We start from the raw sequence: 55,796 nt of genomic DNA, 5'->3' as shown, positions 1-55,796 counted from the left end.
CTCGATGTCGGCCACCGAGGCCGGGCCGCTTACCGCCGTGGTGGTGGAGGCGGTGCGCCGCGCCGGGCTCCGCGCCGTGCTCGCAACCGGCTGGGGCGGGCTTTCGGCCGAGGCCGCGGCCGGTGCGCCGGAGGCTGTCCACGTGATCGAGGGCGCGCCGCATGATGCGCTGTTTCCGCTGATGGCGGCGGCGGTCCATCACGGCGGCGCGGGGACGACCGCCGCCGCGCTCCATGCCGGGCGGCCGATGCTGATCTGTCCGGCGGGCGTCGACCAGCCGTTCTGGGGCGCGCGCATCGCCGCGCTGGGCTGCGGGCCGGCGCCGCTGCCGCTGAAGCGCCTCGCGCCGGGGCCGCTGGCCGAGCGGCTCCGCGCCCTGACCGGCCGCCCGGCCTATGCGGAGGCCGCCGGCCGGATCGCCGAAACGCTCTCGATGGAAGACGGAATTGTTTCGGCGGCACGGGCAATCGAGGCGTTCGCCGCGACGTAATACCTCGCTTCACGAAACAATCTTCCGTTTACCCGTGGTCCCGAATATCGTCTGCGGGTTGCGCTTGGGAATATGCAGGAAAATCTCATGGAAGACGATATCGCACTCGTCCTCGATCCGGAAACCGCCCGCGTGACGGTGGATGATCCCTCCCCGACGGTCTCGGTGATCTGGGACCAGGCCGTGCAATCCGCGGTGATCGAGACCGCGGTCGGCCCGACCATCGCCTCGCGCGCCTACGCGCTCACCCATACCGCGATCTTCGACGCCTGGGCCTCCTATGATCCGGTGGCGGTCGGCGTGAGCGTCGGCGACACGCTGCAGCAGGCGGCGGTGGACAACACCGAGGCCAACAAGACCGAGGCGATGAGCTTTGCCGCCTATGCGGTGCTGCGCGAGCTGTTCCCCGAGCAGGGCGAGATCTTCGACGCGGCGATGGCCGAGCTCGGCTTTCCGGTGAATCTCGGGCTGGTGGCGCCGGACAGCCCGGCCTCGCTGGGGCTGCTGGTCGCCGAGACCCTGATGGCCGAGCGCCGCGGCGACGGCTCCAACCAGGAGAACGGCTATGCCGACACCTCCGGCTATGCCCCGGTCAATCTCTCCTCCGAGGCGATCGTCGACATCACGCGCTGGACCCCGGAGAACGTGCCGATCGACCCGGAGGACGACAGCCCCGATCAGGTCTTCCTGACCGCGCACTGGGGCGGCGTGACGCCCTTCGCGCTCGACGACGCGGCGGCGATGCGGCCCGAGCCGCCGGCCGGCTTCTTCGTCGAGGGCGTGGACGCGACCCTCGACATCGAGACCGCGACGATCACCTTCAACGGGCCGGAGGCCCCGGCCCCGGTGGCGGTCAGCCCGGAACTCGTCGGCTCGGTCATCAACCCCGAATTCATCGCCCAGGCCGAACGGCTGGTCACCGCCTCCGCCGCGCTGACCGACGAGCAGAAGCTGATCGCGGAGTTCTGGGAGGATGGCGGCGGCACCTCCTTCCCGCCGGGCACCTGGATGACCTTCGGCGAGTTCGTCTCGGCCAGCCATGACAACACGCTCGACGAGGACGCGGTGCTGTTCCTCGCCCTCGGCAACGCGGTGTTCGATGCCGGCATCGCCACCTGGGAATCGAAGGTGTTCTACGACTACACCCGGCCGGTGCGCGCGATCCGCGAGCTCGGGGCGCTCGGGCTGATCGGCGAGGCGGGCACCGACGAGCTCACCGGTGAGGACGGCTTCGTGATCGAGGCCTGGGCCGGTGTGGACGAGGGCACCCGCACGATCCTGGCCGAGAACTTCATTCCCTATCAGAAGCCCGGCGCCGATCCCTCGCCGCCCTTTGCCGAGTACACCTCCGGGCACAGCGCCTTCTCCGCGGCCGCGGCGCAGGTGCTCAAGAGCTTCGCCGGCTCCGACGATTTCGGCGGCTCGGTCACCTTCGAGGCCGGCGGCTCGCTCTTCGAGCCCGGCACCACGCCGGCAGAGGCGGTGACGCTGGCCTGGGACACCTTCACGGCGGCCGCCGACGAGGCCGGGATCAGCCGGATCTATGGCGGCATCCATTTCGACGACGGCGATCTCAACGGCCGCGACCTGGGCCGCGAGGTCGGCCGCGAGGTCTGGTCGGAGGCGCTGCTCTTCGTCACCGGCGGCGGCGGCGAGGTGGCCGATGCGCCGGAGGCGCCGGACGATCTGCTGGCGCTCGGGCGGCTGTTCGATCTCTCGCTGGCACGGGTGCTCGATCTCGGCGGCTACAATTTCTGGGTGGACGTGTTCGACAGCGGCGCCAGCCTCGATTTCATCAGCGAGGCCTTCGTGCTGTCGAAGGAGTTCGCGCTGCAGTTCGGCGCGCCGGGCGAACTTTCCGATGCGGACTTCCTCGACCGGGTCTTCGAGAACGTCGATCTCGACACCGGCGGCGATCTCTATGCCGATGCGCTGGCCGAGCTCGAGGGCGGCGCGAGCCGCGGCTCGGTGCTGGCGGATCTCGCCGAGGAGACCGCGGTGGCCGAGGAGACGCTCTATCTCAACAACCTGACGGAAGTGGAGGAGGGCGTCTGGGCCTTTGCCTGAGGCGCGACCGGCGCGATCCGCAAAGCCTGCACCACCGCCCGCGTGGCGGTGGTGACCCCGGCAGGACTCGAACCTGCAACCTATCCCTTAGGAGGGGATTGCTCTATCCAGTTGAGCCACGGGGCCTCCGCGGCCCATGTGGCACAAGCCGGCGCGATCATCAAGCGAGGAGGCGCGCCGCGCCCGCTGCGGGCGCGCCGCCATCGCCTCAGAACGCCTGCGCCAGTTCCCCGACGGCGGTGCCATGCACCGTCTCCAGCCGGTTGCGCATCTTCTTCAGCGCCTGCGCCTCGAGCTGGCGCACCCGCTCCTTGGAGAGCTTGAGCTTGCTGCCGAGGCTTTCCAGCGTCTCCGGCGTCTCGGAGAGCTTCCGCGCGGCGATGATCATCCGCTCGCGCTCGGTCAGCGCATCGAAGGCATCGCGCAGCCATCCCCGCGCGGTGCCGAGATCGCGCGAGCGGGCGACCTCCTCCTCGGGCTGCGCGCCGTCATCCTCCAGCGTCTCGACCCATTCGCGCCCCTCCTCGCCGGACTGCTGCGCGTTGAGCGAGAAGTCCGAGCCCGAGAGCCGCGCCTCCATCAGCTCGACATCGCGCAGCGGCACGCCCAGCTCGGCGGCGATCTCGCGGCGGATCTCCTCGGAGGTCGGCATGTCGCCCTCGGCCGAAAGCTCCGCCTCCAGCTTCGCCCGCACCCGGCGCATGTTGAAGAACAGCGATTTCTGCGACGAGGTCGACCCGGTGCGCACCATCGACCAGTTGCGCATCACGTAGTCCTGTATCGAGGCCTTGATCCACCAGACCGCATAGGTGGAGAAGCGCACGCCGCGGTCCGGGTCGAACTTCGAGGCCGCCTTCATCAGCCCGACGCCGGCCTCCTGGGTGAGATCCGTCATCGGCGCGCCATAGCGGCGATATTTCGCGGCCATCGAGATCGCGAGACGCATATAGGCGTTGACCAGCCGGTGCAGCGATTGCTCGCAGCCGTCATCGCGCCATGCCCGGGCGAGCGTCAGCTCGGTATCCGCATCGAGCAGTTCCGCCGCCATCGCAATCCGCGCCACCGAGTGATCGCCGCTTTGCAAAGTCGTTGCCATCTGGCCCATCCCTTCTCTCTGCCGTTCGTCCGTCATGGATGAACTTTCTACGGAGCGGGCGGTCAAACGGATCACCGGCGGATCACTGTGGAACCTCCGGGTAGATCACATGGGTGAGAGCGAGGCCCTGCGGCGGGGCCACCGGGCCGCAGGCGGCGCGGTCGCGTGCCGCGAGGGCGTCCCGGATTCTCTCGGGAAGCCAACGCCTTGACCCGACACGCTCGAGGGTTCCGACGAGGCTGCGGACCTGGTTGTGCAGGAAGCTGCGCGCCGCGAAATGCAGGCGGATCTCCTGCCCGGTCGCGGTGTGGATCTCCTCGATCACGATTTTGTCAAGAGACTTCACCGGGGACTGCGCCTGGCATTGCGCGGCGCGGAAGGTGGTAAAGTCGTGCCGGCCGACCAGATGGGCGGCGCCGGCGCGCATGGCCTCCGCGTCGAGCGGCCCGTGCACGCGCCAGGCGCGGCCGCGCTCCAGCACCAGCGGCGCCCGGCGCGCGACGATGCGGTAGGTATAGCGCCGCCCGATGGCGTCGAAGCGGGCGTGGAAACCGTCGGCCACCCGCTCGGCGGCGAGCACCGCGACCGGGGCGGGCCTGAGATGCCAGTTGAGCGCCTCGGCGAGGCGGAAGGGATCCCAGTCCCGCCCGGTGTCGAGATGCGCGACCTGTCCGGTGGCATGCACCCCGGCATCGGTGCGGCCGGCGCCCTGCACGGTGTGCGGGCCCGGCTCGAGGGCGCCCATCGCGGCCTCCAGCGCGGCCTGCACGGAGGGGCCGTTCTCCTGGCGCTGCCAGCCCTGGAACGGGCCGCCGTCATATTCGAGGGTGAGCTTCATCCGCGGCATGGCCCGCCCGATGCCTCAGCGCGCGCGGTTTGGCAAGCGGCGCGCGGCCCGGAGCGCGTGCCGGCGGTTCCGGCATGGGCACGGGATGGCCGTGGTCCGGGCGTTCGGGAGCGGCGTGCCCTGGCCCGCCCCGCCGATGCGAGGGGGCCAGGCGCCGTGCCGCGCCCCGCCCGGACCGGGGGCGCCCACCCGCCCGCCCCGCCCCCGGCCCGGCCGGGGCGCGGCACGGCCTCAGCGCCCGTTGCCGCGCCAGCCCTTGAGCGCGCCGAGCACGAGATTGCGGGCCTTCGGCGCGGGCCGGGCCCGGAACGGCAGCGGCCGGCAGACCTCGATCGCCGCGGTGCCGACCCGCGCCGTGAGGGCGGCGTTGACGGTGGCCTCGCCGAAGCGGCGCGAGAGCTGGCCGAGCAGCCCGCCGCCGACCAGCGGGCCGAGCAGGTCGTCGGTGGCGGAGATCGCGCCGGTCGCCACGACATGCGCCGCCACCGCCTTCAGCAGCCGCCAGGAGCCGAGCCAGCCGGCGCGTCCGCCATAGATCTCGGCGATGCGGCGGATCATCCGGATGTTGACCAGCAGCACCAGCAGGAGATCGAGCGCCGGCATCGGCAGCAGCGCGGTGAGCGTCGCGACCCGGCCGGCGGCGCGCGAGACCGCGCCCTCGGCGGCGGTGTCGAGGCCCGGCATCAGGCGGCGCTCGGCGAAGGCGACGATGTCCGGCCCCTCGGCGATGCCGCGGCCGCGGGCCAGGGTCTCCGCCGCGCCGAGCTCGGGCCGCGCGCGGTAGAGCCCGGCCAGCCCCTCGAGCAGCCGCAACCCCGGCCCCGGCGCCTCGCTGGCCAGCGCGCTCGCGGCGAGCCGCTGCAGCCCCTCGACCCGGCCGAGCCGGGCCAGCGCCGCCGCCTCGCGCAGCAGCACCGCGAGCAGCGCGATCGCCGCCGCCGCCAGCAGCGCCGCGCCGAGCCAGCCGAGCCAGGCCGCGCGCTCGAAGAGCCGGGCGACGAACTCGGTGAGCCAGAGCGTCAGGCCGAGGGCGACGAGCCCGCCGATCCCGGTCCAGAACAGCCGGCCGATCCAGGAGGTGCGGCTGCTGCGCGCGGCGCGGCGCAGCGCGCGCTCGGCGGCGGGGGGGCCGGCGGCCGCCTCCTCCGTGTCGGGATACGGCTCGTCGGGCACCGGCGGCGCCTCGGCCGGGCCGGGGGCGGGCTCCGGGCCGGCCTCGTCGATCTCGAGGATCACCGGGCGGCGGGGGCCGGTGGGGCGGCCGTTCCGGCCGGGTCGGTCGCTGGCCATGGGCTACTCCATACGGTCGCCGATGAGGAAGTCGAGCGCCTTGTCGAGGCGGATATGCGGCGGGCCCTTGCCGGCATCGGTGCTCCAGCGGGGCGGCGCGAAGGGGATCTGGGCGAAGGCGGCGTCCGGCCAGTCGGCCGCGGCGGTGCCGGGATCGGCGGCGGCTGCGATCAGGGCGGCCGGGTCGTCCGGCAGGCTGCCGGCATGGACGGCGATCTCGCGGCCGGTATCGGCGCGGCGGCCGCGCACCATGGCGAGCGGCCGGCCGCCGGCGCTGGCCTCGTGCTCGACGGTGGCGCGGATCGCGGCCAGCGCCACGCCGCGCAGCTCGGCGCCGCGATAGGCGGCGCGCCCGGCCGCCTCGGACACCATCGCCTCCACCAGCCGGGTCAGCGCGCCATGCGCCGAATGGTGCAGATGGTCGGCCTTGGAGGCGGCGATCAGCAGCCGGTCGATCCGGCGGCCGCCGAGCAGGCGTTCGATCCAGCCGGCGCGGCCGTGGCGGAAGGCGGCGAGGGTGCCCTCGAGGCTCTCCATCAGGTCGCCGAAGGCGCGCGGCCCGTGGGCGAGCGCGCCGAGCGCGTCGATCAGCACGACCTGCCGGTCGATGCGGGCGAAATGGTCCTGGAAGAAGGGCTTCACCACGACCCGCTTGTAGGCCTCGAAGCGCCGGCGCATCTCGGCATGGAGGCTGGTCTTCCGCGGCGCCTCCGGGGCCGGCAGCGGGGCGAAGGTGAGCGCCGGCGAGCCCGCGAGATCCCCCGGCAGCAGGAAGCGCCCGGGCGCCAGCGCCGCGAGCCCCGCCCTGCGGCAGCGCGCGAGATAGTCGGAGAAGGCCGCGGCCAACGCCTCGGCCGCCGGCTCGTGATGCTCGGCGGCGGGGTCGGCGGAGGCCAGCGCCTTGAGCCAGCCGGCGGCATGGGCGCGCCGCGCCGGGCTGCGGGCGGCGGCCAGCGCGGCCTCGGCCCAGGCATCGTAGTCGATCTCCAGCAGCGGCAGGTCGACCAGCCATTCGCCGGGATAGTCGACGATGTCGACATGCAGCACCCCGCCGGCGCCGATGCCGCCGAGGATCCCGGCCGGCCGGTGGCGCAGCGAGATCCGGAGCTGGCTGACCGAGCGGGTGCTCTCGGGCCAGCGCGGCGGCACCGCGGTGAGCGCCTCGAGATGCCTCTCGTAGGCAAAGCGCGGCAGCGCCGGGTCGGGCTGGCTGCCGAGGCCGGCGGAGAGGATGCGCCCCTCGGCCTCCGGCGCGAAGCCCGCCAGCCGCCCGCGATGCAGCAGGCTGGCGGCGAGCGCGGTGATGAACACCGTCTTGCCGGCGCCCGAGAGCCCGGTGACGCCGATGCGCAGGCTCGGCTCGAACCAGGCGCCGGCGCGTTCCGTCGCGGTCTCGACCCGCTCGAGCAGGCTGTCGGCGATCTCTCCGAGGCGCATCGGGTTCAGGCGGCGAGATGGGGGGTGAGGGCGTCGAGGGTGTCGTCGAGCAGCGCCAGCTCGCGCGGCCCGGAGAAGCGGTGGTCGGAACCCTTGACGAGGGTCAGCCGGGCATCCGCGCAATCGACATGGCCGAGCAGGCGGGTGGCGACCTCCGGCAGCACGTCGGTATCGGCGGTGCCCTGCAGCAGCCGCAGCGGGAACGGCAGGGCGAGCGGCGTGCGCAGCACGAGGTTCTCGCGCCCGTCCTCGATCAGCCGGCGGGTGATGACATAGGGCTCGTCGGAATAGTCCGAGGGCAGCGCCACCTGGCCGTCGCGCGCCAGCGCCGCGCGCTGCTCGGCGTCGAAGCCGGCCCACATCGAATCCTCGGTGAAGTCCGGCGCCGCGGCGATGCCGACCAGCGCCGCCACCCGCTCGGGCATCCGCCGCGCCAGCAGCAGCGCGATCCAGCCGCCCATCGAGGAGCCGACCAGCACCTGCGGCCCGTCGGTCAGATGGGTCAGCGCGGCCTCGGCATCCTCCGCCCAGTCGCCGATGCAGCCGTCGAGGAAGTCGCCGGCGCTCTGCCCGTGGCCGGAATAGTCGAAGCGCAGGAAGGCCCGGCCGCGCGCCCGCGCCCAGTCCTCGAGCCAGAGCGCCTTGGTGCCCTCCATGTCCGAACGGAAGCCACCGAGAAAAACCACGCCGGGCAGCTTTGACCCATCGCCTTTCGCGTGCAGCCTGTGATACGCAATGCGTCGCATCGAAGCGCGTTCGAGGAATTCCGGGGCGGTCATGTCGGCGTCCTCCATCACGGGCCAGAGCGCCCGGGACCATAGCCGGTTGATCGCGGCGCAGGAAGGGCACAACCCGCTCGGAATCCTCCAGGTGGTGCCCCGGCTCGATACCGGCGGCGTCGAACGGGGGACGCTGGAAATCGTCGAGGCCATCGTGGCCGCCGGCGGGCGCGCGGTGGTGGCCACCACCGGCGGGCAGATGGTGCCGCGGATGCTGCGCGCCGGGGCCGAGATCTTCGAGATGAACCTCGCCACCAAGAACCCGTTCAACATCTGGCAGAATGCCGGGCTGCTGGCGCGGCTGATCCGCGAGGAGCGGATCGACCTCGTGCATGCCCGCTCGCGCGCGCCGGCCTGGTCGGCCTATCTCGCATCGCGGCGCTGCAACGTGCCCTTCGTGACGACCTATCACGGGACCTACAACGAGGACCTGCCCTTCAAGCGGTTCTACAACGCGGTGATGGCCAAGGGCCGCCCGGTGATCGCGGTCTCGGAGTTCATCGGCCAGCTTGTGGCCGAGCGCCACCGGGTGCGCGAGGAGGACATCGTGGTGATCCCGCGCGGGGCCGACATCTCGGTGTTCTCCGAGGATGCGGTGAGCGCCGAGCGAACCGTGGCGCTGGCCGAGCGCTGGGGCATCCTCGACGATCCGCGGCCGGTGATCCTGCTGCCGGCGCGGCTGACGCGCTGGAAGGGCCATGAGGGGCTGATCGAGGCGGCGGCGCTGCTGCGCAAGCGGCGCGGCGCGGATTTCCTGATCCTGCTGGTCGGCGATGGCGGCGAGGACTGGTATGCCCGCGCGCTGGAGAACCGGATCAAGTCGCACGGGCTCGAGCAGCAGGTCTGGCTCACCGGCGGCTGCACCGACATGGCCGCCGCCTACAAGGTGGCGAGCGTGGTGGTCTCGGCCTCGACCGATCCGGAGGCCTTCGGCCGCGTGGTGGTGGAGGCGCAGGCGATGGGCCGGCCGGTGATCGCCACCGATCACGGCGGCGCGCGCGAGACCGTGGTGCATGGCGAGACCGGCTGGCTCTATCCGCCCGGCGATGTGGCGCGGCTCGCCGAGACGCTGGACGCGGCGCTGAAGCTCGACCCGTCGGAGCGCGCGCATATGGGGCTCGCGGCGCGGGCGCGGGTGCATGCGCGCTATACGGTGAAGGCGATGCAGCGGGCGACCATCGATGTCTACGAGCGGGCCGCCGGGCGCAGCTTCGGGGTCTCGCTGTGAGCGGCGCGGCGGGGCAGCCGCTGGAGATCGTGCTGCACATCCCGAAATGCGCGGGCAGCACCATCGAGGTGCATCTGCTCAAGCATCTCGGGCCGGAGGCCTTCTGGTCGCCGCGGCGGCGCGGGCGGGCGGTGCCGATCGAGCTCTTCGGGCGGAAGTACAACGGCCGGATGCCGGCGCCGCCGGAGGCGATCCGGGCGATCTCCGGGCACTATATCGGGCGCTCGGTGGAGGCGCGCTTCGCCGGCCGGGCGATCCGCCGCTCGGTGCTGATGCGCGAGCCGCAGGCGCTGGTGCTGTCGTGGTACAACTACCGCATGGCGCGCTACCGCTCGCTGGGGCAGGCGGGCTATCCCTTCGGCCTGCATCTGGCCTGCATGCCGCCCGACCCGCTGGCGCATTTCCTGCTGGCCAACTGGCTCGAGCTGCCCTGGGCGCGGCTGGCGCGGATGGATGCCGGGGAAAAGCTCGCGCGGCTCGAGGCGGCCTTCGCGGCGTTCGACTTCATCGGCGATGTGTCGGACTGCGACCGGCTGGTGGCGGAGCTCTCGCGCCGGCTCGGCATTCCCGAGGCGGCGGAGGCCGCCAACACCGCCCATGGCTGGCGCGCGGAGACCGGGATCGAGCCGCTCCGCCGCGAGATGCTGGCGCCCGAGGACGCCGCCGAGCTCGACCGCCGCACCCGGCTCGACACCGCGTTCTGGCGCCGGGTGGCACGGCGCGAGCAGGCAGCCTTCGCGGCGGCGGACGCGATGCCCTTCCTGCGCTCGGAGCTGCGCCGCCCGCTGGCCGAGCTCGCCCGCAAGCGGCTGCGCGGGCGCCGCATGGTGGACACCGCACCGCAACCCTGAGCGCCGGGCGCAACGGGCCGCCTTGACAGGCCCGCGCGGCGGCGGGAAACCTGCCGCCCGTTCCACGACGACGATCCCATGCAACCCCTGAGCGGATGAGAGCCATGAGCGAGATGATCACGATCACCCTACCCGACGGCGCCGAGCGCGAGTTTCCGCGCGGCACCACCGGGGCCGAGGTGGCGACCGCGATCTCCAAGTCGCTCGGCAAGGCGGCGCTGGCGGCGAAGATCGACGGCCGGCTGGCCGATCTCTCCGAGCCGCTGGAGGCGGATGCGAAGCTCGCCATCCTCACCGCCAAGGACGAGGCCAACCGCCAGGACGTGCTGGAGCTGATCCGGCACGACTGCGCGCACATCATGGCGCGCGCGGTGCAGGAGCTCTGGCCCGAGACCAAGGTCACCATCGGCCCGGTGATCGACAAGGGCTGGTACTACGACTTCGACCGCGAGGAGCCCTTCACCGAGGAGGATTTCGCGGCGATCGAGAAGCGCATGCGCCAGATCATCGAGAAGCGCGAGCCGGTCACCACCGAGACCTGGGAGCGCGACCGCGCGATCCGCCACTACGAGGCCAGCAACGAGCTCTACAAGGTGGAGCTGGTCGAGGCGATCCCCGAGGATCAGAAGATCCGCATGTACTGGCACGGCCACTGGCAGGATCTCTGCCGCGGCCCGCATCTGGCCCATACCGGCCAGGTGCCGGCGGATGCCTTCAAGCTGATGTCGGTGGCCGGCGCCTACTGGCGCGGCGACAGCCGCAACAAGATGCTGCAGCGGATCTATGGCGTGGCCTTCGCCAGCAAGGCCGAGCTCGAGGCGCATCTGCACATGCTCGAGGAGGCCGCCAAGCGCGACCACCGGCGCATCGGCCGCGAGCAGCAGCTCTTCCACCTGCAGGAGGAGGCGCCGGGCATGGTGTTCTGGCACCCCAAGGGCTGGGCGGTCTACCGCGTGCTCGAGGACTACATGCGCCGCCGCCTGACCGCCGCGGGCTATCAGGAGATCCGCACCCCGCAGGTCGTCGACCGCAAGCTCTGGGAGGCCAGCGGGCACTGGGACAAGTATCGCGAGAACATGTTCATCACCGAGATCGACGAGGAACATGCCAACGAGAAGCGCGTGAACGCCCTGAAGCCGATGAACTGCCCCTGCCATGTGCAGGTCTACAATCACGGGCTGAAGAGCTATCGCGACCTGCCGCTGCGCCTCGCCGAGTTCGGCTCCTGCCACCGCTACGAGAGCTCGGGCTCGATGCACGGGCTGATGCGGGTGCGCGGCTTCACCCAGGACGATGCGCACATCTTCTGCACCGAGGACCAGATCGAGGACGAGACCGCGCGGTTCATCGACCTCTTGGGCTCGGTCTACCGGGATCTCGGCTTCGAGCGCTTCGACATCAAGCTCTCGACCCGGCCGGAGGTGCGCGTCGGCTCCGATGCGGTCTGGGACAAGGCCGAGGCGGCGCTCGAGGCGGCGGTGCGCAAGGTCACCAACGACTACGAGGTCGATCCCGGCGAGGGCGCCTTCTACGGGCCCAAGCTCGACTTCAAGCTGACCGATGCGATCGGGCGCGAATGGCAGTGCGGCACCTTTCAGGCGGATTTCAACCTGCCCGAGCGGCTCGGCGCGGAATACGTCACGCCGGACGGCGACAAGGCGCGCCCGGTGATGATGCACCGCGCGATCCTCGGCAGCTTCGAGCGCTTCCTCGGCATCCTGATCGAGAACTGCGCCGGGCGCTTCCCGACCTGGCTCGCCCCGGTGCAGGCGGTCGTGGCGACCATCGTCTCGGACGGCGACGCCTATGCCGAGGTGCTGGCGCAGCGGCTGCGCGATGCCGGGCTCAGGGTCGAGAGCGACCTGCGCAACGAGAAGATCAACTACAAGGTCCGCGAGCATTCCAGTGCCGGCGTGCCCTATATCCTCGCGATCGGCCGGCAGGAGGTGGAGGCCGGCACCGTCGCCGTCCGCCGGCTCGGCCAGCAGGGGCAGAAGGTGATGCCCTTCGGCGAGGCACTCGGCCTGATCGCCGAGGATGCGCGGGCGCCGGACCTGCGCGGCTGAGCCCCGGCACACGGCCGGGGGCGCCGGCGGAGGGGGCGCCCGCCGCCTCCCCCGCCCCTGCACCGGCGCGCCGGCTTCGGCGTTGCACCTGCCCACCCATGGGAGGCGGCGGGCGCCCCTTGACCGGGTCGTGCCCGGGTCACGCGCGGGTCACGGGCGGGTGACTTGACGCAACGTGCCGCCTGTCGGATGTTCCCGCTATATTCTCCATGCAGGGGAGGCGGAACATGCGCAGCTTCGACGAGATCTTCGCCATGGCGGCGGAGCGCCACGGCGGGCCGGCGGCGCTCGAGGCGCTGCTGCCGGTGCCGGTGGCGCCCGGGGAACTCTCCCGGCTGCCGGACGATCGCTGGCTCTCGGCCTTCTCCTTCCATGTCTTCACCGCCGGTTTCAGCTGGAAGGTGGTGGAGGCGAAATGGCCCGGCTTCGAGACAGCCTTCGACGGCTTCGACCCCGGCGCCTGCTCGATGATGGATGACGAGGCGCTGGAGGCGGCGGCACGGACCGGCGGCATCGGCCACATGGGCAAGGCCCGCGCGATCCGCGACAATGCGCTGATGCTGCGCGCGCTGGCGGCCGAGCATGGCAGCGCCGGCGCCGCCTTCGCCGCCTGGCCGGGGAGCGACTTCGCCGGGCTGCTGCTGTTTCTCAAGGCCAGAGGCGCGCGGCTCGGCGGCAACACCGGCGCCTATGCCCTGCGCGGCCTCGGCAAGGACGGTTTCGTGCTGAGCCGCGACGTCACCGCGGCGCTGGTCCGCGAGGGCGTGGTGGCGAAGGCGCCCGGCTCGAAATCCGCCATGGCCGCGGTGCAGCGGGCCTTCGACGCCTGGGCCGGCGAATCGGGCCGTCCGCTGATGCAGATCAGCCGGGTGCTGGCGCTCGGTGTCGGCTGAGGCGCGCCGCGTGCCACCCGCCCCGGTCGGGCCGGGCGACCGGCCGGCAGCGCGCCGCGGGCGGGGCGGCGGGGCCGGGCGCAGCGCCGGCCGCGGCGCCTCCTCCGGACGCCGTCCCGAGGCTCAGATCCAGCCGAGCACCGCGAGGCCGAGCACGATCTGGCAGCCCACCCCGACCGCGAAGAGCAGCGTGCGCACCACCGGCATCCCGGCGACATAGACCCCGTAATGCGCCACCCGCACGAAGAAGAACAGCGCCGCTGCCTGCGCGGTGAGCGCCGTGCCGGTGCCGGTCGCCTGCACCGCCAGCGCCAGCACACCGAAGACCACGAGGTTCTCCACCGCGTTGCGATGGGCGCGGACGGCGCGCGCCGCCCAGGGCACGGTATAGGCGATGTCGTGCTCGCCATCCATCAGCGCGGGGCCGAGCCCGCGGTCGGAGATCATCCAGAGGATGTAGGGCACCCACATCACCGCAGTGGCCAGCGCAGTGGCGGCGAGCCAGAAGATTTCGGGACTGGTGGTCTCGGGCATGGACATTCCCTCCCAGAATTTGCGATGTCGGCTGCGGCGGGGGGCCGCGTGCTCCCCTCGATCCTAGCGTCATTCCGGAAAACCGCGACCGCGATGTGTGTCCTTCCCGCGCCTGCCGGCGCCGCAACCCGTGCCGAGACCGCCCGCGCCGCGGCGGCGTGCCCGCGATGAGCGCGGGGCGGGGCGCCCTCGCGGCGGCGCTGCAGCGGCTGGGCCTCGCGCTCCATGGCGGCTTTCATGGCTGCCCGGAGGATGGCCTGCCCGAGGGGCTGGAGACGCTGCTCCTCGTCGGCGCCGACGGGCCGCGGATGTGGGCGGTGTTTTCCGCCGCGCCGGAAGCCGCGGACGGCCGCGCCGACCCGCTCGACCGCTGGAGCCGCCGGGTGCTCGCCCCCCTCGCCGCGGCCGAGGGGGGGCAGGCGCTGTTTCCCTTCGGCGGGCCGCCGCATCTGCCCTTCCTGCGCTGGGCGGCGCGGGGCGAGGGGCTGGCCGGCTCGCCGGTGGGCCTGCCGGTCTCGCCGTCGCGGGGGCTCTGGGCCTCCTATCGCGGCGCGCTGGCGCTGCCCGGGCGCCGGCCGCTGCCGCCGGCGCCGGCGCCGCAGCCCTGCCTTGCCTGCCCGGCGCCCTGCCTCACCGCCTGCCCGGTGGGGGCGATGGGGCCGGCGCCCTACGATGTCGATGCCTGCGCCGCGCATGTCCGGGGGCCGGCGGGCGCGGCCTGCCGCGACGGCGGCTGCCTGGTGCGCCGGGCCTGTCCGGTGGGCAGCCCGCCGCCGGCGGCGCAGACCCGCTTTCACATCGCCGCCTTCCTCGCGGCACGCACCGCCGGCGCCTGAGCCGGCTTCTACGCAGTTGACCCCGGAGGTCCGATGACTGTCATATTCCCGGCATGAAAAAGGTGATTCTGGTCCGCCACGCCAAGTCGAGCTGGTCGGACCCGGCGCTCGAGGACCATGACCGGCCGCTCGCGCCGCGCGGGCGGCGCGCCGCGCCCGTGATCTCCCGCTGGCTGCTCGAGCGCGGGCATCTGCCCGATCTGGTGCTCTGCTCCTCCTCGCTGCGCACCCGCCAGACCGTGGAGCTGATGGCCGAGACGATCCCGGGCCTGCCGGCGCCGGTGATCGAGCCGGACCTCTATCACGCCAGCCCCGACCAGATGCGCGCGCGCCTCGCCGGGCTGCCGCCGGAGACCGCCGCGGCGATGATCGTCGGGCACAATCCCGGTCTCTCGGCGCTGACCCGCAAACTCGCCGGCGGCGCCGTCCGCCCGCGCTGCGCCCGTGCCTTCGACCATTTTCCGACCGCGGCGGCAGCGGTCTTCGAGCTCGATCTCGAGGACTGGGGCCGGCTCGCCTATCACGCCGCCGCCTTCGTCGATTTCGCCCGGCCGCGGGAGCTCGAGGCCGGCACGGTCTGAGCCGCAGCTGCCCGGCCCGCGACAGGTGGCGCAAGGGGGACGCACTGCATGGCCAAGCTCGGACTCTACGCGCTCGCGGGGCTGATCCTGGCGGGCCTGCTCTGGACCCTCTGGACTGCGCTCGACCTCGCGCCCGACACCGAGCTGAGCCTTGCCGCGGGGCGGGCCGGAGGCGGCTATCACCGGCTCGCCGAACGCTATGCCGAGATCCTCGCCGAAGACGGCATCACGGTGGAGATCCTCGAGACCGATGGCTCGGTCGACAACGCCCGGCTGCTCGCCGAGGGCCGCGCCGATGCCGGGCTGCTGCAGGGCGGCGTGCCGGTGCCCGAGGGCGTGCCGCCGGCGGCGATCGCCGCGCTGTTCCTCGAGCCGATCCTCTTCGTCGAGCGCGAGGCCGCGCCGGTGCCGCGTTTCCCGCCGGACTGGCGGGGCCTCGCGCTCGCGGTGGGGCCGGAGGGTAGCGGCGCGCGGTTCGCCTGGGGGCGGCTGGCCGGCACGATGGAGCTCGACCGGACGGCGAACCGCGAGGTGGCGCTCGGCGGCCGCGCGGCGGCCGAGGCGCTGCGCCGGGGCGAGGTGGATCTCGCCCTCTTCGTCGCGCCGACCGATGCGCCCTATCTCACGGAGCTGCTGTCGACGCCCGGCCACGGCCTCGTGCCGGTGGCGCAGGTCGAGGCACTGACCCGCCGGCTGCCCGAGCTGGTGGCGCTGCGCCTTCCCGCGGGCACGCTGGATTTCGGCGCGCGGCTGCCGCCCGAGGACGTCACGCTGCTCGCCACGCCGGCGCGGATGCTGGCGCGCAAGGACCTGCATCCTGCCCTCGTCAACCGGCTGGTGCGGGCGGCGCGGATGCTCCATTCCCGGGCCACGCAGCTCTCGCTGGAGGGGGATTTCCCCAGTGCCCGCCAGCTCGGCGCGCCGCTCAACCCGCATGCCCGGGCGCTGCTCGAGAACGGGCCGTCGCGGCTCATGGAGTTCCTGCCCTACTGGGTGGCGGCGCAGATCAACCGCTTCCTGGTGCTGATCCTGCCGGCGCTGTTCCTGCTGGTGCCGCTGATGCGGGCGGTGCCCGCGCTCTACGAATGGGCGATGCGGCGGCGGATCTACCGCTTCTATCCGCAGTTGCAGGAGATCGATCTCGGGGTGACGGAGGCGCGCGATGCCGCGGCGCTGGACCGGCTCTCGGACCGGCTCGACGCCCTCGAGGGACGGCTCAGGGGGATGAAGCTGCCGCTCTCGTTCCGCGAGAACGCGCATCTGGCGCAAAGCCATCTCGGCCTGGTGCGCCGGCGGCTCGCCGAGCGCCGGGAGGAGATCGCGCGCTGAGGGGAAGGGGAAGGGCAGGGGGCCGGGCGGCCCCCCGCGGATCCGGGCTCAGTGGCCGAGGATCTGGCTGAGGAAGAGCTGGGTGCGCTCGGATTTGGGGTTGTTGAAGAACTCCTCGGGCTCGTTCTGCTCGACGATCTGGCCCGCATCCATGAAGATCACCCGGTTCGCCACCTGGCGCGCGAAGCCCATCTCGTGGGTCACGCAGAGCATGGTCATGCCCTCCTCGGCGAGGCCGATCATGGTGTCGAGCACCTCCTTGATCATCTCCGGGTCGAGCGCCGAGGTCGGCTCGTCGAACAGCATGATGCGCGGGTTCATGCAGAGCGAGCGGGCGATCGCCACGCGCTGCTGCTGCCCGCCGGAGAGCTGGCCGGGATACTTGTTGGCCTGCTCCGGGATCTTCACCCGCTCGAGGAAGTGCATCGCGGTCTCCTCGGCCTGGCGCTTCGGGGTCTTGCGGACCCAGATCGGCGCCAGGGTGCAGTTCTCGAGGATCGTGAGATGCGGAAACAGGTTGAAGTGCTGGAACACCATGCCGACCTCGGCCCGGATCTTGTCGATGTTCTTCAGATCCGAGTTGAGCTCGATGCCGTCCACCACGATGTCGCCCTGCTGGTGCTCCTCGAGGTGGTTGATGCAGCGGATCAGCGTTGATTTGCCGGAGCCCGAGGGCCCGCAGATCACGATCCGCTCGCCGCGATACACCGTGAGGTTGATGTCGCGCAGCACGTGGAAGTCGCCATACCACTTGTTCATGTTGGTGATCTGGATGGCGACCTCGTCGGAGACCCGCATCCGCGAGCGGTCGGCGCGGAGTTCGGTTGCCGGATCTGCAGTTGCTTCGGTCATGACTTTTGACTCCCTGTGACCCGTCAGCGGTGGTCGGTTTTGAGCTTGCGCTCGAGATACATCGAGTAGCGCGACATCCCGAAGCAGCAGACGAAGAACAGCGCGGCGACGAACACGTAGGTCTCCGCATAGATGCCCTGCCAGCGGCTGTCGGCCAGGATCGGCGCGATCACGCCGAGCGGGTCGAACAGGCCGATGATCGAGACCAGCGTCGAGTCCTTGAACACGCCGATGAAGATGTTGACGATCGACGGGATCGAGATCTTCAGCGCCTGCGGCAGGATGATCAGCCGCATCGACTGCGCATAGGTCAGCCCCATGGCATCGCCGGCCTCGTACTGCCCCTTGGGCAGCGCCGCCAGCCCGCCGCGGATCGCCTCCGCCACATAGGCCGAGGCGAACAGCGTGACCAGGATCAGCACCCTCAGGATGATGTCGAAGGAGGTGCCGGGCGGCAGGAAGTAGTTGAGCAGCGAGGAGGCCACGAAGAGCAGCGTGATCAGCGGCACGCCGCGGATCGCCTCGATGATCGTCACCGCCACCATGCGGATGAAGATCAGCCCGGAGCGCCGCCCGAGCGCCAGCAGGATGCCGATCGGCAGCGAGCCCGCGATCGCGGTCACGCCGATGATCAGCGTCAGCAGGAAGCCGCCGAGCTGCGCGCTCTCGACCTGCTCGATCCCGACCCGGCCGAAGTTCTTGTAGATCGTCCAGATCCGGGTCTGCTCGCCGATCAGCCGGCTCTCGGTGGTCTGGTAGGCCTCGGCGAGATCCTGGTCCTCTGGCGAGAGCGCCTGCATCGAGGCGGCCGCCAGTTCGGGGCTGGCGTCGAGATCCTCGTGCACGAAGTCCGCCACCGGCTTCGCGCCCTCGGGCGTGGCGACGCTTTCGGTCGAGAGCTTCTCGAGCGCCAGCCGGAGCCCGGAGATCTCGGCGCGCTGCTCGTCGAGGGCGAGCAGGTCGCTGCGCTCGCGGCGGGCGGCGGCCCGGGCGGCGTCCTCGGCCTCCGGATCGGCGATCACCTGGTCGAGCATGGCGACGCGGTCGGGGATGCGGGTATCGGCCACCGCGCGGGTCAGCGCCTCGTCGACCGCCGCAACCCCGAACAGCAGCCAGAAGGCCACCGCGAAGATGCTGGCGATCATCGCCAGCGTGTTGGCCAGCTCCTCGCCGAGGGTGTCGTCGAGCATCCGCTCAACCAGCCAGTAGACCACATAGGCGATCACCGGCGTGGCGACGACGAGGATCGGGCCCCAGATCGAGCCGCCCCAGATCAGGAAATAGGCGACCGCCGGGAACAGCACCGAGAAGACCAGCAGGAAGCGCCGCACCGGCGGGATGATCCGCGCGAGCCCCAGCGCGATCAGCGGCGGGCCGAGGATCAGCGCCGCCGTCATCGCGTCGAAGCCCTCGTCGGGCCACCAGGCGGAGAAGCCCCACACCGCCCAGACCACGGCGAAGAACACCAGGATCGGCTGTGCCGGGCGGGAGAACAGCACCGGCGCCGCTGCCGGGAACAGCAGCAGGAAGGCCAGCGTCGGCCGCCAGCGCAGCTCCTCGGGATAGCGGCCATAGAGGAACTGCTGGATGCGCTCGTTGATGATCGCCCAGCAGGCACCGCGCTCGCCCTCGCCATAGAGCTCGTCCATCCGCTGCCGGCACTCGTCGAGCGAGTTGGCGTCGAGGATGGCGTGGCCGATGGCCCATTGGTAGATCCCGGGCAGCATCCAGACCAGCAGGGCGATCGTGATCAGCGTCAGCGTCGCGTTCAGCAGGTCGGGAAACAGGTTCTCGCGGACCCAGAGAAGCGGTCCGCTGGAGCCCGGCGGCGGCGGGGCCGGGGGGATCTGCCCCTCGGCCACGAAGGCATAGTCGCTCGCGACGCGGGTCGCTGTCGGCGCCGAGGTGACGACGACGGGATCTCCGCTGTGTTCGGCGTCCGGTCCCTGAGTCATCTCAGCGCTCCTTCAGCTTGACGCGTTCGTTGAACCAGTTGATCACCGCCGAGATCGTCAGCGAGATCGCGAGGTAGAAGGCCATCAGCAGCAGGATGCATTCCATCTCGCGGCCGGTCTGGTTGAGGGTGATGCCGCCGAGCGTGCCGGTGGCGTCCATGTAGCCGACCGCGATGGCGAGCGAGCTGTTCTTGGTGAGGTTCAGATACTGCGAGATCTGCGGCGGGATGATCACCCGCAGCGCCTGCGGTAGGATCACGAGGCTCATGATCCGGTTGGCGCGCAGCCCCAGCGCCGCGGCCGCCTCGGTCTGGCCCTTGGGAATCGCCACGATGCCGCCGCGCACGATCTCCGCCACGAAGGCGCCGGTATAGACCGAGAGCGCGAGCCAGAGCGCCATCAGCGAGTTGCGGGCATAGATCGCGGCATCGTCGCCGGCCATGAAATTGAAGCCCTTGAGCTCCGGATAGATCCAGGTCATCGGCTCGCCGAGGAGGTAGTAGACCGCGACACCGGGCAGGAAGAGGATCAGCACCCGCATCGAGCTGATCGGCGCGCGCCAGAGCACGAGGCCGATCAGCGCGCCCACCAGCACCGCGCCGGCGGCCTTGGCGAGCAGCGCGAATTCCTGCGCCCCGATGGCGGCGCCGAGATTCGCCGGGATCTGTGCCAGCCCGCCCTCGATGAGCGCGACCGGGAACAGCAGCGAGACGATCGCCAGGCCCGCCACCGGCGCGAACAGCATGGCGAGCGCGATCATCGCCCCCGGCATCTCCGCGCCATAGGCGTTCTGGTAGTTCTTGCGCGCCCAGTTGAAGACGAACAGCAGCACGATGGAGGCGAGCACCGTCAGCCCGACGAGCGTCATGCCCTGCTCGAACACCGGGCGGGGCAGGTAGAAGCCGCGGTTGGTCGCCGCGATCATGTCGAACCAGAGCGTCGCCTCCGGCTCGGCGTCGGCCTTGGCGCGGAACGCCGAGGGTTTCGGCAGCGCCTCGATGAAGACCGCGTACCAGAGCAGGATCTGCAGCAGCACCGGCACGTTCCGGACCGCCTCGATGTAGACCAGCATCAGCTTGGAGACGACCCAGTTCTTCGACAGCCTGAGCACGCCCGCGATCACCCCGATGACGGTGCAGGCGATGCAGCCCATGGCCGCCACCAGCAGCGTGTTGAGGATGCCGACGAGGGCGGCCTGCCAGTTCGGGCTCTGGCTGTCATAGCTGATCAGCCGCTGGTTGATGTCGTAGTTGGCCTCGGTGAACAGGAAGCCGAAGTTGAAGTCCTTACCCAGCCGCCCGAGGTTCTGGATGGTGTTGTTGACCAGCCAGCCGACGGCGAGCATCAGCAGGATGAAGGCAATGATCTGAAGGAAGAGGGACCGGTATCTTGCGTCGGTCCAGAGCATCTCGATGCGGAAGCTCGGCTCAGGGCGGTCGCCCTTGGCGAAGCGTGGGTCCGCGGCCTCGGTGGTTGCCATCTCACACCTTTCTCATCCGGTGACGCTCGGGGAGCACGGGACGAGCGGGCCGGCGGGCTGCCCCCGCGCGCACCGTGCGGACGGAACGGCCGGACCCCGAGGGGCCCGGCCGCCGGGTGCGATCAGCGGAAGGGGGGTGCGTACTGCAGGCCGCCCTCGGTGTAGAGCTTGTTGAGGCCGCGCGAGATGCCGAGCGGCGTCAGATACGCCTCGAAGATCTCGCCGTAGTTGCCGCCGGCCTTGATGGCATGGGCACCGAAATCGGCGGGCAGGCCGAGCATCTCGCCCATGTTGCCCTCGACGCCGAGCATGCGCGCCACGTCCGGGTTCGGCGGGTTGGCGATCATCTCGTCGACATTGGCGGCGGTCACGCCGTACTCCTCGGCGGTGAGCAGCGCGAAATAGGTCCACTTGACCACGTCGCCCCATTTCTCGTCGCCCTCGCGCACGAGCGGGCCGAGCGGCTCCTTGGAGATGATCTCGGGCAGCACCATGTGGTCGTCCGGGTTCTCGAAGGTCGCCTTGGTGGCGGCGAGGCCCGACGCGTCGGTGGTGTACACGTCGCAGGCGCCGGCGAGGTAGTTCTGCTGCGCCTCGGAGTTGGTCTCGATCGGCAGCGGCTCGTAGCTCATGCCGTTGACGCGGAAGAAGTCGGCGAGGTTCAGCTCGGTGGTGGTGCCGGTCTGGATGCAGACCGTGGCGCCGTCGAGCTCCTTGGCCGAGGAGACGCCGAGCGAGGTCGGCACCATGAAGCCCTGGCCGTCATAGTAGTTCACGGCGAGGAAGTCGAAGCCGAGGTCCACGTCGCGCGACAGGGTCCAGGTGGTGTTGCGCGCCAGCACGTCGATCTCGCCCGAGGCGAGCGCGGTGAAGCGGGTCTTGCCGGTGGTGGGGGTGAACTTCACCGCATTGGCGTCGCCGAAGACGGCGCCGGCCACCGCGCGGCAGAGCGCCACGTCGAAACCGTGCCAGTCGCCCGCGTCGTCGGTGAAGGCGAACCCGGCGAGGCCGGTGGTGACACCGCACTGCACGAAGCCCTTGGCCTTCACGTCATCGAGGGTGCCGGCGCCGGCGAGCCCGGCAGCGAGTGCGCCGGCGGCTACGGTGCCGATAAGGATGGAAGTCTTCATAGCATACCTCATACCTGTTTGCCGCGCGAAGCGGGCCGGGTCGTGCGCCCGGGCTTTCAGTTCAGTTCCGGGGATGGCCCCCATAAGAAACAGTGAACAATCCGGGCAAGCGCAGTCAAGGCAGTGTGCCCGTCACTCGACAAATTTCCCGGCTTGCGGCGGTGGTTTGTGACGTGCCTCATCGCGCGCGCCCGCGGCCTGCCGGGCTGCCCCTTGACCTCGCCCCGCCCCGGCGTAGCCTGCGCCTCCGCGTGCGCCCGCCGCCGGCCCCGGCCCTGCGGCCCGGCCGGAGCCCTGCCAGAGAGGAGATGCCGCAGATGAAGGATGCCACCCGCGCGGTCAGGGGCGGCCGCAGCCCCGGCCCCGATCCCCGCTTCGTGAACCCGCCCGTCTATCATGCCTCGACCGTCCTGTTCGAGGATCTCGAGAGCCTGAAGGGCACCGCGAAGCTCCGCTATGGCGACGGGGTGAGCTATGCGGTGCACGGCACGCCCGGCACCTATGCCTTCGAGGAGGCGCTGGCCGAGCTCGAGGGCGGCCATCGCACGCGGATCTGCTCGGCCGGCGCGCAGGCGCTCTCCGGCCCGCTGCTCGCCTGCCTCGCCGCCGGCGACCATGTGCTGATCCCGGACGCCGTCTATGGCAACACGCGGGACTTCGCGGCCGGGATGCTCGCGCGCTTCGGCGTCTCGGTGGAGTTCTACGACCCGCTGATCGGCGGCGGCATCCGCGCGCTGATCCGGCCCGAGACAAAGGTTGTCTATACCGAGAGCCCGGGCAGCCAGACCTTCGATGTGCAGGACATCCCGGCGATCGCCGAGGAGGCGCACAAGGCCGGCGCGCTGGTCTTCATGGACAACACCTGGGCCAGCCCGCTCTACTTCAAGCCCTTCGAGCACGGCGTCGACGTCTCGATCCAGGCGGTCACGAAATACATCGCCGGGCATGGCGATCTGGTGATGGGGGCGGTGACGGCGACCGAGGCGGCCTATCCGCAGATCCAGAAGGGCTGGTATCATCTCGGCCTCTCCGGCAGCCCGGACGATACCTATCTCGCGCTGCGCGGCCTGCGCACCATCCATGTCCGCCTGCCGCGGCACTGGGAGAGCGGGATCGCCCTCGGCGACTGGCTGCGCGCGCGCGACGAGGTCGAGGAGGTGCTGCACCCGGCGATGCCGCATGATCCCGGCCATGCGATCTGGAAGCGCGACTTCCGGGGCGCCGGCGGGCTCTTCGCCTTCTGGATGGCCGAGGGGCTGTCCTCCGCGGCGCAGATCTCGGCGTTCTGCAACCGGCTCGAGCTCTTCGGCATGGGCTTCTCCTGGGGCTCGTACCAGTCGATGCTGATGCCGGTGAACCCGCGGCGCACCGCCTCGCCCTGGCCGCGGCCGGGGCAGCCGAAGGGCCAGCTCGTGCGGGTCTATGCCGGGCTCGAAGATGTGGACGACCTGAAGGCCGATCTCGACGCCGCCTTCGCCGCCGCCCGCGCCGCCTGACCCGGGGGCGCCGGCGAGGGGTGCCGCGGGGGGCGCGCGCAGCTTTTGCCGCGCCGCAAGAAGAAGGTGCTTGCGCTTTCCCGCGCGTCTCTGCCTAGACTGGCGCATGGATCAGGATTCGATCTCTCCGGCGCGCGCCGCCGAGACCCCGCAGGAGACGCCCGCCGCGCAGGCGGTGCCGGCCATCGACGTCTTGAACGTCTCCAAGCTGTTCGGCGAGGGGCAGTCGGCGGTCCGCGCGCTCGACGACGTCTCGGTGGCGATCGGCGAGAACGCCTTCTTCACGCTGCTCGGCCCCTCGGGCTGCGGCAAGACCACGCTGCTCCGCCTGATCGCGGGCTTCGACCACCCCAGCGCCGGGCAGATCCTGCTGCGCGGCGAGGACATCTCGGAGCTGCCGCCGAACCAGCGCTCGGTGAACACGGTGTTCCAGTCCTACGCCCTGTTCCCGCACATGACCGTGCGCCAGAACATCGGCTTCGGCCCCAAGATGCTCGGCTGGGACAAGGCCCGCATCGACCGGACCGTGACCGACATGCTGGCGCTGGTGCGCATGGAGGCGCTGGCCGACCGGCGCACCGACCAGATCTCCGGCGGCCAGCAGCAGCGTGTGGCGCTGGCGCGCGCGCTTGCCCCGAGGCCTAAGGTGCTGCTGCTCGACGAGCCGCTCTCGGCGCTCGACTACAAGCTGCGCAAGGAGATGCAGACCGAGCTCAAGCGCCTGCAGCACGAGACCGGGATCACCTTCATCTTCGTCACCCATGACCAGGAGGAGGCGCTGACGATGTCGGACCGCATCGCGGTGATGTCGGCCGGCAGGATCCTCCAGATCGGCAGCCCGCGGGAGATCTATCTCCACCCGCGCGAGCGCTTCGTGGCGGATTTCATCGGCGATACCAACTTCCTCGCGGCGGAGGTGATCGAGGCCGGCGGCGGCATGGCGCGGCTGCGGCTCGCCGGCGGCGGCGAGGCCGAGGCAACGGTGCCCGAGGGCGTCGCGGCGACCGGGCGGGTCACCGCCTCGGTGCGGCCCGAGCAGGCGCGGCTGGTGGCGCCGGGGCAGGGCGCGCTGACCGGCCGGGTGGCCGGGCGGGTCTATTTCGGCACCGACACGCTGGTCACCCTCCGCCTTGCCGACGACAGCGCCTTCACGCTCCGGGTGCAGAACAGCCTGACCGATGGCGAGCCCCCCGGCGAGGGCGCGGAGGCGGGCATCGCGCTCGCCCCCGGCGCGCTCCAGGTCCTGCGGGACTGAGCCGGTGCCCGAGGCCGCCGAGCCCGCCCCCGAGGCCCCTGCCGCCCCGCGGGTCGATGCCGAGGAGATGGCGCGCCGCGCCGTGCGCCGGCGCTGGCTGCTGAACCTGCCGGCGATCCTCTGGCTGATCCTGTTCGCCGCCGGCCCGCTGCTCGTGGTGCTGCTCTATTCCTTCCTCGCGGCCGGGGATTACGGCGGCGTGCGCTGGGAGCTGTCCACCGACGGCTGGTTCGCGGTGCTGATGACGCGGGACATCTTCGACGACACGCTGCGCCTGCAGGATGCGCATCTGGCGATCTTCTGGCGCTCGGTGAAGCTCTCGGTGATGACGACGCTGGCCTGCCTGCTGCTCGGCTTCCCCACCGCCTATTTCATCGCCACGCGGAGCCGGGCCAACCGCAACCTCTGGCTGTTCCTCATCACCATCCCGTTCTGGACCAACCTGCTGATCCGCACCTTCGCGATGCTGGAATGGATCCGCGCGCAGGGGGTGATCAACTCGGTGCTGACCGGGCTCGGCATCGTCGATGAGCCGGTGCAGATGCTCTATACCGACTTCTCGATCATGCTGGGGATGACCTATGTCTATTTCCCGCTGATGGTGCTGCCGCTCTATGCCTCGATGGAGAAGCTCGACTTCCGGCTGGTGGAGGCGGCCTACGATCTCTATGCCAGCCGCCTCCAGGTGCTGCGCGGGGTGATCGTGCCGCTGGTCAGCCCCGGCATCGTCGCCGGCTCGATCCTCGTCTTCATCCCCTCGCTGGGCGCCTATGTCACGCCGCGGGTGCTCGGCGGCGGCAAGCAGATGATGCTGGGCAACCTGATCGAGCTGCAGTTCGGCCAGGGGCGCAACTGGCCGCTGGGCGCGGCGCTCTCGATCTCGCTGCTGGCGCTGGTGATGGTGGCACTGATCTTCTATGTCCGCGCCGCGCAGAAGGGGGGCGAGGGGCATGGCTAGGGCCTTCGAGGTGCGCCGCCAGCGCGGCTTCGTGACCGTGGCGATCCTCTGCTTCATCGCGCTCTATGCGCCGATGGTGACGCTGGTGGCCTATTCCTTCAACGCCGGCTCCAGCCTCGCGCTGTGGGAGGGCTTCTCGCTGCGCTGGTATGGCGCGGCCTGGGAGAACGAGGCGGTGCAGGAGGCCACGATCCGCTCGGTGGTGGTGGCGGTCTCGGCCTCGGTGCTGGCCACCGCGATCGCCACCATGGCGGCGCTCGGCACCACGCGGGTGCCGCACTATCGCGGGCTGACCGCGGTCTATGCGCTGATCAACCAGCCGCTGATGGTGCCGGAGATCGTCACCGGCGTGGCGCTGCTGGTGGTCTTCGCCATCGTCAAGGAGGCGACCGGCTATCACGGGCTGTTCTACCTGATCGCGGCACACACCGCCTTCTGCATCCCCTTTGCCTATCTGCCGATCCGGGCGCGGCTGCAGGGCATGGACAGCCGGCTCGAGGCGGCGGCGGCGGATCTCTATGCCAGCCCCTGGGCGGCGTTCCGGCACGTGACGCTGCCGCTGATGTTCCCCGGCATCATCGCCGGCGCCATGCTGGCCTTCGTGATCTCGCTCGACGACGTGGTGATCACCGAGTTCGTGAAATCCGCCGGGCAGGACACGCTGCCGACCTACATGCTCGGCCAGCTCCGCCGGGTGGTGACGCCGGAGATCAACGCGATCTCCACCGTCCTGCTTGCGATCTCGGTGGCAATCGTCTCAATCTTCTTCCTGGTCACGCGCAAGCGGACCTGATCCCGGGCGCCGCCCGCAAGGCTTCGGTGCGGCGGCCGGACACCAACAAACAAACAACCGCACGACAGGAGAGATCATGACCAAGCTCAGAGGACCCCTCGCCGGTCTCACGGCGCTGGCGCTCGCGTTTCCGGGCGCGGCGCTGGCCGAGGGCCAGCTCAACATCTTCAACTGGGGCAACTACACCAACCCCGAGCTGATCGAGAAGTTCGAGGCGGAATACGGCGTCGAGGTCAGCATCACCGACTACGACAGCAACGACACCGCGCTGGCCAAGGTGAAGGCCGGCGGCCACGGCTACGACCTCGTGGTGCCCTCGCACAGCTATGTGCCGATCTGGGTGAAGGAAGGGCTGATCGCGAAGCCCGGCATCCCGGAGATGGCGAATTACGGCAACATCGACCCGCGCTGGCGCGACGTCGCCTGGGATCCGGGCCGGGAATACACCGTGCCCTGGCAGTGGGGCTCGGTGGGGGTGGTGGTCGACACCTCGGTCTATTCCGGCGACATCAACACCTCGGCGGTGATCTTCGACCCGCCGGAGGAGCTGGTCGGCAAGATCAACGTCGCGCCCGAGATGCAGGACGTGATGCATACCGCGATCTACTACCACGGCGGCGAGAGCTGCACGACCGACAAGGCGGTGCTGCGCAAGGTCCGCGACACCCTCGTCGAGGCCAAGAAGAAATGGCTGTCGATGGATTACGGCATCATCGAGAAGTTCGCCGGCAAGGATCTCGCCGCCTCGCTCTACTGGAACGGCGCTGCCTTCCGCGCGCGCGAGAAGAACGCCGATGTGCGCTACGGCTATCCGAAGGAGGGCTTCGTCCTCTGGATGGATTCGGTGGCGCTGCTGAAGGACGCGCAGAATGTCGAGAACGCCAAGCTGTTCCTCAACTTCATCATGGAGCCGGAGAACGCGGCGCTGATCTCGGCCTTCGCGCGCTATGCCAACGGCATCGCCGGCTCGGAAGAGTTCATGCCGGAGGACATGAAGACCGCGCCGGAGGTGATCATCCCCGACGAGTTCGCCGCCAGCGGCCGCTTCACCGAGAGCTGCCCGCCGGAGGCGCAGGCGCTGTTCACTGCGATCTGGACCGAGCTGCAGAAGTGACGGCCTGAAGCGGGGCGGAGGACGGGGGCATCGAGCCCCCGCCCTCCGGGTCCCGTGCGGGACTTTCGCCGGCGGCGCGCGGGGCGTCGGCGGGGATGCGGGGCGGCGATGCGCGTCGCCTCGCGCGGGCGGGCGGCCATCGATGCCGGGGCCGGCGCCGTGCACGCGCAGGTTCTCCGGGGGGCGGTGCCCGCCGGATGGTGCCTGCCGGCCGGCGCCGTGGGCGACATGTCCCCGATGGACCGGACAGTGAGCCGGACGCTGGCCCGGACAGCGGCGATGCGCCCGGCCCTTCCAATCGATGCGCCGACGCGGCGGAGGGGCTCGCAGACCCCGGGGCCTGGTGCCGGGCTGGCGCCGGTGCCGGCTGGCGCCTCGCCGCGGGGGGCAGCCGGTCAGGCCCGGTGCGTCACCCGTCCGCCCATGATGGTAACGGCCGGCGCGGCCTCGCCCAGCCGCTCGGGGGGCTCGGCCGCGAGATCGCGATCCATCACCGCGATATCGGCCAGCATCCCCGGCGCGAGCCGGCCCTTTTCCGCCTCGGTGAACTCGGCATGGGCGCCCGCGACGGTGTAGGCCGCCAGCGCCTCGGCGAGGGTCAGGCGCTGGTCCTCCCAGGGGCCGTCGCAGGGCACGGTGGCCACCGCCGCCTGCACCGAGCGCATCACCGGCAGCGGCGCCACCGGCCAGTCGGTCGAGAAGATCAGCCGCGCGCCGCTGTCGAGGATCCTGCGCCAGGCGAAGGCCCAGGGCAGGTCCGCGTCGCGGATCAGCGTGTTGCGCGCGATCTGCGGGAACAGCCCGCCGCGCGGCGCATGCAGCGGCTGCATCGAGGCCACCACGCCCTCGGCGGCGAAGCGGGGCAGGTCCTGCGGCGCCAGCAGCTCGATATGCTCGATGCGGTGGCGGTGGTCGCGCGGGCCGTTGGCGGCGCGGGCCGCGGCATAGCCGTCGAGCGTGCGGCGCACCGCGGCATCGCCGATCGCATGGACCGAGATCTGCAACCCCAGCGCATCCGCCGCGATGCAGGCGGCGTCGAAGGCCTCCGCCTCGAAGAGCGCGGTGCCGCAGGTCTCCGGCCGCCCGGGATAGGGGCGCGACATCAGCGCGGTGTAGCTCTCCATCACCCCGTCCATGAACATCTTGACCCGGCCGGACCAGAGCCGGCCGCCGCGCGCCGTGAGCGGCCAGTCGCGCGCCCAGGCGGCGGCGTCTTCGAGCCGCTCGAGCGGGTGGTGGGGCTTGAGGTGGAAGGGGACCTGCACGCGCACCGGCAGCCCGCCCTCGGCGGCCAGCGCGTCGTCGAGCTCGGCGAGCAGCGCGAGCTGGTAGCGGTTGCCGTCCATGTTGTGCAGCGTGGTGATGCCCTGCGCCGCGGCGTGGCGGAGCCCGGCGAGGATCACCGCGCGGTCGGCGGCGCGCTCGGCGGGGGAGGGGGCCGGGTCCGGGTCCTCGCCGGTGACATAGCCGATCAGCTCGCGCCCGCCGCTGGGGGTGAGCGCGGTGACATGGCCGAAGGCGCCGGCCTCGTAGAGCGCGCCGCGGGCGAGGCCGTCGGCGCCCATGGCAATCTCGCCGCCGGGGGCCGGGCCGCCATGCAGGATGCCGGCCGCCTCCAGCGCCCGGGTGTTGGCCCAGACCGTGTGATGATCCGCCGCCATCATCGCGAAGGGGCGGTCGGGCAGCGCGCGGTCGAGGTCGTGGCGGGTGATCTCGCGGCCCTCGCCGAGCATCGGGTATTCCGCCGAGACGCCGAAGACCAGCCGCGCCTCGGGCTCGGCCGCCGCGCGGGCGCGCACCGCCGCGGTCAGCGCCTCGATGCCGCGCAGCCCCGCGAGGTCGAGCGCGCCGAGCTCCGCGGCGCCGCCGAAGAGATGGACATGGGATTCGATGAAGCCCGGCAGCACGGTGGCGCCGCCGGCGTCGATCACCTCGGCGCCGGGCGCGGCCAGGGCGGCGATCTCGGCATCCGGCCCCAGCGCCGCGATGCGCCCGCCGGCGATCGCCAGCGCGCCGGGAGGCGGGCCGCCGGCGGGCCCCGCAAAGGTCATCAGCCTTCCGTTCAGGATGACGATCTCGGCCATGCTCCCTCCCCGCCTGCGGCACCGTCCGGATGTTTGCGCCCAGCCTGCGGCCAGCGGAGCCGCTTTGCAATCGTCCGCCGCCACCGGCCGCCGCGAATCGCTGCGCTGCGGCATGGCCCGGTGCTGCGCCGCGAAAGGAATGGTCAAGCCATTGGACCAGCTTTGGTTTACTAGAAGTATCGAAGGGTTACGTAAACTGTTACAATTCTTGCCTTCCGCCGGGCCCTCGGCCCCGGATTCCGTGGACGTTGACGGAACCGAGCCGGTAAGCTCGACAGGCCGACGAGGCCGGGACAGACCGGCACGGACAGCCCCCGGCGGGCCCCGCCCGCCCCCGCGCTGACTGCGCCGCGCGCCCGAACCAGAACGCCGCGTTGCCATGATGCACCGCGCAGACAGGGAAGTTTCACCATGACAATGCTCAAGAGAACGGTCCTAGGATTGACCGCCGCGGCGCTCGCCGGTGCCGGTGCGCTGGCGGTCGAATCCGACGATCCGATCATCATCCCGACGCACAACTGGTCGAGCCAGATCGTGATGAGCCACGTGGTCGGCGGCATCTTCGAGGAGATGGGCTACACCGTGGACTATGTCTCGACCGACAGCCAGGCGGTCTACGAGGCGGTGCGCCTCGGCGACGTGACGCTGGAGATGGAGGTCTGGGAGGGCGCCTTCGGTGTCGCCTTCGAGGAGGCGTTGGCGAAGGGCGGCATCGTCGATGTCGGCGACCACCCGGCGGTGACCCGCGAGGAGTGGTGGTATCCGGCCTATGTCGCCGAGATCTGCCCCGGCCTGCCGGACTGGCAGGCGCTGAACGCCTGCGCCGAGAAGTTCGCCGCGCCGGAGACCGCCCCCAAGGGCCGCTTCCTCGGCGGGCCGGTGGACTGGCTCAAGCACGATGCCGAGCGCATCGAGGCGCTGGGGATGGATTTCGTGGTGGTGAACGCCGGCTCCGCCGCGGCGCTCTGGGCCGAGCTCTCCGCCGCCGAGAAGCGCCAGCAGCCGATCGTGCTGTTCAACTGGACGCCGAACTTCATCGAGGCGCTCTATCCCGGCGCTTTCGTCGAGTTCCCGGCCTATTTCGAGGGCTGCAAGGACGATCCCTCCAAGGGCCCGAACCCCGACATGACCTATGACTGCGGCAACCCCGCCGACGGCTATCTGAAGAAGGCCGCATGGGATGGCATGGAGGCGAAATGGCCGGGCGCCTTCGCCGCGCTGAAGAAGATCGAGTTCACCAACGCGCAGATCGCCGAGATGGCCAAGCTGGTGGATGTCGACGAACTCGAGCCGGACGAGGCCGCCGAGGCCTGGATGGAGGAGAACGAGGCGGTCTGGCGGCCCTGGACCGAGTGATCCGGCGCTCCGCCCGATCGAAGCCCCGTCCGGCCCCGGCCGGGCGGGGGAATGCCGTTCCGGTCCGCCATCACCGAGGGGAAAGCCCGTGACCCTGCAAGATCCCGCCGCGCCACCCGCCACCGCCCCGGCCGCGGCCGCCGCGCCCGGGCAGGCCGCCGCGCCCGCGCCCGCCATCGTCTGCGAGGGGCTCTGGAAGGTCTACGGCCCCGATCCGGAGGGCGCGCTCGCCGGCCCCACGCCGCCGAGCGCCGCGGCGCTGCGCGAGAGCGGCCACGTGCCGGCGGTGCGCGATGTCAGCCTCTCCATCGCCCCCGGCGAGATGCTGGTGGTGATGGGGCTCTCGGGCTCCGGCAAGTCGACCCTGGTGCGCTGCCTCTCGCGGCTGATCGAGCCGACCGCGGGGCGGGTCACGGTGGATGGCGAGGACCTGCTCGGGCTCGACGAGGCCGGGCTGATCCGCCTGCGCCGCGAGAAGATGGGCATGGTGTTCCAGAACTTCGCGCTGCTGCCGCACCGCACGGTGCTGGAGAATGTCGCCTTCCCGCTCGAGATGCGCGGGCAGCGCCGGCAGGAGCGGCGCCGGCGCGCGCTCGAGGTGATCGAGCTCGTTGGCCTCAAGGGGCGGGAGGACCATTTCCCGCGCGAGCTTTCCGGCGGCCAGCAGCAGCGCGTCGGCATCGCCCGCAGCCTCGCCATCGAGCCGGACATCTGGTTCCTCGACGAGCCGTTCTCGGCGCTCGACCCGCTGATCCGCCGCGAGATGCAGGACGAGTTCCTGCGCCTGCAGGAGATGCTCGGCAAGACCATCGTCTTCATCACGCACGACTTCGACGAGGCGCTGCGCCTCTCCGACCGCATCGCGATCATGTATGAGGGCGGGGTCGAGCAGATCGACACGCCGGACCGCATCGTGATGAACCCGGCCACCGACTATGTCGAGCGCTTCACCCGCGAGATCGCCAAGGCGCGCGTGGTGCATGCCGCGGCGCTGGCCGATCCGGGGCTCTCGGCCGAGGGCGAGCCGGTGCCGGGGGATGCCACCATCGCGGCGCTCGGCCGGCGGCTGGTGGAAAGCTCCGCGGCCCTGATCCCGGTCGCCGGGCCGGATGGCCGGTCGCTCGGCGCGATGGAGCGGACGCGGGCGCTCGACCTGCTGTTCGCGGACGCGCCGTGACCGCGGCGCCGGACACCGCGCCGGCCCGCCCCGGCGGCCTGCCGCTGCCGGCCCGGCCGATCGCCTTCGCGCTGTTCTGCCTGGCGCTGACGCTGATCGTCACCGCGGCGGCGCTGCCCGCCGCGGCGATGCGCCCGCCGGACTGGATGGTGCTGCCGATGGCGGACTGGATCAACGTCACCTTCGCCTTCGTGCACGAGGATCTCGGCCTCACCGTGCTGACCCGGGCCTTCGCCGACCTGGTGGCGGGGCTGCTCGACATCACCGACAACCTGCTGGCCGGCGGGCGCGGCGGGCTCGGCCTGCCGCAGATCCCCTGGGCCGCCATGGCGATCTCGGGCTTCATGCTCGGCTACGGGCTGAAGGACTGGAAGCTCGGCGCGCTGGCCGGCGGCACCTTCACCTGGCTCGCGGTGTTCGGGCAGTGGCAATGGGGGATGGAGACGCTGGCGCTGATCGCGGTGGCGGCGCCGCTCTCGGTGGTGCTCGGCTTCCTGCTCGGCTGGGCCGCCTGGCGCCGGCCCTGGGTCGAGGCGATGCTGATGCCGCTGCTCAACATCGCGCAGTCGCTGCCGCATTTCGCCTATCTGATCCCGGTGGTGGTGTTCTTCGGGGTGGGCGACCATGCCGGCGCCATCGCCACCGTGATCTTCGCCACCCCGCCGATGATCCGGCTGACCGTGCTGGGGCTGCGCCGGGTCGCGCCGGAGGTCGTCGAGTCGGGCAAGATGTCCGGCGCCACGCGCTGGCAGCTGATGCGTTATGTGCGGGTGCCGACGGCGCGGGCGGAGATGCTGGTCGGCGTCAACCAGGTGATCATGCAGTGCCTCGCCATGGTGGTGATCGCCAGCTTCATCGGCGCGCCGGGGCTCGGCTACAAGCTCCTGCAGTATCTCCAGGGGCTGAAGATCGGCAAGGCGGTGGAGATCGGCATCTCGGTGGTGCTGATCGCGGTGATGCTCGACCGGCTGTCGCGCGCCTGGGCCGAGCTGCAGCCGGTGCATCACGAGCGCGGCACGCCCTGGTGGAAGCGCAACCGGCTGCTGCTGGTCTGGCTCGGGCTGATGGCGGCGGTGGCGGCGGCGAGCGGGCTGCACGACTGGGTGGCGGAGATCCCGCGGCGCAAGGCGGCCTCGACCGCCTTCCTCTGGGACCCGATCGTCGACTGGCTGGCGGTGGAGGCCTATCCCTATACCAACGCGCTGCGCGGCTGGCTGCTGATCCACATCCTGATCCCGCTGCGCGATGCCTATCTCGCCGCGCCCTGGACCGCGGTGCTGGCGCTGGTGGCCGGCATCGGCTGGAATGTCGGGGGCGCGCGTTCGGCGGCGGTCTGCGCCGGCTTCGTGCTCTTCGTCGCGGTCTCGGGCTGGTGGGACCGGGCGATGATCACCGCCTACATGGTCAGCGTCGCGGTGGCGCTGGCGGTGGCGATCGGCCTGCCGCTCGGCATCTGGATGGCGCGCAGCGAGCGCAGCGCCCGGCGCATGCTGCTGATCTGCGACACCTTCCAGACCTTCCCGAGCTTCATCTACCTGATCCCGGTGATCATGCTGTTCGGGGTCAACGATGTCGCGGCGATCGGCGCGGTGGTGATCTACGGCGCGGTGCCGGTGATCCGCTACACCATCGAGGGGCTGCTCGGGGTGCCGCCGGCGCTCAAGGAGGCGGTCGACATGTCCGGCGGCACGCGGCGCCAGCGGCTCTGGTCGCTGGAACTGCCGATGGCGCTGCCGCACATGATGGTGGGGCTGAACCAGACGGTGATGTTCTCGCTCTTCATGGTGATCATCGCGGCCTTCATCGGCACCCAGGATCTCGGCCAGGAGATGATGCGGGCGCTGTCGTCCAACGATGTCGGAAAGGGGCTGGTGCTCGGGCTCTGCGTCGCCTTCATCGGGCTGATGGTGGACCATCTGGCCAACACCTGGGCGGCGAAGCGCCGGCGCGCGCTGGGGCTCGGCTGACGGGGCGGCGGACCCGGGGGCGGACTGGTGGGGCGGACCGGGGGCGGCCTCAGTCCAGCACCGCCCTCGGGAAGTAGAACGAGACCACCCAGTTGGGCGCGTCGACGATCTCGCTGATGCGCAGGTCGCCGCAGACGCTGCACAGCATGTAGGCCTCCACCGGCGCCATGCCGGTGCGCCCGGCGAGCCAGTCGATCATCGCCGAGACCGCGTCGCGCGCCGCCTGCATCAGGTCCGGCCCGACCCCGGTGGTGGCGAAGGCGCCGGCATCGCCGGGGCCGGGGGACGACGGCGGCGTCTCGAAGCGCGGGAAGGCGAGGCCCGCGCCCTTCGCGAGGCCGATCTCCACCGCCACCTCCATCGGGCTCTCCACCGCGGTGCCGCAGACCTCGCCGTCGCCCTGCGCGGCATGGGTGTCGCCGAGCGAGAGCAGCGCGCCGGGCACCTCGACCGGCAGGTGCAGCAGGGTGCCGGCGGTCATGTCGCGGATGTCGAGATTGCCGCCGACCCGGCGCGGCGGGATCACCGAATGCGGCCCCGCCGCCGCCGGCGCCAGCCCCACGGTGCCGACGAAGGGGCGCAGCGGCACCCGCGCGCCGGGGCCGTAGAGCATCGGCGCCGTGCCGCCGGCGTCATAGGACCAGAGATGCAGCGCCGGCTCGGGAAACTGCTCGGCGAGCAGGCCGAAGCCGGGGATGTTGGCCGTCCAGCCCCAGCCCGAGGGGGTGAACTCGCGGAACCGCAGGGTCAGCGCATCGCCCGGCTCGGCGCCCTCGACGAAGATCGGCCCGGTCACCGGGTTGACCCTGCCCGGGTCCATCGCCGCCAGATCGGCCAGCCCGGCGCCGGGGCCGAGCTGCCCGCCGGACGCGTCCACCGTGCCGAGCGCCACCGTCTCGCCGGGGCGCACCGTCAGCACCGGCGCGATCGACCGGTCCCAGCCGAGATGGTGCCGGCCCGAATGGATCGTGTGATTGCAGCGCATGGCGCCTCCTTCCGCGTGGCAGGAGAACATGGCGCCGCAACCCCGCGCAACCGGCTGCGCCCGGGCGAAACCGCCGGCATCGCGGCGCGGCGGGCGCGGTTCGGATTGTGATCCGCCGCCAACGGGGCCTATGATCGGAAGATCGCGGGTGCCTCGACAGAATGGGCGCGACACGCAAGGGAAGGACGAACGCCATGTGCCAGATCTTTGCCGGGCAGGACCCGGACAACTACGCCTCCGAGACCCGCTCGATGCGGCTCAACGGCTATTCCACCTCGATCCGCCTCGAGGCCGCCTTCTGGCGGGTGCTCGACGACATCGCCGCGCGCGAGGGCGTGACGGTGCCGCAGTTCATCGCCAAGCTGCATGACGAGGTGATCGAGCTGCGCGGCGAGACCCGCAACTTCACCTCGCTGCTGCGCTGCGCCTGCCTGATCCATCTCGACCGCGGCGGCGAGGTCGCCCGCGCACGGGAGGCGGCGTAGTACCCGGATACCACCACGCGCGGATGCCCGGCGCTAGCCTGACCGCAGGATGAGGCAAAACCGGGAGCGTCAGCTTTGGCCAAGGCTATCCACATGATGATCCGCGTGCTCGACGAAGCGCGCTCGCTCGACTTCTACGACCGGGCCTTCGGGCTGAAGGTCGCCGACCGGCTGGACTTTCCGAACTTCACGCTGGTCTATCTGCGCAACCCCGAGAACGATTTCGAGCTCGAGCTGACCGTCAACAAGGGTCAGGCCGACGCCTACGACCTCGGCAATGGCTACGGGCACATGGCCTTTGCCGTCGACGATCTCGAGGCCGAGCACAAGCGCTTCACCGAGGCCGGCTTCGAGCCGCGCAAGCTGGTGGAATTCGCCCCTGCCGGCGAGGTGATCGCCAAGTTCTTCTTCGTGAAGGACCCGGACGGCTACGAGATCGAGGTGCTGCAGCGCGCCGGTCGCTACCAGTAGGGGAGGGGCCGCCATGCTCTATCATCTCGCATTCACCGTGGAATACGCCGCCGGCCAGAGCCAGCAGGACCTGTTCCGGATCTGGGCCGAGGAGGCCGATGCGGCGCTCGGCGCCAAGGCCGCGGGCGCGGTCGTCGATCTCTGGAAGGTGGTCGGCGAGCGCCGGGTCTTCGCCGTGGTCGATGTCGACGGGCCGGACACGCTCGACCAGGTGCTGTTCGACCTGCCGATCATGAAACGCCACGGCCAGCACGTGCAGGTCGAGGTCAAGGCGCTGCGCCGCTACGAGGATTTCGCGGCAGACGTGAAGGCGCGGCTGGAGTGAGCCGCTGACGGCCGGGCCGGCCCAGCCGGCCCGGAACGGAAACCACCCGGGCGATGATCCGGGGGCAAGTCTCTAAGGGAGAGAAAACGATGACAGAGACACGAGCCGTGCGGGCGATGACCCGTCGCGAGCTTCTCTCGTCCGGCGTCGCGGCGGGGGCCGCGATGGTGGTCGGCGGTGGCTTCGTGGCGAGTGCGACCGAGGCCTGGGCGATGGAGACCAAGGCGCTCCAGCCCGCGACCATGGCAACGCTGATCCAGATGTCGCGGGACATCTACCCGCATGACCGCATCGCCGACCGGCACTACGCGTTGGCGGTGAAGGCGCATGACGAGAAGGCGGCCGGCGATCCGGACTTCGCGAAGATGATCGAGGACGGCGTCGCCGGGCTCGATGCCGCGGCGGCCGAGGCCGGCCATGGCAGCTATCTCGGCACCGGCTGGGAGATCGACCGCGTGGCGCTGCTGCGCGCGATCGAGGATGGCGGCTTCTTCCAGACCATCCGCGGCGGGCTGGTTGTCGGCCTCTACAACCAGAAGGATGTCTGGCCGGTCTTCGGATACGAGGGCTCGAGCGCCGAATACGGCGGCTATCTCGAGCGCGGCTTCGACGACATCGCGTGGCTCTGAGGGGAGGATCGACCAATGGCTGCACCTTTTGACCTCTCCGACGACAGCGTCGTCGTCATCATCGGCACCGGCGCGGGCGGCGGCACGCTCGCCAACGAGCTGGCGCAGAAAGGCATCTCTGTCGTCGCGCTGGAGGCCGGCGGACGGCACCTGCCGAACGACTACATCAACGACGAGTGGGAGAGCTTCGGACAGCTCGCCTGGCTCGACATGCGCACCACCTCCGGCGACTGGCGGGTGAGCCGCGACTTCCCGAACCTGCCGGCCTGGATCGTCAAGGCGGTGGGCGGCTCCACGGTGCACTGGGCCGGCGCCTCGCTGCGCTTCCAGGAGCACGAGTGGCGCGTGCGCACCGAGTATGGCGACATCGAGGGCGCCAACCTGCTCGACTGGCCGATCACCGCCGACGAGATGGACCCCTGGTATGCCAAGGCCGAGGAGAAGATCGGCGTCACCCGCACCGGCGGGCGCCCGGGGCTGCCCGGCAACAACAACTACAAGGTGTTCGAGGCGGGCGCCAAGAAGCTCGGCTACACCCAGGTCCATACCGGCCGGATGGGCATCAACTCGGTCGAGCGCGACGGCCGCCCGGCCTGCCAGCAGACCGGCTTCTGCTTCCAGGGCTGCAAGTTCGGCGCGAAATGGTCGACCGCCTATACCGAGATCCCGAAGGGCGAGGCGACCGGCAATCTCGAGGTCCGCGAGCACGCCCATGTGCTGAAGATCGAGCATGGCGAGGACGGCCGCGTCACCGGCGTGGTCTATGCCGACAAGGAGGGCAACCAGCACCGCCAGGCGGCGCGCGTCGTCGCGGTGGCCGGCAACTCGATCGAGAGCCCGCGGCTGCTGCTCAACTCGGCCTCCGCGATGTTCCCGGACGGGCTCGCCAACAGCTCGGGCCAGGTCGGGCGCAACTACATGCGGCACATGACCGGCTCGGTCTACGCGATCTTCCCCGAGCCGGTGCGGATGTGGCGCGGCACCACCATGGCCGGCATCATCTCGGACGAGTCGCGGAACGACCCGGCCCGCGGCTTCGTCGGCGGCTACGAGATGGAGACGCTCTCGATCGGCGTGCCGTTCATGGCGGCCTTCCTCGACCCCGGTGCCTGGGGGCGCGAGTTCTCCAGCGCGATGGACGGCTACGAGAACATGGCCGGCATGTGGCTGGTCGGCGAGGACATGCCGCAGGAGAGCAACCGCGTCACGCTGCATGGCGAGATCAAGGACCAGTACGGCATGCCGGTGCCGGACGTGCACTTCACCGACCACCCCAACGATGTCGCGATGCGCGCCCATGCCTATGCCCAGGGCGCCGCGGTCTACGACGCGGTGGGGGCGACGCGCACGATGCCGACCCCGCCCTATCCCTCGACCCACAACCTCGGCACCAACCGGATGTCCGAGAAGCCGGGCGACGGCGTGGTCAACCGCTTCGGGCAGAGCCACGACATTCCGAACCTCTTCGTCTCCGACGGCTCGCAGTTCACCACCGGCGCGTCGGAGAACCCGACGCTGACCATCGTGGCGCTGGCGATCCGCCAGGCCGAGACCATGGCCGGGATGATGGCGCGCGGCGAAATCTGAGGGCACGGCCGCGCGCTTCAGGGAAGGGCCGGGTGGCAACGCCCGGCCCTTTCTGCTGCGCCCCGCATCGCCGCCTGCGGCGATTTCCGGGCTGCCCGCGCCGCCGGCATTCGGCTAGACAGCATCCCGACCTGCCAATGACGGGAGGACCGGATGCCCCGCCACGCGCACCACCACATTGACCACGACAACCGCCGTCATCGCCGGCGCCGCCGCCTCCTGCCGGCCGCCGCCTGCCTGCTCGCCGCCGGCTGCGCCATGGCGCCGCGCACCGCGCCCGGGCCGGAGGCCGCCGGCGCCGCGCCGGAGATCGCCGTGCCGCTGTTCGAGGCGGGCGATGCGGTGGTCGAGCCCTGGCGCCGCTTCACCATCTGGGGCGTGTCCGACTGGGGCCTCGTCGCCGAGGACGGCGAGGTGGTGATCCGCGCCGCCGCCGAGGGCGCCTCCGCCGGCATCGCCCGCCGCGTCGAGATCGACCCGGAGACCTGCCCGGTGGTCGAGTGGTCCTGGCGGGTCGAGCGCCTGCCGGAGGAGGCCGATCTCGCGGTCAAGGCCACCGAGGATGTCGCCGCCTCGCTGATCCTCGCCTTCGGCGACCCCGGCGTCTTCGCCAATCCGGACCCGGTGCCGACGCTGCGCTATGTCTGGGCGACCGCCGCCAACCCGGTGGATGCGGTGATCGACAGCCCCTATTTCCCCGGCGTGCTGCGCAGCGTCGTGGTGCGCAGCGGGCCGGGCGGGGCGCAGGGCTGGGTGACCGAGCGGCGCAACATCGTGGCCGACTTCACCGCCGCCTTCGGCGCGCCGCCGGACAGCGGGATCGAGATCCTCGCGCTGTTCACCGACAGCGATCACGGCGGCACCCCGGTGGCGGCACGCTACCGCTGGGCACGGGCGCTCTGCACCGAGGCCCCGGCGCCGCCCTCGATCTTCTGAGAGCGGCACGTCGGCGGCCCCGGCCCGCACCCGGTGCGCGCGGGGATCGGGCGCAGGCGTTCAGATCGCGCCCACGCATCTGCCCCTGCTCCCACGCCTGCCCCGGACCCGGTGCGCACGCGGGCAGGGGCCTGATCGCAGCCGGTTCCACCGCCACCTCCGGCGAGCCGCCGGACCGCGGGATCGAGATCCTGGCGCCGTTCACCGACAGTGATCACGGCGGCACCCGGTGGCGGTGCGCCACCGCCGGGCAGGGCGCTCTGCATCGAGGCGCCCGCGCCGCCCCCGATCTTCCGAGAGGGGCGCCTCGGCGGCCCCGGCCCGCCTCCGATGCGCGCGGGCGGGGGGGCGGAGGTGATCGCCCCCAGCCTCGGTCCCCCGGCCCAGGTGCGCACGCGGGCGGGGGCCTGATCGCCGCCGGTTCCACCGCCACCTCCGGCGAGCCGCCGGAGAGCGGGATCAAGATCCTCGCGCCATTCACCGACAGCGATTACGGCGCCTCCCCATTGGCGGCGCGCCACCGCCGGGCATGGGCGCCCTGCACCGAGGCGCCGGCCCAGCCCTCGATCTTCCGAGAGGGGCGTCTCGGCGGCGCCGGCTCAGCCCCGGTGCGCGTGGGCGGAGGGAGCCGGAGGTGATGGGCCCCAGCCTCGGTCCCCCGGCTCCGGTGCGCCCGAAGGCCTGAGCCTGATCGCGGCCGGTTGCACCGCCGCCGCCAGCGAGCCGCCGGAGAGCCGCCGGAGAGCGGTATCGAGGCCCTGGCGCGGTTCACCGTCAGCGATCACGGCGGCACCCGGTGGCGGCGCGCCACCGCCGGGCACGGGCGCTTTGCACCGAGCCGCTGGCGCTGCCCTCGATCTTCTGAAGGGGCAAGTTGGCGTCCCCTGTCCGGCCCCGGTGCGCTCGGACAGGGGCCTGCCGGGATGCGCGCCACCGCGGCCTGCCGCGCCTCCGCTGCGGGCCGGGTGCCCGGCGAGGGGCGGCGCGGCGCGCGCCCCGGACACCGCCACCCGGACACCGCCACCCGGAAACCGCCCGCAGGACACCGCATCCCGGCGATCGGGGCTGGCCCGGAGCGGCCCTCCCGCCTAGGCTCGCGCCCATGCCCGTCGCCCCGCTGCTGACCACCGACCGCCTCGTCCTGCGCCCGCACCGAGTGGAGGACCATGGCGATGTCGCGGCGCTCTGGGGCGATCCCGCCGTCGTCCGCCACATCACCGGGCGGCCCGCGACGGCATCGGAGGCCTGGGCGCGGCTGCTGCGCCATGCCGGGCACTGGGCGCTGATGGGCTTCGGCTACTGGGCGGTGACGGGGCGGGAGACCGGTACCTTCCTCGGCGAGGTCGGCCTCGCGGAGTATCGCCGGGCGGTGACCCCCGGCTTCGACGGCCGCCCCGAGGCGGGCTGGGTGATGGCCACCGCGGCGCAGGGTCGGGGGCTGGCGCGCGAGGCGGTCGCCGCGGCGCTGGCTTGGGCCGACACCGCGCTGCCCGCGGCGGAGACCGTCTGCATGATCGCGCCGGAGCACGCCGCCTCGCTCCGCCTCGCCCGGGATCTCGGCTATGGCAGCCGCATCGCCGGGCACCTAGCCGGCGAGCCGGTGGCGATCCTGCGCCGCCCGCGCGGCGGCTAAGATGCGCCGCCATCCGGCCGCGGCATGTCGGGAAGGGGAGGCATTGGGATTGCAGCCGGGCAGAGGGCAGCATCCGGCGCCAGCCCCGGTGGCGCCGCCCGCCGCGCCCCCACCGCCGCGCCGCCGATCGCATCGTGGACGCCCGCAAGGTCATGGCGCTGCCGCCATGGTCCGGGGAGGCGTGCGGCGCGGCGATGCGCGTAGGGGCGCCGCGACGATCCACGCCGCGGGGCAGGCGGCCGCGCTGCGCCCCGGCATGGGCGCCGCCCCGGAGACCTCCACCGCCGCGCCGCTGCCCGGAAGGTCGCTGCCCGTTTGTCCCCGGCGGACGGCTCGCGCTCCCGCGCCGCGCCAGGGGGCGCAAACCGCGCAAGTCCTGCCGGGAAAACATCGGGATCGCCACCTGATCAGAGCCCCGGCCCGAGCGGGCGGATACGGCCGCGCAGCACGGGGCACGGACGGTCCGCGATGCGCGGCAACCGGCGTGCCCTCGGCGCCATGCGCATCCGGATCGACCGGGCGTGCCCAAGAACAGTCGGGTCAAGACCCCCGCCAATTGGTATAACTGGGCCAATGAGCCGCCACGTCAGGCCGGGCATGGCCGGAGGGCGTCGCAGGGAATGCAAGTGCTGGAGAACAGGACGGGAGACCGGATCATGAGCGACAACGGTGACAAGGCGCTGAAGCTGGCGGAAAAGAACGAAAAGCAGATCATTCTGCTCTGGAAGGCGCTGGCCCGCTACGAGAAGGTGCAGGCCGCGTGGGAGAAGAAGCAGATGGACTACATCGCGAACATCGACAAGAAGCTGGTCGAAGGGCACAATGCCCAGAACAAGTACATCGCGGATCTGCACAGGGATCAGGACAAGAGGTTTACCGACCTGCACAACAAGCAGGACAAGAAGTTCAGCGATGCGGTGAACAACTTGGTGAAATGGGTGGAGAAGACCTTCGACAAGAAGGGGCTGTTCAACTGATCCCCGGCAGCGGCATGGCGGCACGGGCGCGTCGCCGGTTGCAGGCCGCGCTGCAGGCTCCGGATCGCGCCTGAAGCCCCGGACGACGGCTCTGCCGGGAAGCCGCTGCCGATGGCCAGGAGGGACGCTGTCGGCGCGCATGTGGGCGCTTCGGCCCGCCTTCGCCGCGCCGCCGGCCGATGATCGGAGAACCGGGCTTCGCGCCCCGGGAGCCGCCTTGCCGCTCACGGTGCCGGCAGGTCTCGGCGGCTTGGGCGGCAGGTCACCGAACCGCGGCGGATGCCGACCGCAGGCCCCGGGCCGGGCCACCCGATCGTTCGCCGAAGACAGCGGCGATCCGGTAAAGCCATCCGCACCGGATGCCGGGACAGGGAACCTGCCGCTTCGCTGGGGGGAACCGTTTCGCTGGCTGGGGAACCTGGATTCGAACCAGGACCGACGGAGTCAGAGTCCGCTGTTCTACCGTTAAACTATTCCCCAGCGGCTGCGGCGAGACCTAGTGTGTCGGGCCGGGGGCTGTCAAGGGGCCGGGGCGCCGGTTTCGCCCGCTAGCGGCGGTCGCTTGACGCGGGCCGCCGGCGCTGCAGATCGCCTGTCATGATGGACAGCCTTCCCTACGGCTACACCGCCGCCGTACTCGGCGCGACCGGCGGGCTCGGCGCGGCCCTGATCGGCCATCTGGCGCAGGACCGGCGCTGCGGCCGGCTGGTCGGGCTCTCGCGGTCCGGCCGGGCGCCGGCGCCGGCCGAGGCGATGGCCGCCGACCTGACCGACGAGGCCAGCCTCGCCGATGCCGCGGCGCGGCTGGCCGCGGGGCCGCCGCTCGGTCTCGTGGTGCTGGCCACCGGCTACCTGCACGGGCCGGCCGGCGGGCCGGAGAAGAGCCTGCGGCAGATCGGGCCGGCGGCGATGGCCCATGCCTTTGCCGTGAACGCGACCGGGCCGGCGCTGGCGGCGAAGCACCTGCTGCCGCTGCTGCCGCGGCGCCGGCGGGCGATCTTCGCGGCGCTCTCGGCCCGGGTCGGCTCGATCTCCGACAACCGCAGCGGCGGCTGGTACGGCTACCGCGCCTCCAAGGCGGCGCTGAACCAGGTGCTGCGCTGCCTCGCCATCGAGACCGCCCGCACGCGCCCGCTGGCGGTGATCGCGGGGCTGCAGCCGGGCACCGTGGCGACCGGGCTCTCGGCGCCGTTTCGCGGCGGGCTCGGGGCGGGCGCCGTGTTCGCCCCCCGAGACGCGGCGGGCCATCTGCTCGGCGTGCTCGACCGGCTCGGGCCGGCGGAGAGCGGGCGGGTCTTCGACTGGCGCGGCGCGGAGGTGCCGCCCTGACGCGGTGATGCTCTGGGGCGCTGCGCCCCCGCGGCTGTTCTTTTTTCGCCGTCTCCGCCAAGATATTCCCCGCGGGCGGCGTCAGAGGAAGAGCATGGGGCAGGAGAGCGGATGACCGGGCCTGACGATGCGGCGGCCGATCTCGCGCTGGCCCGACGGGCGGCGGAGGGCGACGGCGCGGCCTTTGCCGAGCTGCTCGGCCGGCACTACGACCGGATCCACCGGCTCGGCTGGCGGCTGCTCGGCAGCGCGGCGGAGGCGGAGGACCTGGCGCAGGATGTCTGTGCCGGGCTCGGCGCCAGGATCCGCGGCTTCCGGGGCGAGGCGGCCTTTGCCACCTGGCTCTACCGGATCGTGGTGAACGCGGCGCGCGATGCGCAGCGCCGCCGGGCCCGGGGGGCGCGGCTGGTCGAGGCCTATACCGAGGTCGAGGCGCTGGAGCGGGCGGGCGCGGAGGCACGGGCGGCCGAGCTCGACTGGCTGCGCCGGGCGCTGGCGGCGCTCTCGCCGGAGCTGCGCGAGACCGCGGTGCTGGTGCTCGACGAGGGCCTGACCCATGCCGAGGCGGGGGCCGCGCTCGGGGTGAGCGGCGGCACCGTCTCCTGGCGCATGGCGGAGATCCGCAAGCGGCTCGCGACGCTGGCCGACAGGGCTGAGGATATGGGCGCATGACCGACGAACTGGAGCGACTGCATCGGGCCTTCGAGGCCGACCGGGCGCCGGCGCCGCGCGAGGCGGCGCGCAAGGCCGCGCTGGCGGCCGCGCTGGCGGCGTTCGAGGCATCCGGCGAGGCGGCCGGCGAGGCGGCCGGGGCGGCGGGTGCCGAAACCGCCGCGGCGGCGCCGGGCGAAAAAATTTCCGCCGGTCGCCAAGAAGCGGCCAGCGGGGCGCGTCTCAGAAGGGACCGGGCGATGGGGCTCGGACGCATTCTGAGGAGCACAGCCATGAAGATTTCCGAATTCACCCGGCCGCGGACCCTGCTGATGGGCGGCGCCAGCCTTGCCGTCATCGCGCTTGCCGTGGTGGCGGCGCTGCCGCAGCTCGAGCAGGCGGATTTCCTCGCGCCCGAGCCGACGGGCCAGCAGACTGCCGATCTCGACGGCGCGGAGGGCAATATCGAGACCGGTACGGAGACCGGCGCCCGCAGCGGCACCCTCGCCGGCACCGACGAGCGCCGCGCCGATGCCCCCGCCGATGCCCCCGCCGGTGCCCCCGCCGATGCCAAGACCGAGGCTGAGGCCCCGGCCCGCGAGCGCGCCGAGCTCGACGACACGGTGCTGGCCGAGGAGGCCCCGGCCGCGCCGCCGCCGATGCCGGAGCCGGAGCCGGCGCCGCAGGTCGGTGCCGTCTCGGGCGGCGCCGCCGGCGGCGGGCTGATGAGCCTCTCGGCCGCCCCGACCGCGCGGCCCGCGCCGGCGCCGAGCGCCAGCCGGCAGCTCTCCGCCGGCCGCGTGCAGGCGAGCCCCGAGCAGATCGGGCGGCTCCGCGCCAAGGGGCTGGCCGGCGCGTCCGACGCGGCGGCCGGTTATGCCGGGGGGATCGCCTCGGCGCCCGCCCCGGCGGAGGCCGAAGCCCCGCCGCCGGGCTATCAGGAGCAGGGCCGCGACCGCTTCGAGGCGGTCGAGGACAACCCGGTGAAGCTCACCGCGGAGGCGCCGGTCTCGACCTTCTCGATCGATGTCGACACCGCCTCCTACGGCGTCATGCGCAAGATGCTGAACCAGGGCGTGCTGCCGCAGAAGGACGCGATCCGCGTCGAGGAGCTGATCAACTACTTCCCCTATACCTACGCGCCGCCGGAGACCGCGGAGACCCCCTTCGCCACCCATGTCGCGGTGTTCGACACGCCGTGGAACGCCGAGACCCAGCTGGTGCGGATCGGGCTCAAGGGCTACGAGCTGACCCGCGAGGAGCGGCCGAAGGCCAATCTGGTCTTCCTGATCGACACCTCGGGCAGCATGAACGCGCCGGACAAGCTGCCGCTGCTGCTCAACGCCTTCCGCCTGCTGGTGGACAGGCTGGGGCCGGAGGACCGGGTGGCGATCGTCACCTATGCCGGCAGCGCCGGCACCGTGCTCGAGCCGACCCCGGCCTCGGAGAAGGGCAAGATCCTCGCGGCGCTCGACCGGCTCTCGGCGGGCGGCTCCACCGCCGGCGGCGAGGGCATCCGGCAGGCCTATGCGCTGGCCGAGGCCAACATGATCGAGGACGGGGTGAACCGGGTGATCCTGGCCACCGACGGCGATTTCAACGTCGGCATCCGCTCCACCGAGGAGCTGCAGGGCTTCGTCGAGCGCAAGCGCGAGACCGGGGTGCTGCTCTCGGTGTTCGGCTTCGGCCAGGGCAACTACAACGACGCGCTGATGCAGGCGCTGGCGCAGAACGGCAACGGCCAGGCGGCCTATATCGACACGCTCTCCGAGGCCCGCAAGGTGCTCGGCGAGGAGGCCGGCGGCACGCTGTTCCCGATCGCCCAGGACGTGAAGATCCAGGTCGAGTTCAACCCCGCCACGGTCGCCGAGTACCGGCTGATCGGCTACGAGACGCGGGCGCTGAAGCGCGAGGACTTCAACAACGACAAGGTCGATGCCGGCGAGATCGGCTCCGGCCACCGGGTCACCGCGCTCTACGAGATCACCCCGGTGGCGAGCGCGGCGCGGCTGGTGGACGATCTGCGCTATGCCCAGCCGGTGGCGGAGCCCGAGGACACGCCGGATGCCGGGGCGGCGCGGGCGGCGGAATTCGCCTTCCTGAAGATCCGCTACAAGCGCCCGGGCGAGAGCGAGAGCAACCTGATCACCCGGCCGATCACCCGCGGCGATGTCGGCGAGCCCGACACCGAGGCGCGCTTCGCCGCCGCCGTCGCCGGCTTCGGCCAGCTGCTGCGCGGCGGGCGCTATACCGGCGACTGGGATTTCCCCGATGCCGCGGCGCTGGCCGCCGGTGCCCGGGGCGACGATCCCTGGGGCTACCGCTCGGAATTCGTCCAGCTGGTGCGGCTGGCCGAGAGCGCGGCCGCCCTCTCGCGCCAGCGCTGAGGCGGCACCAGGCCGCGGCACGGCCGGCTCCGGGGGCTGCCCCGGGGCCGGTCGGCGCCGTTTCCGGTTGATCGCGCGGGGGCGAGGGCTCAGGCTTTCCCCAGGTCATCCATGCAGGGGTCAGCCGATGCCGAAGCCCGGCCTGCATGCTCCCGAGGCGCGTGTGAGCCTCGACCAGATCAAGACCCTCGCCCAGGCGGCGCGCAGCACCTGGTTCATCCTGCTCGGCCTGCTCGCGGTGATGGCGCTGACGCTGATGGCCCATGACGACGCGGATTTCTTCGCCGAGGGCCGCTCCACCCGGCTGCCGCTGATCGGGCTCGAGGTGCCGGTCACCGCCTTCTTCTTCTTCGGGCCCTGGCTGGTGGCGATCGTCTACGGCTATCTGCAGCTCTATCTGGTGCCGCTCTGGGAGGTGCTGTCGCGCGCCCCGGCGCTCACCGATGACGGCCGGCCGATCGCCGATGCCGCCTATCCCTGGCTGCTGGTGCGCGCGGTGCTGGTGCTGCGCGCCTGGCGCCGCGGCCCGGAGGCGCTGGTGCCGGATCGCACCGGCGGGCTGACCCCGACGCGCTGCGTCTCGCGCCAGGCGATGGCCGGGATCACCGCGGCGGTCAGCCTCACGGTGACCTGGTGGATCGGGCCGCTGGTGGTGCTCTGGTTCTGGGTGCGCGGCTGGGTGGTGCACGATCCGTGGCTCTCGGTCTGGGCCGGGCTGGCGCTGGCCTTCGCCGGGCTGGTCGGGATCTACAGCGCCGCGGCGCTCTGGGGGCTGATGGCCTCGGTGCCGGAGGACGAGGCGCGGCGCCGGCGGGTGCCGCGGCTGGCGCAGTGGTCGGCCCCGGCGGCGGCGGCGGCGATCGCGCTGATGTCGCTGGAGATGTCGGTCGGGCTCGGCACCGCGATCGGCCGGCTCGCGGCGCCCGGCCGGCCGGCGCCGGACTATGCCGGCTGGCGCCGGGCGCGCGGGCCGGGGCAGGCCGCGCTGGCCGACTGGCTGGCCCATCTCGACCGGGTGGCGGTGCCGCATTTCCCCGCCGACCTGCGCGAGGCCTGGCTGGCGCGGCCGCCGCCGGGGCTGCCGATCTACGACGACTGGCTCAGGGACTACGAGACCGGCTGGATGACCGCGGCGCCGGAGGGCATCCGCGATGCCGAGCAGGCGATCATGTTCTGGGACGGCGCCCGCACCGCGTGGTTCGCGCTGACCGCCCGCATCGCGCGGCACGATCTCGGCCGGCGCGACCTCCGCGGCGCCGATGCGCCGGGGCTGATCGCGCCGGCCGCCGACCTGCGCGGCGCGCGGCTCGACCGGGCGGTGCTGCGCGGCGCGCTGCTGGTCGGGGCGGACCTCTCCTGCGCCGATCCCGGGCCGGCGCCCGGCGACGAGCGCTGCACCGCGCTGCGCGGCGCCGACCTGCGCGATGCCGATCTCGTGGGCGCCCGGCTGAACGGCGCGCGGCTCGAGGGGGCGCGGCTCGGCGGCGTCGATCTCACCGGGGCGGACCTCTCCTGCTGGCGCGCGCCGGATGCCGCGGGCGCCGGCGAGGACGCCCGGTTCTGCGCCGTGCTGGCCGGCGCCGAGCTCGACGTGGCGCTGCTGCGCGGGACCAATCTGCGCGGCGCCGTGCTGCACGGGGTCTCGGCCGTGGGGGCGCGCTTCCTCGAGGTCGACCTGCTCGACGCCGATCTCGCCGGCGCCCGGATCGAGCAGAGCGACTTCCGCTTCTCGGCGCTCGACGGGGCGGTGCTCGACGCGGTGCGCGCGGTCGGCGCCGATCTGCGCTGGACCAAGCTCGACGGCGCCCGCGCGGTGGCGGCGGATCTGCGCGGGGCGCTGCTGCAGGGCTCCACCTGCCGGCAGATCCGGCTGCATGGCGCGCGGCTCGAGGGGGCGGATCTGCGCTGCCACGGGCTGGTGCGGCGCGGCCAGCTCGCGGGCGCGCTCGGCGACGCCGACACCCGGCTGCCCGCCGCCTTCCCGCGGCTCGGCGTCACCAGCTGCTGGCCGGCGGGGTCGCGCTGGCTCGCCGCCTATCTCGCGGCGCATGGCAAGGGCGGGCAGGCGGCGGTGGCGTGCCCGGAGGGCACCGTGGCGTTCCGCTATCGCGGGCCGGTCAGCCTCTGGGCGCAAATCGGCTTGCGCAAGCCGTGGTCGGGCCGCTAGGGGTCGGCGGTCCAGCGCGAGAGAGCCAATGCCCGCCCCGAAGATCCTGTTCGTCCATACCAACTTCCCGGCGCAGTTCGGCTTCCTCGGCCAGCGCCTCGCCGCCGCCGGCTGGGAGACCGCCTTCGCCACGGCGCGGGCCAACACCCGCTCGGAGGTGTTCCGCATCCTGCCCTTCGAGGAGGGGCGCGGCATCACCCGCGGCATCCATCCCTATCTCGGCTCCACCGAGCGCGCGGTGATCAAGGGCCAGATGGCCGCCCGCGCCTTCTATGCCGCGCGCAAGGGCGGCTACCGGCCGGACATCGTGATGGCGCATTCCGGCTGGGGCGCCGGGCTGTTCGCCAAGGATGTCTGGCCGGACGCGGTCTTCATCCCCTATCTCGAATGGTGGTACAACTACCCCCCGGTCGACAGCGGCTTCCTCGGCGACTTCAGGGACGACGAGGACAACCGGCTGCGCCAGCGCGTGCGCAACACGCCGCTGATGACCGACATCGTCACCGCCGATGCCGCGCTCGCGCCGACCCGCTTCCAGGCCGGGCAGTTCCCGGAGAAGCTGCGCCGCGACATCACCGTGATCCATGACGGGGTCGATACCGAGACCCATGCCCCGGCGCCGGAGCGCCCGGCCGCGATCGGCGCGCTCGACATCTCGGCGATGCCGGAGATCGTCACCTATGCCACCCGCGGCATGGAGCCCCAGCGCGGCTTTCCCGAGTTCATGCGCGCGCTCGAGATCCTGCAGGCGCGGCGCCCGCGGCTCCATGCGATCATCGTCGGCGAGGACCGGGTGGCCTATGGCCGCCGCCTGCCGGAGGGCGACAGCTGGAAGAAGCGGATGCTCGCCGAGTGCCGCCTCGACCCGGCGCGCACCCATTTCACCGGGCACCTGCCGCGGCCCGACTATCTCGCCGTGCTGCAGGCCTCGGACGCCCATGTCTACCTCACCGTGCCCTTCGTGCTGAGCTGGTCGATGCTGGAGGCGATGAGCGCCGGCTGCGCGCTGGTCGCCGCCGATGTCGCCCCGGTGCGCGAGTTCGTCGGCGACGGCGAGACCGGGCGGCTGGTGCCGTTCCACGAGCCGGCCGGGATCGCCGCCGGGGTCGAGGAGATGCTCGACGACCGGGCGCTGGCCCGCCGGCTCGGTGTTGCGGCGCGCGCCCATATCCGCGAGGCTTACGATCTCGAGCGGGTCTTCGCCGAGAAGAAGGCCTGGCTGGAGGGCCTGATCGGGGCCTGAGCCCAGGCCTTTGCGCCCCCGCGCCTGCGCCCTGCCGGGCCGTCACCGCTCCGCACCCTCTGCCGGAGAAGGAGGACACCGATGGCACATGGCAAGCCGATCACCTGGGTCGTCGTCGCCGATGGCGGCAAGGCCCTGCTTCTCGAGAACGACGGGCACGACAGGGCGCCGGCGCTGCGCCGGCTGGCCACCAGCGAGCTCGACAACCCGCCGACCCGCGAGCAGGGCACCGACCGGCCCGGCCGCCGCTCCGACACCGGCGCCGGCCAGCGCTCGGCGCTCGACGCCCCCGACTGGCACAGCCTCGCCGGGGAGCGCTTCCTGCGCGCCTTCGCCGAGCGCGTCGCCGGCGCGGCGCGCGAGGGGCGGGTCGGGCGCATCGTGATGATCGCCGCGCCCGCCGCGCTCGGCACCCTGCGCGCCGCGCTGCCGGCGGATGTCGCCGGGCTGGTCACCGCCGAGATCGCCAAGGACCTCACCAACCACCCGCTCGGCGCCATCGAGGCGGCGGTCAAGGGGGCGCTCGCGCCGGGCTGGTGAACGCGGCGTCAGCGCCGTGTCCGCCGCGGCGTTGACAGCCCCCGGATCTATCCGCCATAAGCCTTGCGTCGCCCCTTGGCACGCCGCCACGGGGCGTTTCGCGTTTTCGACGCCGAACCCGCCGGCCATGTCCGGCACCACCCACCCCGCCGGTCCTCCGGGCCGGCCAGAGACAGGAGCTGACCACAGGTGATCTCGCCGCTCATGCCGACCTATGCGCGGGCACCGCTCGAATTCGAGCGGGGCGAGGGATGCTGGCTCACCACGACCGACGGCACGGAGTTTCTCGACTTCGGCGCCGGCATCGCGGTGAACGCCCTCGGCCACGCCCATCCGAAACTCGTCGCCGCGCTGGAGGCCCAGGCGCGACGGGTCTGGCATGTGTCCAATCTCTACGAGATCCCCGAGCAGCGACGCCTGGCCGAGCGCCTGGTGGCCGAGACCTTCGCCGACACCGTGTTCCTGACCAATTCGGGCACCGAGGCGGCCGAGCTGGCGATCAAGATCGCCCGCAAATGGGGCCAGGCGCAGAGCCCGGCGCGGCACCGCATCGTGACCTTCGCGGGCGCCTTCCACGGCCGCTCCACCGGCGCCATCGCGGCGGCCGGCTCGGAGAAGCTCGCCGGCGGCTTCGGCCCGCTGATGCCGGGCTTCGACAGCGTGCCCTGGGGCGATGCGGCGGCGCTGGCGGCGGCGATCGGGCCGGAGACCGCGGCGGTGCTGATCGAGCCGATCCAGGGCGAGGGCGGCATCCGCGTGCTGCCGCACGAGGCGCTGCGGGCGCTGCGCGCGCTCTGCGACGAGCGGGGCGTGCTGCTGATGTTCGACGAGGTGCAGTGCGGCATGGGGCGCACCGGCCATCTCTTCGCCCATGAGGCGGCCGGCGTCGTGCCGGACGTGATGATGGTCGCCAAGGGCATCGGCGGCGGCTTCCCGCTCGGCGCGGTGCTGGCCACCGAGGCCGCCGCGGCGCCGATGGGCGTCGGCAGCCATGGCTCGACCTATGGCGGCAACCCGCTGGCCTGCGCGGTCGGCCTCGCGGTGATGGAGGAGGTGGCCGATGCCGGCTTCCTCGCCAGCGTGCGGGCGCGCGCCGGCTTCCTGTCGCAGCGGCTGGCCGAGCTCGCCGCCGGGCATCCCGCGGTGATCGCCGAGATCCGCGGCGAGGGCCTGATGCGCGGCCTGCGCATCGCCGAGCCCCATGCCGCCGCCGACCTGGTGGCGGCGGGGCGCGCGGCCGGGCTGCTCACGGTGCCCGCCGCCGAGAACGTGGTGCGGCTGCTGCCGCCGCTGACGGTCTCCGAGGACGAGATCGCGGAGGCGGTGCGCCGCCTCGACCGCGCCGCGACGGCGCTGGAGGGCCCGGCATGAGCGCACGGCATTTCCTCGACCTCGACGAGATCGCCCCGGAGGAGCTGCGCGCCATCCTCGACGACGCCAAGCGCGTCAAGGCGGCCCGCAACGGCCGCCCGCGCCTGGCGCCGGATGCCGAGCAGCCGCTGGCCGACCACATCGTCGCGCTGATCTTCGAGAAACCCTCGACGCGGACCCGCATCAGCTTCGATGTCGGCATCCGCCAGATGGGCGGCGAGACGATGATCCTGTCCGGTACCGAGATGCAGCTCGGCCATGGCGAGACCGTGGCCGACACCGCCCGGGTGCTGTCGCGCTTCGTCGACGCGGTGATGATCCGCACCTTCCAGGACGCGACGCTGCGCGAGCTGGCCGCCCATGCCGAGATCCCGGTGGTGAACGGCCTCACCAACCGCAGCCACCCCTGCCAGATCATGGCCGACCTCCTGACTTTTGAGGAGCATGTGGGGGCTTTGGGGGGGGCTCGGGTGGTCTGGGCTGGCGACGGCAACAATGTCTGCCACTCCTGGATCCATGCGGCCGCGGCGTTCGGCTTCGACATCACCGTCGCCTGCCCGGAGACGCTCGAGCCCGACCCCGGCATCGTCGCGGCGGCGCGGGCGAAGGGCGCGCGCGTCGAGATCGCCCGCGACGCCGCGGCGGCGGTGACCGGGGCGGACGCCGTGATCACCGACGCCTGGCTCTCGATGCATGACGACGTCTCGGCCCGCGACCGCCGGCACAACCAGCTCCGGCCCTTCCAGGTCACCGCCGAGCTGATGGACCGCGCCGCCCCGCACGCGGTCTTCATGCACTGCCTGCCGGCGCACCGCGACGAGGAGGTCACCTCCGAAGTGTTTGACGGCCCCCGCTCGGTTGTGTTCGATGAGGCCGAGAACCGACTGCACGCGCAGAAGGGTATACTGAGGTGGTGCTTAGAGTGAGGGAGTACGACTGTGGAAAGAATCAATAAATTTAAAGAAATAAATTTTGGTTTTGCTAGTGCTGAAAAGGAATTTGAAGAGTTGCCGTCGCTTTTGACGGATGGATTTTTCGATATGAAGGGCATGGTCCATGAGATAACTGAAACCAGTAAGTTTGTTTGTCTAGGAGACAAGGGGTCAGGTAAGACTTCCTTGGGGCGACATATTTCGCTCATGGGAAAATCGGATCCAATGCAATTTGACAGACAACTACTTCTTGAGGACATATCTTATACTGCGTTCTCGAAGATTGTTCGAGGAAAAGATGAGCCAGAGGCAAAGTATCCTACTGCCTGGTCTTGGATTCTTCTGATTGTTGTGTTGGACATGCTGAGGGGCGATCATAGTATTGATGCGGAAGCTTCGGTAGAGTTGAATCGTATTAATGATATTTTTGCGGGAGCTGGCCTTGTTGGATCTGATAATATTAACAAGATTATTTTGAGTGCCGGAAAGAAGGGGTTTTCTGTTGGAGTCCCCCAGTACGCTCAGATCTCCTACGAATCTGGCGGGAGAAGTGAAATATATGATATTCCTAATCACGTTGAATCATTCAAATCTCTAATTCTTAGAGCAAATACAAAAGCGAAGCATTTTATTATTCTAGACGGCCTTGATGATATTCTTACAAAGAGAGGCCGTCAGTATGATGTTCTTGGTGCGTTGATATTTGAAACTCAAAGACTCAATGGATTTTTCAGAGAGAATGGACTAAAGATAAAAATTGTAATATTATGCCGACAAGATTTATTCACGAGGGTATCGGGAGCTAACAAGAACAAGATCAGACAAAATTTTTCGATTGTATTGGATTGGTATCATGATCCAAACTCCCCGGGTCGCTCTATGTTAGTTGAGCTTGCCAATCATCGCGCCAAAGCATCTACTGGAGAAGGATCGGATATATTAGAGTATTTTCAGAAAGGTTTGATAGACGGAAAGAGGGTTTACCATTATCTCCTTGATCTAACTCGACATAGACCTAGGGATTTTATTGTATTACTTAGTAGTATACAGGAGATGATGCATAAATCTCCAATTGACAGAACTCAAATATTGAGCGGAGTCAGGAAATATTCACAAGACTATTTTCTCCCAGAAGTGATGGACGAGTTGTATGGGTTTGTGCCGCAAGATGTTTTGTCAGATTTGTTTGGCGAAGTTTCTAAATTAAAACGAAGAGAATTCCAATTTTTTGAAGCGAAGTCCAAGATTGAATCGCGATTTGGCGATGGTTTAGATATTGAGGGAATTTTCAATGTATTGTATGACTGCGGAGCAATTGGTAATACATACAAGGACCATAGAAATAATAAATACTATTCGTTCAAGTTTCGAAATCAAGCATCTAAATTCAACTCATCCGAGAGTATAATGATGCATAGAGGGTTGTGGAAAGCACTTAATCTTGCGTAGGTGTATTGTTGTGCGTTGGTTGCGCATCATCCACCCTTAGCCCCCCTGTCCGGGGCCTCGAGTTGCAGGAGGCGGATGCGGGCGACGGCGGGGTGGCCCATCACCAGGCGGTAGAGGCCGTGGCCGATGCGCTCGACGATGCCGGCGCGGCGCCAGGCGTCGAGCAGGCGGGCGGCGTAGCGGGGCGCGCAGTCGAACCCCTGCCGGCGCAGGTAGAAATTCAGCTCGGCGGCGCGGATCTCGGTATAGTCGAGCTGGGCGAGGAAGCCGAGCGCGGCGCGGGCGCGCGGGGTGCGGCCGATCTCGCGGTCGGAGGGGCCGAGCAGGCGGCCGATGCGGCCGAGCTCGGCATAGAGCGGCGCGCGCACCGCCTCGGGCAGCCCGCGCAGCACCGGCTGCAGCCCGGAGAGGATGGTCTCGCGCTCGCGCCTGGCGGCGGCCAGCTCGCGGCTCAGCTCGGCCTGCCAGCGGGTGCGCTCCTCGAGCTCGGCGAGCAGCAGGCGGGCGGCCTCGGGCAGGGTGTCGGTGCGGGGCATCGGGCGGTCCTCCGGGTGTTTCGCGGGGTCGGAAGCGGACATCCTGACAAATGTTCCTAAATTCGCCGTAAACCGGGCGGGAAAGTTCCGAAGGGCGGGGTTCGGCCGGCAGGTTCGCGGGAACACGGGGGGGAGCGGCGGCATGGACTGGGAGACCTGGGGCGCGCTGGCGGGGCTGTTCCTCGCCGCCTTCGGCGCGGCGACGCTGCTGCCGTTCCAGTCGGAATTCGTGCTCGGGGCGATGCTGGCGGCGGAGACGGCGCCGGTCGGCGCGCTGTTCGCGGCGGCCTCGGTCGGCAACACGCTGGGCTCGGTGGCGAACTACTGGATGGGGCGGTTCCTCGACCGGTTCGAGGGCCGGCGCTGGTTCCCGGCGGGCCCGGCGCAGATGGCCCGGGCGCGCGACTGGTATCGCCGCTGGGGGGTGTGGACGCTGCTGCTCTCCTGGGCGCCCTTCGCCGACCCGCTCACGGTGGTGGCGGGGGTGCTGCGGACGCCGTTCTGGCTGTTCCTGGCGCTGGTGGCGGCGGCCAAGGCGGGGCGCTATGCGGCGGTGATCTGGCTCTGCGGGGCGGTGAGCTGGTGCTGAGGCCTCAGAGGCTGTCCGGGTGGGGCAGGGTGGCGCCCTCCTTCACGCCGTGGCCGGTGCGCCCGTCATAGGCCTTCTGCTCCTTCTTGTGGTCGGTCTGCATGGTGGCGAGCAGGGTCTCAACATCGGCCAGCGTCGGGGCGGCGAGCTTGTTCACCTCGGTGTTGAACTTCGCCAGCGCCTCGAGGTGGTAGAGCCGGTGCGTCTCCTCGTGCTTGGCCAGCGCGGCGATGCATTTCTCCCAGGCCTTCTTCTCGGCCGGGCTGGCCTTGCCGGCGGCCGGCCATTTCGGCACGGTGATCCTGTAGGCCGCGTCGATCACCACCTTGGCGATGTTGCCGGACTTCTTGTCGGCATAGATCTTCCACTTGAAGTCCTCCCATTCGAACTCGCCGATGGGATTGCCCTTCGCCTTCTTCTTGCCGATCTCGGCGAAGAGGTCCTTGTAGGTCCTGGACTTGAAGCTGGGGCTGCTCTTGTTCTTCGTCCAGTTGATCTTGACGTCCACGGTCATGGCGCCGCCTCCGTCCCGTTGCGCACAGCGGAGCGGCCCGGGACCCGGCCGCCCCTCCGTCGCAGCCTGACCGAGCACCCGCCCCGGCGCAAGCGCCCTGCCGGGGGCGGGCGGCCCGG

General features: G+C 71.1%; 48 protein-coding genes, 2 tRNA genes and 1 pseudogene (1 of these 51 running past the window's edge). 35 read left to right on the top strand and 16 right to left on the bottom strand.

Going from position 1 to position 55,796, the window contains the following annotated elements; all coding sequences use genetic code 11:
• Both QSJ97_RS11065 and QSJ97_RS11060 read left to right on the top strand, forming a co-directional pair.
• Positions 1-490 carry the end of a glycosyltransferase gene (locus tag QSJ97_RS11065; protein ID WP_285671820.1) on the top strand. It extends 749 nt beyond the left edge of the window, so the window shows 490 of its 1,239 coding nt (coding positions 750-1,239); its start codon lies off the left edge, out of view; its stop codon occupies positions 488-490.
• An 87-nt stretch (positions 491-577) separates the two neighbouring features.
• Positions 578-2,557, top strand: coding sequence for a vanadium-dependent haloperoxidase (locus QSJ97_RS11060; RefSeq protein ID WP_285671819.1), 1,980 nt, complete (start codon positions 578-580; stop codon positions 2,555-2,557).
• A 49-nt stretch (positions 2,558-2,606) separates the two neighbouring features.
• Here the strand turns inward: QSJ97_RS11060 and QSJ97_RS11055 are convergent.
• The 6 genes from QSJ97_RS11055 to QSJ97_RS11030 form a co-directional block, all read right to left on the bottom strand.
• Positions 2,607-2,683, bottom strand: a tRNA-Arg gene (locus QSJ97_RS11055).
• Positions 2,684-2,765: 82 nt separating this feature from the next.
• On the bottom strand, positions 2,766-3,653 hold the full coding sequence (locus QSJ97_RS11050) for an RNA polymerase factor sigma-32 (protein WP_285671818.1): 888 nt from the start codon (positions 3,651-3,653) through the stop codon (positions 2,766-2,768).
• 82 nt (positions 3,654-3,735) lie between these two features.
• Positions 3,736-4,500: a tRNA pseudouridine(38-40) synthase TruA gene (gene truA / locus QSJ97_RS11045; protein WP_285671817.1), complete on the bottom strand. Its 765-nt coding sequence runs from the start codon at positions 4,498-4,500 to the stop codon at positions 3,736-3,738.
• A gap of 231 nt (positions 4,501-4,731) precedes the next feature.
• Complete coding sequence (locus tag QSJ97_RS11040) at positions 4,732-5,790, bottom strand: TIGR01620 family protein (protein ID WP_285671816.1); 1,059 nt, start codon at positions 5,788-5,790, stop codon at positions 4,732-4,734.
• A gap of 3 nt (positions 5,791-5,793) precedes the next feature.
• Positions 5,794-7,227, bottom strand: a complete 1,434-nt coding sequence (locus QSJ97_RS11035; protein WP_285671815.1) for a YcjX family GTP-binding protein — start codon at positions 7,225-7,227, stop codon at positions 5,794-5,796.
• 5 nt (positions 7,228-7,232) lie between these two features.
• Positions 7,233-8,006 carry an alpha/beta hydrolase gene (locus QSJ97_RS11030; protein WP_434220909.1) on the bottom strand — a complete coding sequence of 258 codons (774 nt, stop codon included), beginning with the start codon at positions 8,004-8,006 and terminating at the stop codon, positions 7,233-7,235.
• Between the two features lie 46 nt (positions 8,007-8,052).
• On the opposite strand from QSJ97_RS11030, the gene QSJ97_RS11025 reads away from it, so the two are divergent.
• The 4 genes from QSJ97_RS11025 to QSJ97_RS11010 all read left to right on the top strand — a co-directional run bounded on the left by QSJ97_RS11025 (position 8,053) and on the right by QSJ97_RS11010 (position 13,044).
• Positions 8,053-9,234: a glycosyltransferase family 4 protein gene (locus tag QSJ97_RS11025; RefSeq protein WP_285671813.1), complete on the top strand. Its 1,182-nt coding sequence runs from the start codon at positions 8,053-8,055 to the stop codon at positions 9,232-9,234.
• Complete coding sequence (locus QSJ97_RS11020; protein ID WP_285671812.1) at positions 9,231-10,085, top strand: hypothetical protein; 855 nt, start codon at positions 9,231-9,233, stop codon at positions 10,083-10,085. Before QSJ97_RS11025 ends, QSJ97_RS11020 begins: the two co-directional genes overlap by 4 nt.
• A gap of 104 nt (positions 10,086-10,189) precedes the next feature.
• The gene (gene thrS, locus QSJ97_RS11015; RefSeq protein WP_285671811.1) at positions 10,190-12,151 is read left to right on the top strand and encodes a threonine--tRNA ligase; all 1,962 of its coding nucleotides are present in this window, start codon (positions 10,190-10,192) and stop codon (positions 12,149-12,151) included.
• Between the two features lie 227 nt (positions 12,152-12,378).
• Complete coding sequence (locus tag QSJ97_RS11010) at positions 12,379-13,044, top strand: DNA-3-methyladenine glycosylase I (protein WP_285671810.1); 666 nt, start codon at positions 12,379-12,381, stop codon at positions 13,042-13,044.
• Positions 13,045-13,167: 123 nt separating this feature from the next.
• Here the strand turns inward: QSJ97_RS11010 and QSJ97_RS11005 are convergent, their stop codons facing one another.
• Positions 13,168-13,578, bottom strand: a complete 411-nt coding sequence (locus tag QSJ97_RS11005; protein ID WP_285671809.1) for an MAPEG family protein — start codon at positions 13,576-13,578, stop codon at positions 13,168-13,170.
• A gap of 167 nt (positions 13,579-13,745) precedes the next feature.
• Here QSJ97_RS11005 and QSJ97_RS11000 point away from each other — a divergent pair, with 167 nt between their 5' ends.
• From QSJ97_RS11000 to QSJ97_RS10990, 3 genes are read left to right on the top strand one after another with little or no spacing between them, the layout of a single operon-like run.
• Positions 13,746-14,414 (top strand): ferredoxin, encoded by a 669-nt coding sequence (locus QSJ97_RS11000; RefSeq protein WP_285671808.1) that lies wholly within the window; start codon positions 13,746-13,748, stop codon positions 14,412-14,414.
• A 53-nt stretch (positions 14,415-14,467) separates the two neighbouring features.
• Positions 14,468-14,995: a SixA phosphatase family protein gene (locus QSJ97_RS10995; RefSeq protein ID WP_285671807.1), complete on the top strand. Its 528-nt coding sequence runs from the start codon at positions 14,468-14,470 to the stop codon at positions 14,993-14,995.
• Positions 14,996-15,043: 48 nt separating this feature from the next.
• On the top strand, positions 15,044-16,324 hold the full coding sequence (locus QSJ97_RS10990) for a TAXI family TRAP transporter solute-binding subunit (protein ID WP_285671806.1): 1,281 nt from the start codon (positions 15,044-15,046) through the stop codon (positions 16,322-16,324).
• A gap of 48 nt (positions 16,325-16,372) precedes the next feature.
• On the opposite strand, the gene QSJ97_RS10985 is transcribed toward QSJ97_RS10990, so the two are convergent.
• The 4 genes and pseudogenes from QSJ97_RS10985 to QSJ97_RS10970 form a co-directional block, all read right to left on the bottom strand.
• Positions 16,373-17,176, bottom strand: coding sequence for an amino acid ABC transporter ATP-binding protein (locus QSJ97_RS10985; RefSeq protein ID WP_285671805.1), 804 nt, complete (start codon positions 17,174-17,176; stop codon positions 16,373-16,375).
• Between the two features lie 23 nt (positions 17,177-17,199).
• Positions 17,200-17,862 (bottom strand): annotated as a pseudogene (locus QSJ97_RS10980) (amino acid ABC transporter permease); the annotation flags it as partial.
• Between the two features lie 1,270 nt (positions 17,863-19,132).
• Positions 19,133-20,611, bottom strand: coding sequence for an amino acid ABC transporter permease (locus tag QSJ97_RS10975; RefSeq protein WP_285671804.1), 1,479 nt, complete (start codon positions 20,609-20,611; stop codon positions 19,133-19,135).
• A gap of 122 nt (positions 20,612-20,733) precedes the next feature.
• Positions 20,734-21,741: an amino acid ABC transporter substrate-binding protein gene (locus QSJ97_RS10970; protein ID WP_285671803.1), complete on the bottom strand. Its 1,008-nt coding sequence runs from the start codon at positions 21,739-21,741 to the stop codon at positions 20,734-20,736.
• A 317-nt stretch (positions 21,742-22,058) separates the two neighbouring features.
• Between QSJ97_RS10970 and metC the strand changes: the two genes are divergently transcribed.
• The 5 genes from metC to QSJ97_RS10945 all read left to right on the top strand — a co-directional run bounded on the left by metC (position 22,059) and on the right by QSJ97_RS10945 (position 27,357).
• The gene (gene metC, locus QSJ97_RS10965; protein ID WP_285671802.1) at positions 22,059-23,237 is read left to right on the top strand and encodes a cystathionine beta-lyase; all 1,179 of its coding nucleotides are present in this window, start codon (positions 22,059-22,061) and stop codon (positions 23,235-23,237) included.
• A gap of 106 nt (positions 23,238-23,343) precedes the next feature.
• Positions 23,344-24,492: an ABC transporter ATP-binding protein gene (locus tag QSJ97_RS10960; RefSeq protein WP_285671801.1), complete on the top strand. Its 1,149-nt coding sequence runs from the start codon at positions 23,344-23,346 to the stop codon at positions 24,490-24,492.
• 67 nt (positions 24,493-24,559) lie between these two features.
• A complete protein-coding gene (locus tag QSJ97_RS10955; protein WP_285671880.1) occupies positions 24,560-25,450 on the top strand; it encodes an ABC transporter permease in 891 nt (296 codons plus the stop codon).
• On the top strand, positions 25,443-26,243 hold the full coding sequence (locus tag QSJ97_RS10950; protein ID WP_285671800.1) for an ABC transporter permease: 801 nt from the start codon (positions 25,443-25,445) through the stop codon (positions 26,241-26,243). The genes QSJ97_RS10955 and QSJ97_RS10950 overlap by 8 nt, the downstream gene beginning before the upstream one ends.
• Before the next feature lie 76 nt (positions 26,244-26,319).
• Positions 26,320-27,357, top strand: a complete 1,038-nt coding sequence (locus QSJ97_RS10945) for an ABC transporter substrate-binding protein (protein WP_285671799.1) — start codon at positions 26,320-26,322, stop codon at positions 27,355-27,357.
• A 395-nt stretch (positions 27,358-27,752) separates the two neighbouring features.
• Here QSJ97_RS10945 and QSJ97_RS10940 read toward each other — a convergent pair whose 3' ends face one another.
• Positions 27,753-29,441, bottom strand: a complete 1,689-nt coding sequence (locus QSJ97_RS10940; protein WP_285671798.1) for an amidohydrolase — start codon at positions 29,439-29,441, stop codon at positions 27,753-27,755.
• 417 nt (positions 29,442-29,858) lie between these two features.
• On the opposite strand from QSJ97_RS10940, the gene QSJ97_RS10935 reads away from it, so the two are divergent.
• The 3 genes from QSJ97_RS10935 (at position 29,859) to QSJ97_RS10925 (ending at position 33,941) form a co-directional block, all read left to right on the top strand.
• Positions 29,859-30,797 carry an ABC transporter substrate-binding protein gene (locus QSJ97_RS10935; protein ID WP_434220910.1) on the top strand — a complete coding sequence of 313 codons (939 nt, stop codon included), beginning with the start codon at positions 29,859-29,861 and terminating at the stop codon, positions 30,795-30,797.
• Between the two features lie 175 nt (positions 30,798-30,972).
• Complete coding sequence (locus QSJ97_RS10930; RefSeq protein ID WP_285671879.1) at positions 30,973-31,974, top strand: quaternary amine ABC transporter ATP-binding protein; 1,002 nt, start codon at positions 30,973-30,975, stop codon at positions 31,972-31,974.
• A complete protein-coding gene (locus tag QSJ97_RS10925) occupies positions 31,971-33,941 on the top strand; it encodes an ABC transporter permease (RefSeq protein ID WP_285671796.1) in 1,971 nt (656 codons plus the stop codon). Before QSJ97_RS10930 ends, QSJ97_RS10925 begins: the two co-directional genes overlap by 4 nt.
• A 49-nt stretch (positions 33,942-33,990) precedes the next feature.
• On the opposite strand, the gene QSJ97_RS10920 is transcribed toward QSJ97_RS10925, so the two are convergent.
• Complete coding sequence (locus QSJ97_RS10920) at positions 33,991-34,926, bottom strand: acetamidase/formamidase family protein (RefSeq protein ID WP_285671795.1); 936 nt, start codon at positions 34,924-34,926, stop codon at positions 33,991-33,993.
• Between the two features lie 194 nt (positions 34,927-35,120).
• Between QSJ97_RS10920 and QSJ97_RS10915 the strand changes: the two genes are divergently transcribed.
• The 8 genes from QSJ97_RS10915 to QSJ97_RS10880 all read left to right on the top strand — a co-directional run bounded on the left by QSJ97_RS10915 (position 35,121) and on the right by QSJ97_RS10880 (position 41,969).
• The gene (locus QSJ97_RS10915) at positions 35,121-35,411 is read left to right on the top strand and encodes a ribbon-helix-helix domain-containing protein (RefSeq protein WP_285671794.1); all 291 of its coding nucleotides are present in this window, start codon (positions 35,121-35,123) and stop codon (positions 35,409-35,411) included.
• A 75-nt stretch (positions 35,412-35,486) separates the two neighbouring features.
• Positions 35,487-35,882, top strand: a complete 396-nt coding sequence (locus tag QSJ97_RS10910; RefSeq protein ID WP_285671793.1) for a VOC family protein — start codon at positions 35,487-35,489, stop codon at positions 35,880-35,882.
• Positions 35,883-35,895: 13 nt separating this feature from the next.
• Positions 35,896-36,207: a muconolactone Delta-isomerase family protein gene (locus QSJ97_RS10905; protein ID WP_285671792.1), complete on the top strand. Its 312-nt coding sequence runs from the start codon at positions 35,896-35,898 to the stop codon at positions 36,205-36,207.
• A gap of 89 nt (positions 36,208-36,296) precedes the next feature.
• A complete protein-coding gene (locus tag QSJ97_RS10900; protein WP_285671791.1) occupies positions 36,297-36,836 on the top strand; it encodes a Twin-arginine translocation pathway signal in 540 nt (179 codons plus the stop codon).
• 15 nt (positions 36,837-36,851) lie between these two features.
• A complete protein-coding gene (locus QSJ97_RS10895; protein WP_285671790.1) occupies positions 36,852-38,423 on the top strand; it encodes a GMC family oxidoreductase in 1,572 nt (523 codons plus the stop codon).
• A 153-nt stretch (positions 38,424-38,576) separates the two neighbouring features.
• Positions 38,577-39,359, top strand: a complete 783-nt coding sequence (locus tag QSJ97_RS10890) for a DUF3047 domain-containing protein (RefSeq protein ID WP_285671789.1) — start codon at positions 38,577-38,579, stop codon at positions 39,357-39,359.
• 1,102 nt (positions 39,360-40,461) lie between these two features.
• A complete protein-coding gene (locus QSJ97_RS10885) occupies positions 40,462-40,992 on the top strand; it encodes a GNAT family N-acetyltransferase (protein ID WP_285671788.1) in 531 nt (176 codons plus the stop codon).
• 656 nt (positions 40,993-41,648) lie between these two features.
• Positions 41,649-41,969 (top strand): hypothetical protein, encoded by a 321-nt coding sequence (locus tag QSJ97_RS10880; protein ID WP_285671787.1) that lies wholly within the window; start codon positions 41,649-41,651, stop codon positions 41,967-41,969.
• Between the two features lie 406 nt (positions 41,970-42,375).
• Here QSJ97_RS10880 and QSJ97_RS10875 read toward each other — a convergent pair.
• Positions 42,376-42,449: transfer RNA gene (locus QSJ97_RS10875), tRNA-Gln, on the bottom strand.
• 117 nt (positions 42,450-42,566) lie between these two features.
• Here QSJ97_RS10875 and QSJ97_RS10870 point away from each other — a divergent pair.
• The 9 genes from QSJ97_RS10870 (at position 42,567) to QSJ97_RS10830 (ending at position 54,038) form a co-directional block, all read left to right on the top strand.
• On the top strand, positions 42,567-43,298 hold the full coding sequence (locus tag QSJ97_RS10870; RefSeq protein ID WP_285671786.1) for an SDR family NAD(P)-dependent oxidoreductase: 732 nt from the start codon (positions 42,567-42,569) through the stop codon (positions 43,296-43,298).
• Between the two features lie 111 nt (positions 43,299-43,409).
• A complete protein-coding gene (locus QSJ97_RS10865; RefSeq protein WP_285671784.1) occupies positions 43,410-43,970 on the top strand; it encodes an RNA polymerase sigma factor in 561 nt (186 codons plus the stop codon).
• The gene (locus QSJ97_RS10860; protein ID WP_285671783.1) at positions 43,967-46,336 is read left to right on the top strand and encodes a vWA domain-containing protein; all 2,370 of its coding nucleotides are present in this window, start codon (positions 43,967-43,969) and stop codon (positions 46,334-46,336) included. Before QSJ97_RS10865 ends, QSJ97_RS10860 begins: the two co-directional genes overlap by 4 nt.
• A 127-nt stretch (positions 46,337-46,463) precedes the next feature.
• Positions 46,464-48,503 carry a pentapeptide repeat-containing protein gene (locus QSJ97_RS10855; protein WP_285671782.1) on the top strand — a complete coding sequence of 680 codons (2,040 nt, stop codon included), beginning with the start codon at positions 46,464-46,466 and terminating at the stop codon, positions 48,501-48,503.
• Between the two features lie 28 nt (positions 48,504-48,531).
• Entirely contained in the window at positions 48,532-49,746 is a 1,215-nt protein-coding gene (locus QSJ97_RS10850) for a glycosyltransferase (RefSeq protein WP_285671781.1), read from the top strand.
• An 81-nt stretch (positions 49,747-49,827) separates the two neighbouring features.
• Positions 49,828-50,286 carry a baeRF12 domain-containing protein gene (locus QSJ97_RS10845; RefSeq protein WP_285671780.1) on the top strand — a complete coding sequence of 153 codons (459 nt, stop codon included), beginning with the start codon at positions 49,828-49,830 and terminating at the stop codon, positions 50,284-50,286.
• Between the two features lie 189 nt (positions 50,287-50,475).
• Positions 50,476-51,657, top strand: a complete 1,182-nt coding sequence (locus QSJ97_RS10840; RefSeq protein ID WP_285671779.1) for an aspartate aminotransferase family protein — start codon at positions 50,476-50,478, stop codon at positions 51,655-51,657.
• Entirely contained in the window at positions 51,654-52,583 is a 930-nt protein-coding gene (argF, locus tag QSJ97_RS10835) for an ornithine carbamoyltransferase (protein WP_285671778.1), read from the top strand. The genes QSJ97_RS10840 and argF overlap by 4 nt, the downstream gene beginning before the upstream one ends.
• A 12-nt stretch (positions 52,584-52,595) precedes the next feature.
• Positions 52,596-54,038, top strand: coding sequence for a P-loop ATPase, Sll1717 family (locus QSJ97_RS10830; protein WP_285671777.1), 1,443 nt, complete (start codon positions 52,596-52,598; stop codon positions 54,036-54,038).
• 26 nt (positions 54,039-54,064) lie between these two features.
• Here the strand turns inward: QSJ97_RS10830 and QSJ97_RS10825 are convergent, their stop codons facing one another.
• Entirely contained in the window at positions 54,065-54,574 is a 510-nt protein-coding gene (locus QSJ97_RS10825; RefSeq protein ID WP_285671776.1) for a hypothetical protein, read from the bottom strand.
• A gap of 142 nt (positions 54,575-54,716) precedes the next feature.
• Here QSJ97_RS10825 and QSJ97_RS10820 point away from each other — a divergent pair, with 142 nt between their 5' ends.
• Positions 54,717-55,163, top strand: coding sequence for a YqaA family protein (locus tag QSJ97_RS10820; RefSeq protein WP_285671775.1), 447 nt, complete (start codon positions 54,717-54,719; stop codon positions 55,161-55,163).
• A gap of 4 nt (positions 55,164-55,167) precedes the next feature.
• Here the strand turns inward: QSJ97_RS10820 and QSJ97_RS10815 are convergent, their stop codons facing one another.
• The gene (locus QSJ97_RS10815; RefSeq protein WP_285671774.1) at positions 55,168-55,677 is read right to left on the bottom strand and encodes a DUF922 domain-containing protein; all 510 of its coding nucleotides are present in this window, start codon (positions 55,675-55,677) and stop codon (positions 55,168-55,170) included.
• Positions 55,678-55,796: the final 119 nt, after the last annotated feature.

It is taken from the genome of Paralimibaculum aggregatum (genome assembly GCF_030270585.1).
In the GTDB taxonomy this organism is placed as follows: Bacteria; Pseudomonadota; Alphaproteobacteria; order Rhodobacterales; family Rhodobacteraceae; genus Thermohalobaculum; species Thermohalobaculum aggregatum.
This window is presented reverse-complemented; position numbering and strand designations above follow the sequence as displayed.

Coding starts and splice junctions, on each gene's coding strand:
- QSJ97_RS11060 (WP_285671819.1), top strand. CDS start 578: ATGGAAGACGATATCGCACTCGTCCTCGATCCGGAAACCGCCCGCGTG.
- QSJ97_RS11050 (WP_285671818.1), bottom strand. CDS start 3,653: ATGGCAACGACTTTGCAAAGCGGCGATCACTCGGTGGCGCGGATTGCG.
- truA (WP_285671817.1), bottom strand. CDS start 4,500: ATGCCGCGGATGAAGCTCACCCTCGAATATGACGGCGGCCCGTTCCAG.
- QSJ97_RS11040 (WP_285671816.1), bottom strand. CDS start 5,790: ATGGCCAGCGACCGACCCGGCCGGAACGGCCGCCCCACCGGCCCCCGC.
- QSJ97_RS11035 (WP_285671815.1), bottom strand. CDS start 7,227: ATGCGCCTCGGAGAGATCGCCGACAGCCTGCTCGAGCGGGTCGAGACC.
- QSJ97_RS11030 (WP_434220909.1), bottom strand. CDS start 8,006: ATGACCGCCCCGGAATTCCTCGAACGCGCTTCGATGCGACGCATTGCG.
- thrS (WP_285671811.1), top strand. CDS start 10,190: ATGAGCGAGATGATCACGATCACCCTACCCGACGGCGCCGAGCGCGAG.
- QSJ97_RS11010 (WP_285671810.1), top strand. CDS start 12,379: ATGCGCAGCTTCGACGAGATCTTCGCCATGGCGGCGGAGCGCCACGGC.
- QSJ97_RS11005 (WP_285671809.1), bottom strand. CDS start 13,578: ATGCCCGAGACCACCAGTCCCGAAATCTTCTGGCTCGCCGCCACTGCG.
- QSJ97_RS11000 (WP_285671808.1), top strand. CDS start 13,746: ATGAGCGCGGGGCGGGGCGCCCTCGCGGCGGCGCTGCAGCGGCTGGGC.
- QSJ97_RS10995 (WP_285671807.1), top strand. CDS start 14,468: ATGAAAAAGGTGATTCTGGTCCGCCACGCCAAGTCGAGCTGGTCGGAC.
- QSJ97_RS10990 (WP_285671806.1), top strand. CDS start 15,044: ATGGCCAAGCTCGGACTCTACGCGCTCGCGGGGCTGATCCTGGCGGGC.
- QSJ97_RS10985 (WP_285671805.1), bottom strand. CDS start 17,176: ATGACCGAAGCAACTGCAGATCCGGCAACCGAACTCCGCGCCGACCGC.
- QSJ97_RS10975 (WP_285671804.1), bottom strand. CDS start 20,611: ATGGCAACCACCGAGGCCGCGGACCCACGCTTCGCCAAGGGCGACCGC.
- QSJ97_RS10970 (WP_285671803.1), bottom strand. CDS start 21,741: ATGAAGACTTCCATCCTTATCGGCACCGTAGCCGCCGGCGCACTCGCT.
- metC (WP_285671802.1), top strand. CDS start 22,059: ATGAAGGATGCCACCCGCGCGGTCAGGGGCGGCCGCAGCCCCGGCCCC.
- QSJ97_RS10960 (WP_285671801.1), top strand. CDS start 23,344: ATGGATCAGGATTCGATCTCTCCGGCGCGCGCCGCCGAGACCCCGCAG.
- QSJ97_RS10955 (WP_285671880.1), top strand. CDS start 24,560: ATGGCGCGCCGCGCCGTGCGCCGGCGCTGGCTGCTGAACCTGCCGGCG.
- QSJ97_RS10950 (WP_285671800.1), top strand. CDS start 25,443: ATGGCTAGGGCCTTCGAGGTGCGCCGCCAGCGCGGCTTCGTGACCGTG.
- QSJ97_RS10945 (WP_285671799.1), top strand. CDS start 26,320: ATGACCAAGCTCAGAGGACCCCTCGCCGGTCTCACGGCGCTGGCGCTC.
- QSJ97_RS10940 (WP_285671798.1), bottom strand. CDS start 29,441: ATGGCCGAGATCGTCATCCTGAACGGAAGGCTGATGACCTTTGCGGGG.
- QSJ97_RS10935 (WP_434220910.1), top strand. CDS start 29,859: ATGCTCAAGAGAACGGTCCTAGGATTGACCGCCGCGGCGCTCGCCGGT.
- QSJ97_RS10920 (WP_285671795.1), bottom strand. CDS start 34,926: ATGCGCTGCAATCACACGATCCATTCGGGCCGGCACCATCTCGGCTGG.
- QSJ97_RS10915 (WP_285671794.1), top strand. CDS start 35,121: ATGTGCCAGATCTTTGCCGGGCAGGACCCGGACAACTACGCCTCCGAG.
- QSJ97_RS10905 (WP_285671792.1), top strand. CDS start 35,896: ATGCTCTATCATCTCGCATTCACCGTGGAATACGCCGCCGGCCAGAGC.
- QSJ97_RS10900 (WP_285671791.1), top strand. CDS start 36,297: ATGACAGAGACACGAGCCGTGCGGGCGATGACCCGTCGCGAGCTTCTC.
- QSJ97_RS10895 (WP_285671790.1), top strand. CDS start 36,852: ATGGCTGCACCTTTTGACCTCTCCGACGACAGCGTCGTCGTCATCATC.
- QSJ97_RS10890 (WP_285671789.1), top strand. CDS start 38,577: ATGCCCCGCCACGCGCACCACCACATTGACCACGACAACCGCCGTCAT.
- QSJ97_RS10885 (WP_285671788.1), top strand. CDS start 40,462: ATGCCCGTCGCCCCGCTGCTGACCACCGACCGCCTCGTCCTGCGCCCG.
- QSJ97_RS10880 (WP_285671787.1), top strand. CDS start 41,649: ATGAGCGACAACGGTGACAAGGCGCTGAAGCTGGCGGAAAAGAACGAA.
- QSJ97_RS10870 (WP_285671786.1), top strand. CDS start 42,567: ATGATGGACAGCCTTCCCTACGGCTACACCGCCGCCGTACTCGGCGCG.
- QSJ97_RS10865 (WP_285671784.1), top strand. CDS start 43,410: ATGACCGGGCCTGACGATGCGGCGGCCGATCTCGCGCTGGCCCGACGG.
- QSJ97_RS10860 (WP_285671783.1), top strand. CDS start 43,967: ATGACCGACGAACTGGAGCGACTGCATCGGGCCTTCGAGGCCGACCGG.
- QSJ97_RS10855 (WP_285671782.1), top strand. CDS start 46,464: ATGCCGAAGCCCGGCCTGCATGCTCCCGAGGCGCGTGTGAGCCTCGAC.
- QSJ97_RS10850 (WP_285671781.1), top strand. CDS start 48,532: ATGCCCGCCCCGAAGATCCTGTTCGTCCATACCAACTTCCCGGCGCAG.
- QSJ97_RS10845 (WP_285671780.1), top strand. CDS start 49,828: ATGGCACATGGCAAGCCGATCACCTGGGTCGTCGTCGCCGATGGCGGC.
- argF (WP_285671778.1), top strand. CDS start 51,654: ATGAGCGCACGGCATTTCCTCGACCTCGACGAGATCGCCCCGGAGGAG.
- QSJ97_RS10825 (WP_285671776.1), bottom strand. CDS start 54,574: ATGCCCCGCACCGACACCCTGCCCGAGGCCGCCCGCCTGCTGCTCGCC.
- QSJ97_RS10820 (WP_285671775.1), top strand. CDS start 54,717: ATGGACTGGGAGACCTGGGGCGCGCTGGCGGGGCTGTTCCTCGCCGCC.
- QSJ97_RS10815 (WP_285671774.1), bottom strand. CDS start 55,677: ATGACCGTGGACGTCAAGATCAACTGGACGAAGAACAAGAGCAGCCCC.